Below are 57,054 nucleotides of genomic sequence, written 5' to 3'. Positions count from 1 at the left end.
GCCCGTACTTCTCCAGCAAGCGCAACCACACTTCGCTCATGGTGGGGAAGGCCGGGACGGCGTGCCAGAGTCGGTCAAGGGGCACCTCACCCACAATCGCGATGGTTGCGGCGTGCAGGAGTTCAGCTACCCCGGGACCCGCGAAGGTTGCGCCCAGAATGACCCGGCGGTCCTCATCGACGACGATCTGCGCCCAGCCTTTGTAGTCGGGCGAGTAGAGCTGCGATCCGGAGACGTTGATGGGCAGTTCGACACCCGTGACGTTCTTTCCGTCCAAGAGTGCCTGTTCAAGGCTCGGGCCTACGGAGGCAACTTCGGGGTCCGTGAACACAACGCTCGGTACAGCGTGCCGGTTGGCGGTTTGGGCCCACGGGCTCCAGGGCTTGGGCGTGCCATGCAGCTTGCCCTTGGCCCGCGCGACGATTGCGTCTCCGGTGGCGCGGGCCGCGTACTTTCCCTGATGAGTCAGCAGGGCCTTCCCGGCAGCGTCGCCCACAGCGTAGAGCCAGTAGCCGCTGGTGCCGTCGCTTGCGGGGCCGTCCACCAATCCGCTGACGTCCGTGGTCAGGGTGAGCTTCCCGTCATCGGATGAGATGCCGACATTTTCCAGGCCGAGGTTTGCCAGCGCGGGGTGCCTCCCGGAAGCGACCAGGAGTTCGTCGGCGCTCACTGTGGTCCCGTCGAACGTGAGGGTGAGTGACCCGTCGTCGTCCTTTTCCACCTTGTCGACGTCGGTGTGCAGGTGCACTGCCACGCCGTCCGCCCTGAGCCCGGCGAGGACCAGTGCGGCGGCTTCCTCCGGGTAGCTGCTGAGCAGGCGGCTGCGGGCGATGAGCGTGACCATGGAGCCGAGCCGGGCGAAAGCCTGGGCCAGCTCGACGCCGGCCACTCCCCCGCCGAGGACGGCGAGGCGCCTGGGTACCTTCTTGGCTGCGGTGGCTCCCCGGGTGGTCCAGAACGGAACGTCGGACAATCCTTCCACATCGGGGACCGTGGGGCTGGAACCCGTAGCGATGACCACGGCGTGGTGGGCCTTGAGCGCGTAGCTGTTACCGTCCAGGCCATCAACTTGGACTTCGCGCGGCCCGGTAATCCGTCCCCGTCCCCGGATGAGCTCAATGCCCGTGCTCTCAAGCCATTCCACCTGGCTGCCATCCTGCCAGTTGTTGGTGAACCAGTCCCGGTGTTTGAGGGCCGCTTCGGCATCCAGGACTCCGGTAATAGCCTCGGTTGCGCCGGGGATCAGCTGGGCTGCGTGCAAGGCGCTGCCGGGTCGGAGGAGTGCCTTGGAAGGGACGCAGGCCCAGTACGAACACTCGCCGCCCACGAGCTCGGCTTCGATCACCACGGCAGACAAACCGCCTTGCACCACACGGTCCGCGACGTTCTCTCCGACGGCGCCCGCTCCGATCACGATTACGTCGAATTCGCGGGAATTTTCGGCTGTCATGGGAGAAGCCTACGCCGGGAGCCGTCCGGTTGTGAGAGCGCACTATTTGAACTGACTGGTCAGTTTAGTTAGACTCGACGCAGACATCGTTACTCCGAAAGGCCCTGCCCGTGCTGTCTGCACAGCAACTTCACATCAACGGCCGGCGAACCGATCTCCTCCCGCCAACATCACTCGAAGCCAAGCGCGGCGAACTCCTCCTGGCTTCCGGCCAAGGACAGGAACAACGGACGGCCCTGGCGCTGGCCCTCAGCGGCCGGATGAAGCCGGGCAGCGGGACGCTGAGCTGGGACAACCAGCCAAAGACCAAGAAGATCCGGACCGCCAGCGCCCTGGTGGACTCCCCCGGCGTCAACGAACCGGAACAGCACCTCAGCGTCCGCGACCTGGTCACCGAGGACCTGGCGCTCATCCCGCGCCGTTACCGCGGCGCATTGCTCAGCAAGCCATGGCTGAAGGTCAACCGGTTCGAGGACATTGCCGGACTCTGGATTGAACAGCTACCGGCCGGGCGCCGCTTGGAACTACTGACCGCCCTCGCACTGGCCGATCCCGCCGTGGACCTCCTGGTGGTCGACTCACCAGACCGCCATAGTGCCGACCCCGCCGCGTGGTTGCCTCGACTTCAGGCGTTGGCCTCCGACGCCGGGCGGCCGCTCGCCGTCGTCGGGATCGTTTCAGCCCTTCCGGACAACTGGACAGGCCCCGCAGCGGTGATCGGCAACTCGGTCCGGCGCCCGGCCGAACCGGAGGCAGAGCCTGCACCCGAAAACACCGAACCTGTTCCAACCCACCACCTCCAAAGGACTACATCGTGACTGTTCTGCGGCTCGCCCGCTCCGAACTCAAGCGCATGACCGGCGGGCTCCTGCCCAAGCTGACCATCCTCGCCCTCACCATGGTTCCCTTGCTGTACGGAGCCGTGTACCTCTACGCGAACTGGGATCCGTACGGAAACCTGGACCGGATCGACGCTGCCTTGGTGGTGGAAGACAAGGGCGCCACGTCACAGGACGGCGCGGAACTGCAGGCCGGCAAGAAAGTGGCAGACAACCTGGTGGACGGGCACGTCTTCAACTGGAAACAAGTCGCCAACGCCGAGGAGGCGGACGCCGGGGTCAAGACCGGCAAATACGCCTTCGCGTTGCGGATTCCCGAGGAATTCTCCGCGAACCTCGCCTCTCCCGGCAGCTTCGACGCCGCCAATCAGGCAATGCTCCACGTCACCACCAATGACGCGAACAACTACCTCCTCAGCACCATCGTGGACAAACTCACCACCGCGGTGCACTCCACCGTGGCCAAGGAAGTAGGCGAGGAAACGGCCAACCAACTCCTCACGGGCTTCGGCACCATCCACGCCTCCATCGTCAAAGCCGCCGACGGCGCCGGGGAACTCGCTGACGGCGTCGGCAAGCTCCGTGATGGCGCTGCAACCCTTCACGCCGGCACCACGGAGTTGGCTACCGGTGCCGACCAGCTGGTTGACGGCCAGACGAAACTTCGTGACGGCGCCAACCAGCTCAACACCGGAGCCGGCCAACTCAGTTCCGGGCTCAACGAATTGCAGAACAAGACCGCCACGCTCCCGGCCGATTCGCGCAAACTGGCCGACGGTGCCGCCCAAGTAGCCGCCGGGAATGCGCAGCTGAACGCGAAGGTTCAGGACGTCGTCGGGCAGTTGGACGCAGCGGACAAGGGCTTGCGAAACCGTGTTGTGGAGTCCAACTCCAAGCTGGTCGCGGCAGGTATTCTGACGCCGGAACAGGCAGCCAAGGTCCTGGCGGAGTTCGACGCGGCAGCGGCTTCCGGTCCGGTGTCGGACGCCAGGACGAAGATCGCCCATGACGCGGCCAAGATCCAGCAGCTCTCCGACGGCTCAGCCGCAGTGAGTGCCGGCGCCGCGAAACTCGCCGCAGCAACGCCTGCGCTGACGGACGCCATCGGCAAGGCCTCCGCAGGCGCGGACCAGCTCAGCACCGGTGCATCCACCCTGGCAAGCGGCCAACAGGCCGCGCTGGACGGAGCCACCAAGCTCGACGGCGGCGCACACCGGCTGGATGACGGCGCCGGACAACTCGCCACCGGAGCAGTGACGGCATCCGATGGCGCCGGCACCCTGGCCTCTGAACTGTCCAAGGGCGCAGGCGACATTCCGAACCCCAATGACGAACAGAAGAGCAACGTTTCCAAGGTGATCGCCGACCCCGTGGCGGTGGACAACGTCTCCCAGGCCAAGGCGAGCTCCTATGGGGCGGGCCTGGCGCCCTTCTTCCTCACCCTTGCCCTCTGGATCGGCGTGTTCATGCTCGTTCAAGCCATGCGACCCATCACCCAACGGGCGCTGGCGTCCAATGCCCGGGCATGGAAAATCGCCGTCGGTGGCTGGCTGCCGTTCTTCGCGGTGTCCGTCCTGCAGGCCACCCTCCTGACGCTCGTAGTGAACCTGGGCCTGGGACTGAACCCGGCACACCCCGTGGGCACGTGGCTGTTCATGCTGGCCGCGGCGATGGCATTCAGCGCGATCATCCAAGGAATCGTGGCCTTCCTGGGTACGCCGGGCAAGTTCGTGGTGCTGATCCTGCTGGTCCTTCAGCTGGTGTCCTCGGGGGGCACGTTCCCTTGGCAAACCACGCCGATGCCGCTGCACGTAGTCCATGAAGTCCTGCCGATGGGTTACGTGGTCACCGGTATGCGGCACCTGATCTACGGTGGCGAACTGACCATGATCTGGCCAACGGTACTGGGCCTCCTTGGCTACACTGTGCTGGGAGCAGTACTGTCCACCCTTGCAGTCCGCAAACATAAGACGTGGACCCTCAAGACGTTGAAGCCGGAGATCGCCGTATGAGCACCCCAGAGGCCGCACGGGCCCGCGCTGTCACCGTCCGGGCTGCCGACATCACGGGTGCCACCGGAAAGAAGCTACGTCCCGAGCGCACCAACGCCACCAAGCAGCGTCTTTTCGAGGCCTCGATGGAACTCATCGGAGAACGCGGAGCAGCCGGCGTGACGGTTGACGAAATCGCGGCCGCAGCCGGAGTCTCCAAGGGAACGGTCTATTACAACTTCGGCAGCAAGTCGGACTTGATCGCCCAGCTCCTGCGCCACGGAGTGGACATCATGCTCGGACGCCTCCAAGCCATTGAAGGGCAGGTTGCGGACCCCCTGGACGCCATGACCAACATGGTGGAGCAAGCCATGGAGTTCATGGACGACTATCCCTCCTTCGCGCGGCTGTGGGTCAGCGAAAACTGGCGCGCTCCCGGTGAGTGGAGCGCGGTGTTTGCCGAACTCCGGGGCGAGCTTCTGGCCGTGATCGGGTCGGCCGTAGACCACGTGGCGGGCGACTATCCTGTTGACCAGAGCATTGCCCGGGGAAGCCTGGAAGCGGCCATCCTCGGTGCCATCTTTGTGGTGGGACTCGACCGGCAAACCTACAACCCGGAACGAACCCGCGGGCAAAGCGTGGCCGCCGTGATGACCATCATGCACGGGTACGTGATCAAATAGCCCTGCCGTTTAACCCGCAGACACCCCGCTTCCATGAACGGTACAGAACTGCAATCTACGACGGCGTGGCGTAGCGGCTTGGTCGGCGATGATTAACCCCATGCGTCACATGGGGAACAGTGGAAAGCTCGCGATCGTAGCCGCTTTCGTCTCCCTCGGGCTTTTGGTGTTGGCCGCAGTGGTCCTTGAAGAGGTCGTCCTTTACCTCTTCCTTGGCGCCGTCCTCACTTGTTACCTGGCCTCGCTGGTCCAGGTCTTCAACCGACGCCGCTACCTGGTTGTCCTTCTGGCCGCGGTGGGCACCACGTTGTTCATCGGGTTCGGCATAGCCTTCCTCCGGATGTGGGGGCTGGCATTCAACCAGGATTCCAACGCCATGGGCAGTGCCGTCAGCAGCCAGGACTCGGACATTTACTTCTACCTCGCCGCCGTTGCCGGCGTGGGAACTGTGGCGGTCCTGTTCCTCGGCGCCGTGATGCCGTCATTTGGCTCGCGAACGGCTGCTACAGCTCCCGCCAAGCGGCCGGCCCCTGTTACCAAGCGGCCACCGGCCCAGCGGAAACCAAGCCCGCCAACGGCCCAACGGGCACCCGCCCAGCGAAATCCGACCCCGCGCCCGGCCACCCAAGCCAAGCGCCCCGCTCCCCGCAAGCCAACGACGCCTGCCAAGCGCCCGGCGTCGAACGCTTCCACCCAGCGCAAGCCTGCCACCAAGCGCTAGCTGCGAGGCCCGTCCTGCGCCCTAGCGCGGAATCTTGAGGCGTTCACCGGACCTGACAACGGATCGTTTGCGGGGCACACCCAGCACAGCCGTCGCCACGCCAAGGAGCAGGACCAGGCCGCCCAGGATCTCGGCTGCGGTCGGGACTTCGCTCAGCACCAACCACGCGGCGGTCATCCCCACCACCGGAACCAGCAGCGTGAACGGCACGACGTCGGAACTTGGGTAGAGCGTCAGCAGCCGGTTCCAGATTCCGTAACCAACCAGGGATGCGAAGGCGGCCGTGTACACCGCGCTCAGGATGGTTGCCGGTTGCAGGTCAACAATGGTTTCCAGCACCGCGTCCGGACCGTCCACCGCAAGGGACAAAGCCACCATCGGCAGAGGAACCACGGCCCCGGACCACACCACCAAGCCCAAGCCGGACGTGGCTTTTGAGTGCCGGGCCACCACGTTTCCAACCGCCCAGGACAAAGCGGCGGCCAGCACGATCATGAGCGGCAGCACCGGAGCCACGGCACTCCGACCCAAAGCCACTACACCCAAGCCGACAATGCCCAGGACCACGCCCACCATCTGCCTCCGCGTCGGCCGCTCACTCAGGAACCGTCCGGCAAGCAGGATAGTGAAAAGCACCTGCGCCTGAAGGACAAGCGAAGCCAGCCCCGCCGGCATGCCCAGCGCCATGCCCAGGTACAGCAGCCCGAACTGCCCTGCGCTCATAAAGAGCCCGACGCCGAGAATCGCCTTCCAGCCCACGTCAGGTTTGCGGATGAAGAAGATGCAGGGAAACACCACCAACAGGAAACGAAAGGCTACGAACAACAACGGGGGCACGTCCCGCCCGTCGGGGTGCAGGCCGAGGTCAATGGCAACGAAGTTGATGCCCCACAGCACGGCAACGAGCACTGCGAGCAAGGAATGACGAAGGTTCACAAGTCCACTCTTACGTTCATTTCAATGAAGCACCAGCGTTGAATTCGGCACGAGACAATGTAGATTTGCTTCATGATCGGTATCTCCACGCTCCGGGCCCTGGTTGCGGTCGATCAGCACGGGTCCGTGGTGGCCGCATCAGAGGCAATGGGTTACAGCCCGTCCGCCGTTTCGCAGCAGATCAAGAAGCTTGAGAAGCAGGCCGGAGTCGCAGTGCTCGAACGCAACGGGCGCGGGGTACTCCTTACCGAACGTGGTGTAGCCCTGGCCGGATACGGTCGGCGCATTCTGGGCGAGCTCGAGGAATTGCAGGCAACCCTGCTGGCGGATCCGGAGAAGCCGTCCGGCACACTCCGGCTGGTGGCCTTCTCGACAGCCTGCCGCGGCCTGGTGGGCCCCATGCTGGGACGGATCGCGACTACCAATTCCGAGCTGGAGGTCAGCGTGCTCGCCGAGGACCCGCGCGAGGCCATCCAACGCGTTGCAACCGGCGAAGCCGAGCTCGCGGTAGTCCACAACTGGAACTCCGTGCCACTCGTGATCCCGGAGAACATGGCCCACGAAGACCTATGCCTCGACCAGGCCGACGTCCTGCTCAACGTCAGCCATCCGCTGGCGGCGAGGACCGCCGTCGAACGCCTTGACCTGTTGGACGAAACGTGGGTGAGCACTCCGGCGGGAGCCATCTGTAACGAGGCCCTACTGCAGATCTTCGCTGGTTTGGGCCGCGTGCCGGATATTCGAGTCTACGATCCGGACTTTTCGACGCACATCGCCATGGTTGAACAGTCGGTGGCCGTGGCGCTGGTCCCCCGGCTGGGCAGGCCGCCACTTCCGGCGGGCGTTGTTGCCGTCCCGGTAGTGAATCCCGTACAGCAGCGCGCCGTAGGGATCGTGTACCGCAAGACCATGGCAGCGAGTCCCAACATCCGCCACACGGTTCGCCTTCTCCGGGAGGTGGCCGCCGCTGAAGAGCTCCCCGCGGTCCCGACTGACTCGCAGTAGTGGTTGCCAAAAGCGCTGGGAACAACCCCTAATGCCAGCCAGTTGGGGTAAGAGGCGGGGGGTTAGTGGCGCGGCACCTTGAAGTGGATCAAACGCGCGTCTTGCCCGTCGAGCTCAGCCCAAGGCTTCTCCGTCTCCAGCACGGTCAAGGCGCTGGTCGGGTAGCGGGTGGCGGCATCCATGTAGGCGTCGTGGTCCGAGTCCCGGGAAGCCAGCCGCATGGCAAGGTCCTGCACGCCCGGCATGTGGGAGATCACCATCAACGTAGTAACTGTGTCCGGTACGTGGTTGATGACCGCGAGCATCTCTGTGGCCGAGGCTGCGTACAGCCCGTTCTCGAGCTTGGGCGTAGGAGCTTTTTCGCCCAGTTCATCGCAGATCCACGTGCAGGTCTGGCGCGTCCGGAGCGCCGAGGAACACAGGATGAAATCAGGGACCACCTTGTGCTTCAACAACCATTTTCCGGCCAACGGGGCTTCGCGGTGCCCGCGTTCCTCGAGGGGGCGTTCATGGTCGGGCACGCCCACGGGCCAGTCCGCCTTGGCGTGGCGCATGATCACAAGCCGTCTCAGGTGGTGGTCGCTCATCCAAATACCTTATAGCCGCGGCAGGCAGATGCTCACTGACCAGACAAAACGAAAGGCGGCACATTCCCTCAGCGCTGTGGTTACTCGAGTGAGCACTGGCGCAGAGGGATGTGCCGCCTCCCGGCAGTCACAGGATCAGATCGAGTATTCCGGAGCGGCCCAGACGATGACCTCGGGGTGCTCGTAGAAACGGTAGCCCTGGCCGCGGACTGTGCGGACGGTGTTGGCGAGGCGGCCCAGCTTGGAGCGGAGACGACGGATGTGGACGTCGATGGTGCGCTCGTTGGGGACTTCCTCGGCGTTCCGCCACAGGCCTTCGAGGAGCTCGTCACGGCCCACCGTGCGGGTGCCGTTCTCCACGAGGTAGTTGAGGAGTTCGAATTCCTTGAATGTCAGGTTCAGCGATTCGCCGTCGAGGTGGACTTCGCGGCGGGCGAGGTCGATGAGTACACCGGACGGGCGCGCTTCCTGCTGGGGCGCCGGACGTGCGGCTTCGGTGCGCTGGCGTGCGGCGACGGTGGGGTCACCGAACGTGGAACGTACGACGTCGAGCGCGGACCCGGGTGCGCTGGCGGGAGCAACGGCGACGGCGGCATAGCTTTCCGCGCCGGTCACGAGCGACTGGGCGTAAGCACGGATTTCCTGGGCCAGCTTGGCAATGGAGGTCCCGGCAGCAGCTGCGGTCTCTTCGTCAATGCCCATGTAGAGCACGAATCCGCGGGCTACGTTGTCGTTGGCCACGGGCCGGAGACGCTCGGACTGGGCCACCACCGGAGTGGGTGCCGTCATGGCTGCGGGCTCGGTAGCGGCAGGCACGGCGCGCAACTGTCCGTAGGAGTTCGGGTTGTAGCCCTGGGGAACGTAGCCCGGAGCCTGCTGGGCAGCAGCCTGGGCACCGGGTGCGTAACCGGGGCGGTTACCGAAACCGGGGCGGAGGCCGGCGTTGGAAGCGGCCTTGTTGGCGTTACGGACGGAGATGTGGACGTATCCGGATGCAACTGACATGGAGTGCTTACCTCAAAAGTGAATAGCCGTCATCGCGGCTTCGAATGCTGGTGTCCCCGCAATGAGTTTGGGGAGGGGCGCCCAACGGTGGGCTAGGGGGCGAATGCCTGAAACTTTTCTGGGGTGGGAAGTTAGGCTTGCATTCGACAACAGCGGGACTCGTCGCCAGCGGGTGTGCTGGAGAAGATTGCTGCGGCTGCAGGTGCTGTTGAGTTCTTGTTCACATTGGAAGTGTGCAACGTAACAATGGCAACACGCAAGTAACAAAGGGCGGAAACGTCCACATTCTGAGATAAGCGCGAGTATTGTGCCGCAAATCACAATTCAGCGGATTGCAAAAATGAATGCGGTTTTGTTCGGTCAAGGGCAGAAATAATGCGTTCTGACTGAACTTTCTTCGATCAATGGGACATGATGCCCCTCTGGATTCCCGCGAGCGCCCGACCAGCGGAATCTCACGATCTGAAACGGATGCTGTCCAATCGAAGCGGACGCCAAGCTCGTTATTCAGGCTTCCAATCTGCTAGAAGGCTTCGACTGCCACCTGCGAACCCCTGGGCAGCTCAGTGCCCCGATGATCGCGGCGCCGTGGCACATCCTGACCCGCACTTCCTTAGGGCACATCCCAAGCGCGGCGAATCCGGCAAGGCGACGCACCGGCGTCGTGATCTCTGTTACCTAAATGTGACTTTCGCTTGAACCTCCTGTACCGTCGAACGAGTGGGTCGCCCCAACATTGGCCCGCACCCGGGATGCGCCGAGCTCTGCCACTTCCCGGAGTTCCGTTCTGATTTCGAGGCAGAGACGGGGGACCCAGAGTCTCCGGGCCAGGCATTGCGCCGGCCCTTGGGGTGAAGCCGCAGCTACACGCGCGGCCGGATGACCTCATCCGAACCCGACAGCTAACTCCGCAGGCGCTGAGAGGTAATCACGCATGTCTGAATTCAAGGATCAGTCGCGCCATGAGGCGCGTCACCGTGACGAGAACAACGCTCACCTGACCAAGTCGCAGAATGTCCTGAAGAACGCTGCCCGCCAGGGCAGGACCGGCCACCGCATGTCGGTAGCAGCCGGCGTCGTCGCAGCCGCGCTGGGCGTTGCATCGCTCGGGCAGGCCGCAAACGCCGCGTTCAACCTTCCGGAGATGAGCCAGGCAGCACAGACCCAGGCTTCGGTCCAGGTGGACCCGCAGACCCGCGAGAACGCTGCCGCTGAGGCCGCTGCCCAGGCTGAGGCCGCCAAGCGCGCCGCTGCTGAAAAGGCCGCAGCTGCCAAGGCCGCCGCCGAAAAGGCTGCTGCGGAGAAGGCTGCCGCCGAAAAGGCTGCAGCTGACAAGGCCGCCGCCGAGCAGGCTGCTGCTGCCCAGGCTGCCGCTGAGAAGGCTGCAGCCGACGCCGCCGCCAAGGCCGCTGCGGACAAGGCTGCTGCAGAAGCTGCTGCCGCCGCTGCCGCCCCCAAGGCCGTTGACGATCCTGCCGCTGCGAAGGCCTACGCTGCCAGCATCCTGGCCAACTACGGCTGGGGTCCGGGTGAAATGACCGCCCTGAACACGCTGTGGGAAAAGGAATCGAACTGGCGCACCACTGCCACCAACGCTTCCAGCGGTGCTTACGGCATTGTCCAGTCGTTGCCGGCCGGCAAGATGGCTTCCGCCGGTGCTGACTGGCAGACCAACTACCAGACCCAGATCAAGTGGGGCCTGAACTACATCAAGGAACGCTACGGTTCGCCGTCGGCAGCCCTGGCATTCCACCTGGCCAACAACTGGTACTAAACCCGGACGTTGCCTGAGAAGCCGCTCCCGTTGCCCCCACACGCACCAGTACCTACTGGAGCGGATGGCGGAAACGGGGGCGGCTTTGGCGTTTAACTAGGCTTCGGGTTCCTGCTCCACCGCAGCGCGTACGGCTGCGATGGACGCCGCCACATCCGCGTCGTCCGTGGACCAGTTGCTGACGGAGATCCGCAGGATATCCCGGCCCTGCCAGGAAGACCCTGACATCCATACGGCGCCTTCTGCCATGAGCCGCTGGGTGATCCTGCGCGTACGTTCGTCGCTCCCGAAAGTCACCGAGACTTGCGTGAACACCACGTCATTGAGCACTTCCACCCCGGGGATCGAGGATAGGCCGTCAGCGAGCGCCCGCGCGTTCTCGGCCAGCCGCTCCACCATGTCGATGACACCGTTCCGGCCCAATTGGCGCAGGGCAGCCCACACCGGAATACCGCGGGCGCGGCGGGACATCTCCGGAACTTTCTCGAAAGGATCCCCCGGCCCGGCATCCGTCGCTATCAGGTAACTCGTATGAACGCTGAAGGCCCGCCTCATGGCTTCGGGGCGGGCCACGATTGCCAGACCGCAATCGTAAGGAACGTTGAGTGTCTTATGGGCATCGGTGGCCCAGGAATCGGCGAGCTCCACACCTGCCAAGCGTTCCCGCAGTTTGGGACTCGCAGCCGCCCATAAACCAAAGGCGCCGTCCACGTGGACCCACGCACCACGGTCGCGGGCCACGGCGATGGAGTCAGCCATGGGATCGAAGGCACCCGAGTGCAGGTTGCCCGCCTGGAGGCATACGATCGCCGGGCCGGGTTGCTCTCCCATGGCGTCCTCCAGCGCGTCGGGCAGGATCCTGCCTTCCCTGTCTGCGTCCACGGGAACGCACGACCCCAAGCCCAGATACCTCAAAGCGAGGTCAACCGCAGCGTGCCGCTCCCGCCCAGCAAACACCGTGATCCTCGGCGCCCCGGACAGGCCGAGGCCTTCCAAGTCCCAGCCGGCCTCGTCCATCAGGTGCTGCCTTCCCGCGGCAAGCCCGACGAAGTTGGCGGTCGTGGCGCCCGTGGTGAAGCCGACGTCGGAGGTAGCGGGCAAGTGCAGCAAGTCAAGCAACCAATCGGCCGCAGATTCCTCGATCGCTGCCGCCGCCGGGGTGGCAAAACGCAGGCCTGCGTTTTGGTCCCACGCGGAGACAAGCCAATCCGCCGCCATGGCAGCCGGCAAAGTGCCGCCCATGACCCAGCCGTAGAAACGTCCGGACTGGATGGCCATCAGTCCCGGTTCGGCCAGTGCAGCCAGCTCATCAACGACGGCGGCGGCATCGGCAGGTTCGTCGGGGAGCCGCGGCAGGATGCTTGCGGCGACCTGGTCGGCGTCGGACTTTGGGCGGACTGAACGGGTGGGCACCGACGCGAGCCAATTGGTGGCGTGCACCATGGCACGCTCCAATGCAGCACCGTATGCCTCCGGCAACGCAGACATGCGCACAGCCTACTCCCGCCCGGCCGGGTGGAACAGGGCTAGAACGTGAGCGTGATGACGTGGCCGCCGTCGTCGTGCCTCACTGCCTCCACGGTCACCGCCGAGTAGTCGGGAATCCGCCACATGCCAGGCTCCAGTTCCGCTTGGTGCGCGGCGGCCTTGCCTACCACCACTGTCCGCATCCCGGCGGCCCTTGCTGCGGCAATGCCTGCGGGTGCGTCCTCGAAAACCACGACGTCGGCCGGTTCGGCACCGAGCAAGGCCGCGGCTTTGAGGTATCCCTGCGGATGCGGCTTGCCGCGTGTTACGGCTTCGGCGGTGACCGCCGTCGAAGGCATGGCGAGTCCGGCGGCCTGCATGCGGATATCGGCGAGGATGCGGTCGGCCGAAGTGACCAGTGCGATGGCCTCGTCCGGAAGAGCTTCGAGCAGGGCCTCAGCTCCCGGCAAGGCAATGATGCCGTCTGTACGGTTGCGTTCCATCTCGCCGAGTTCGGCGGTGAGGGCAACGACGTCGGCATCCGCCGGGGCGTATCGGCGCACCGTGTCGCCGGCCTGGACGCCGTGGGAGGTCCGCAGGATCTCGGTGTAGTCAAGCCCGTAGCGTTCTGCGAACTCCAGCCAGACCTGCTCTACTACGGCCGTCGAATCCACCAGCGTTCCGTCCATGTCGAAGAGGACGGCGCGAACGGTGAGGGTTTGCCGGGTTTGTCCCGGACCGGGCTGTGCGGCAGGAAGGATCATGGTTCCATCCTGCCGCACAGTGAGCCTGCGTTGGTTACCCGTTGGGCCGCTGCGGGAGGTACTGCACCGCCCACTTATTGCCGTCGGGGTCGGCGAAGTACACAAAGTGGCCCCAGTCCTGGACGTCGACATCGCTGACGTCCACCCCGTTGGCCTTGAGCTGTTCATGGGCCTTGTTGATGTCCGCCACCACCATTTGAAGGCTCGGAGCGGTGCCCGGAGGTGCGTCCGACAACCCTTCCCCGATGGCGATGGAGCACGCCGAACCCGGAGGAGTGAGCTGGACGAAGCGGACGCCGTCGGAAGGTCGTTCGTCGTAGTCGGCGTTGAAACCGACCTTGTTGACGTAGAAATCCTTCGCGCGATCGACGTCGGACACGGGGACAAACACCAGTTCAAGTTTCCAGTCCATGCGCCACAGGCTAGCGGGGCACGGCGGAAAGTAGTAGGGGTCTTTGCTTAGCCGGCGATCCCGTACAAGCGGTCGCCCGCGTCGCCGAGACCGGGGACGATGTACGACTTCTCGTTGAGTTTCTCGTCAATGGACGCCAGAACAATGTTGACGTTGGCGTCGGCGAGTTCCTCTTCCAGCTTGGCCAGACCCTCCGGAGCGGCCAGCAGGCAGATGCACGTGACGTCCGAGGCTCCACGCTTGAACAGGAACTTGATGGCCTCGCGCAGGGTGCCACCGGTTGCGAGCATGGGATCCAGGACGAACACCTGGCGCCCTGTCAGGTCCTCGGGGAGACGCTCGGCGTAGGTGATGATGTCAAGGGTTTCCTCGTCGCGGGCCATGCCCAGGAAGCCGACCTCGGCCGTCGGGACCAACTTGGTCATGCCTTCGAGCATGCCGAGTCCGGCGCGGAGGATGGGGACAACCAACGGGGTGGGCTTGGTGAAAGCGGTGCCGATGGTCTTGGTGACCGGGGTTTCAATCTCCACCGGTTGGGTCTTGACCTCGCGGGTAGCCTCGTAGGCCAGGAGGGTCACGAGTTCTTCGGTGAGCTGCCGGAAGACCGGTGAGGGGGTGTTCTTGTCCCGCAGTACGGTGAGCTTGTGAGCGACCAGCGGGTGGTCCACGACGAGTGTGCGCATCCCCCAAAACTATCATTGAGGCATGAGCCCTACCGAGCCGTATCACGCAGATCACTTGGCATGGATGGGCCTTGCCCTGCATGAAGCACGGCGCGCCTTGGAAACCGACGATGTTCCGATCGGGGCTGTCATCCTGGGGCCCGACGGCGGCGTGCTGGGTTCCGGCCGGAATGAACGGGAGGCGCACGGGGACCCCACCGCGCACGCCGAGGTTGTGGCTATTCGGCAGGCGGTCGCCGCACTGCGCCGGCGGGCTGCTGAATCCGGAGCTGACGGCGACGGATGGCGGCTTGAGGATTGCACGCTCGTGGTGACCTTGGAACCGTGTGCAATGTGCGCCGGTGCAATTGTCCTTGCCAGGATTCCGCGGGTCGTGTTCGGCGCGTGGGATGAGAAGGCCGGGGCCGTCGGATCGGTGTTCGACATTCTCCGTGAACGCCGCCTGAACCACTGGGTGGAGGTCTACGCGGGTGTACGCGAGGAAGAATGCTCAGCTTTGCTGAGGGACTTTTTTGCCGCTCACCGGGTGCCCTGAACGAGGCCGTCCGCCCGCGAGATGGCAGTTAATGCCAATCGGAGGCCTCGGGATTGGCATTAACTGTCATCTCGATGGCCATAAGAACGGTCTGGGCAGTAGTCTCCCAGCTCTGAAGCCGCCCACGGGCTGCCAAGGCCGCGTCCCGCCACGTCCGGCGTAGCTCCGCGTCGGTGAGCCACGTCCTGAGCGCTTCGGCCAGGACCCCGGGGGCGTCGAGATCCAAGGCAGCTCCTGCACCGCTCCCACCCAACGCCTCCACGGCACCGGTCCCCTGCCTTACCAGCACCGGAACTCCATGCGCCAGTGACTCGACAACCACCATGCCAAAAGCCTCGGATGTGGAGATCAGCACACTGAGGTCAGCCATGTGCCATTGGTCTTCGAGGGCTTCCCCACCCAGCTCACCGGCGAAGGTCACCCGGCTTTCCAGTCCGTGATGTTCGACGGCGGCCCGCACCTTTGCTGCGTAGACCGGGTCCGCATCCGGCGAACCAACCAGCACCGCGCTCCACGGCAGGTCCGTCAGTTGGCTGAGCGCCTCAACCAGCGAAGTCTGTTGCTTGTTGGGCAGCAACGCTGACACGGCCACGATACGCAGCGGATCCGAGCCCGCCGCGATGATCCCCGGCTCAACTCCGGGCCTTGATACGAGGATGTCCAAGTCCCCGTGCCTGGCCCGCAGTTCGCTTGCGGCATGCTCGCTTGGACAGATCACGCCGCTGGCAGCAGCAAGCGCCTTCCCCTCGAGTTGCGGGTGATCTGCCAGCGCCATGTGCGACAGGATCCAGGTGCTGGTTCCCGAAGCCACCGCGGCGGCCACTTCATCAGGCGCCCCGCTAGCAACCAAGCCGTCGGCAATCACTGTTGTGCCGCCGTCGAGCGCTTGCGCGAAACGTTTCCGGTCCGCTTCGCTGCCCACCGGCCAGTCGCCGTCGACGGTTACTGTCTCAACCTGCGCGCCGAGCGCGGTCAGGTGCTGTGCGAGCGCGGCGTTGTACTTGTTGCCGCCGGACCCGTGCCGGATGTTGCCCGGGACGACGAAGCGGATGTCCACGTGCCTGGCCTAGTTGCCCGGAAGCTCCAGCGAATAGCCCGCCCAGGCGTCGGGGTTTTCGCGCAGGACGACGTCGATGCCGGACAGCGCGGGACCGTCGTCGGTGCTCTTGATGCGGGCTGCCATGACGTCCGCGATGTGCTTGGCGAGCGCTTCCGTGGTGGAGAGCTTGCCCTTGAACGCCGGGTGTTCGTCCAGGTTCTTGTAGTTCAGGTCGGCGAGGATTTCCTCGAGGATGCCGCCGGCGGCGCCGATGTCCAGCACGATTGCGTCGTCGTTGAGTTCACGACGGCGGAACGACACCTCGGCGACGAAGGTGGCGCCATGCAGGCCCTGGGCCGGGCCAAACGCCTCCCGGGGAAGGCTGTGGGCGACCATGAAATGGCGTCGGACGGTCAGGCTGAACATGTCTTATTCCTCCGGCTGTGGGTAGGCGACCACGTGGCAGAAGCCACCGGGCCGTTCGAACAACTTAACAAGCGTGGTGGGCAGGTTTTGGAACGTGCACTCACTGGTGATGAACGTGTCGAAGAGCGGGTCCTTCAGCTGTTTCGCTGCTTCGTGCAGGCGTTGGCCGTTGGTCCTCCGGTGCCTCCTTGGGAGGGCTACGGCGCCCACCTGGCTGGAGCGGATGTTGAGCCGACGGGCGTGGAAATCCTCGCCGAGGGGCAGGGTGACTTCCTTGTCGGCGAACCACGAAAGTTCGATCACGTCCGAATCGTCACCGGCCAGTTGGAGGCTGAGCTTGAGGCCTTCGTTGGAGGCGGAACAGTGGAAGACGATGTCGCAGTCATCCATGGCTTCAGCTGGGGCTGCGAACCGGATGCCCAGCTTCCGGGCGAGTTCTTCCTTGCCGGGATCGGCGTCCACGAGTTCCAACCGGTCCAGTGGATACTTGCGCAGGAGCGTCGCCAGGACCCCACCCACCAAACCGCCGCCGACGACGGCCACACGGTCACCGAGCCGGGGGCCGGCCTCCCAAATGGCGTTGATGGCGACTTCCACAATGCCGGTCAGCACCGCGCGGCGTGCCGGGACATCGTCCGGGATGGCAGTGAGCTGGCTGGTGGGAAAGACAAAATGGTCCTGGTGCGGGTGGAGTGCGAAGACCGTCTTGCCCAGCCATTCATGCGGGCCTTGCTCGACGACGCCAACGTTCAAGTAGCCGTACTTCACGGGGCCCGGGAAGTCGCCTTCCTGGTGGGGCGCGTGCATCAGGTCCGCAACCCGCTCCGGAACGCGACCCTCGTGCACCACCCGCTCCGTCCCCCGGCTGACGCCCGAGTACAGCGTTCGGACCAGCGCTTCGCCGTCCTGCGGGGCTTCGATGGCTTCCCTACGGAGTTCTCCGTGGCCCGATTCCGTAACCCAGTAGGCCTGCGCTGTGTCCGGGCGGTGCTCGCCCTGGCTGTGAGAGATCGTCATGATGCTTATGAATCTATCGTTGCTGTGCGCGGGACGGAAGTTGACCCTTGATCCGTCTCTGCGGAGACGGCCGTTTTGGGGAACAGGGCCCAACTCCGGTACCCTATTTCAGTTGGTGACGTGTCCGAGCGGCCGAAGGTGCAACACTCGAAATGTTGTTTGGTGTAACAGCCAACGTGGGTTCAAATCCCACCGTCACCGCCATATAGCGAGGCCCCGGTTCCCTTTGTTTGAGGGGAACCGGGGCCTTTTGCTTTGCCGGATCGAATACACGGCAATTCCCGCGTCACGGATTCCCGGATGTCCGCACTTGCACATAAGTGAGGGGCTTCCAGCCGAGCTGCGAAGCCCGATCTTTGCACTTCGCAGGATGTAGGTACAGCACCCGCCCAATGCGAACACCATTTTGGAGGGCATCATCAACTTGCTTAAGCCAAGCGTACCGGCATCGGAAACGAGCAAGCCGCAGCCCGCCGGCTCGATCCAGAGGCTAATTCGGCAACCCATGTGGGTGGGAGTGTTATTGGCGCTCTTGGCCTTGGAGTTTCGGGCATCCGGCGTTCAGCGCGCAAACGATGTGTTCATCGACGAAGTGACCTACGCAGACTTGGCTGGGCAAATAGCAGGCGGCCACATGCCATCCATTCTGGGCAAACCCTTTTTCCTTCATCCCCCAGGCTCCTACGCTCTCAACGCTTTGGTCATGCGCCTGTGCAGCCTTGAAGGGCACCCCATGGATGTGGCCTTGCAACTGCGCTGGGTCAACACTGTCCTCGGCACAGTGACAGTGGTTGTCTGCTTTCTTGTGGTCCGCCGACTGGTTGGGACGGGGCCCGCTGCGCTGGCCTGCATCGTCCTGGCAAGTGACCCGTTTGTGCTTCGCATGGACGGACGGCTCATGATGGAGCCACCCGCAGGCTTAGCCGTTCTTTCGGGGTGGCTCCTGGTGTTGCTGTTGCTTAACCGCAAGTGGCGGGCCGCACGCCTATGGCTTGAGATCTGCGCCGGACTGGTCTTTGGGCTCGCCATCGTCACAAAAGATATGACCGTAGTGTTCACTGTGGTCCCACTGCTGCTCGGCGTGTTCTGGCGCAACACCGTTCCCCCTCTGACTGCCATGCGGGTAATCGCCGCGGCCATGGTCCCTTACGCAATTTATCTGGGGTGGATTACCGCCAGCGGGTTGCTGCCGCAGTTCGTGGACCAGAAGTCGGTGGGTGTCCTGAGGATGGCCGGCGCTGTCCAGATGACCGGCTTCAATTCAGTGGCGGGCGTTAGTTTGACGGACCGGCTCATGGATATGGTCGGTCGGTTCGGAACCAGCTATGTACTGTTGGGGCTTTCCATCGTTGCCGGTGCAATCGCCGCTTTTTCCCCTTTGGCGGACCGTCGCGTGATCGGTTTGTTCTCTCTGCTGACAGGCTTGGTTGGTATCTACTCGGTCTTTTTTGGAGCGGCGGAGGAACAATTCGGCTACTGCGTGGTGCTGGCGGCACTGGTTTCGACGCCCGTGGCGGTCATGATGGTGGTCGACTGGCTCCCGCGGCTTCGCTGGACCGCCGTCACGGCCTCCGCATTGATGGTCGTGCTCAGTCTCGCGCTGGGGATACAGGCCAGGTCAGTGGTGGATGACGGTCTTGTCAGTGCACGGGATTGGATGAACACCGAACTGCCCGCGTCCTCGAAGGTGGGTCTGACGTCCGTGACAGGCGAGTTCGCGTTGCTGCCGCATGAAGGTTGGGAAGTTCTGCCATCCCTGCTGTCCCTCAGGGATGGAGGCGCACAGTACGTTCTGACCCAAGGACGGCAGCTGGGCGAGGGCTACGGCTATGCAGCACCAGAGCTCCTGGACTGGCTGCAGAACAACGCCAAGCCGGTTTTCACCTTCACCGGTCCGACGTCCGGGGACACGGTCGTTTGGCAGTTGGACCGAACCAAACTCGACGCCGCGGTGGCCGGAGGACTGACTCTCCCCCCGATCAGCGGCGGGTACCGGTGAATCGCCGGATCCTCTCGACTGTGTTGGCGGTGACGATGGCAAGTGCGGGGGCCGGATGCAGCGTTGGGCCCGATCAAGGCGTACCCGGCTCCATGTCATTCGGGGTTTTGGGCGCCACCTGCGCTCCCGATCGACTCGCCGCGCTCCGAGACGCCGGAATCTCCGTTGTTGAGCTGCCGTTGGCCTGGGATCGCTACCAGCCGGTGGATAGGCGCGTGGACCGCCACTACGTTGCTCAGGTACAACAACAGCTGGCTGACTGTCGTGACGCCGGCATGCAAGTCGTGCTGTCCCCCGGCATGCACTACCCGCCCAAGTGGGTGCGAAAACTGCCCGGTGGTTCACTGAAGGGAAGCGCAGGAGGCACTCCCAAAAAAGCCGGGGCCGAGCTGGTCTTCAGCGCCAAGGTCCGGGACGCCGCCCATGAATACCTGGCAGGCTTCCTTCCGGAGCTGGGATTCAATGGCATCGCAGCGATACGCGTAGGCACGAATGCCGGCGGGGAGATGGGGTACCCGGGGCCTCACGATGGCGGAAATGAACGCGAGTTCTGGGCATTTGGCGATGCTCCGCAGTCCGGCAAAGGCCTGGCTGAAGACGTATCGCCGTCCCCGATGCCGGGGTGGGTTCCGGGCTCCCGTTCATGGAACGGGAGTTCAGTGACTATCGGGCAGGTCCAGGGGTGGTGGGACTGGTACACCCGATCTGTGGTCGATGCGGTGGTATGGCAAATACAGGAGCTACGGGACCTCGGATATCAGGGACGAGTGCATGTACCTGTTGCCGGCCGCGGGGTCCTGCCCGCGGATAAAGCGAAAGCCATAAAAGGACGTCTGGACGGGCGAGCCAATCCGGACGGCGCCCAGGAACGGGGCCTGGACTACCCGGCCCAATTAGAGGTCCTGTCAACGCTGCCGGGAGTGGACGTGGATTTCACCGGCCTGGACGACATTTCCGACGTCGAAGCGCGCAATGCTTCACCGCCGCAGGACCAATGCCGCCCAAGCGATGATGAGGATGTGCGGCAGGAAGACGTCTCTCTGTGGTCGTCCCACAGGTACACGAGCGCCTTGGCCCGACGCGCCGGCCTGGGATTGGTGGGGGAAAACCCCGGCCCCGCGGACTGGCCATTTACGGGAGGTTCGCCGCGCTCAGACACCCTTTCCGATCAGCTGCGAAGAGCCCCGCAATATGCGAAGGAATGCGGCATGACTATGTTCTTGTTCGGTTTCGAAGCGTGTTTGTTCGAGGGCAAAGAGCACAACGAAAGCGGGGTCAACGTTGATGACTACAAAAAAGCCATCCAGGAAACCCGAGCCCTGCAGTACCCGGAACGATCCCGAAAACCGCCAGTCTAAATCTCCTGGATGATCCGCCTGCCGTCCGTGTCCAGGCGCTTGCCCATGTGCTTCGGTGTCCGCAGCACAATTGACCGGTCGGCGATCTCCACGTAGGGCAGCTGCTCGCCGAGTTGGCGCTCCAGCACAGCCATGTCCTCGACCCCGCGCAACCACACCGCCATCGCGATGGAGTGCGTGCCGCCCGTCGTGACCACCAGCCGCGCTTCGTTCAATCCGGCCAGGCTGGCGGCGACAATGTCGACCTTCGACGCCGGGGCGCTCAGGAAGTACCAGACGCAGACCGGCCAGGGTGAGGATGTCCGCGCCAGTTCCAGCCGGACCACCACCCTTTGCGAACCCAGGACGTTGGCCAGCGCGGTCTTTGCCCTTGCAGGGCTGATACGCAGCAATCGGGCAAGGTCGGCCACGGACGCCCTGCCGTCCATCAGCAGGATCCCGGCCAAATCCTTCTCGACCTCGGCACTAACTGCCGAGGCCCGCGGAGTTGGCAACGGCACAGCCCTTTCGAGCGCCCGCACTTCGTCGGTCGCCAAGGACCTCAGACGCCACTTCCGTGCATCCGTGATCATCCTGGTGACCCGGTGCGTACGCGTGCTGGTGATCCCCTCCACTGCGGGAATCCGGTCCAGGAGAAACGTGGAAAGTTCGGCGTCGGTACTGCAGAAGACCGTAAGAACAAGGTCACGGGCTCCGGCGGTTTGGTCGACGGAAACCACCTCCCGGTCGCGGACCAGATCTTGAATGACTGCCGACATCATGGACGGTGCACACCTGACATCGATGATGGCACCAACAAACCTGGCTCCGGATCCTTTATAGGACGTCATCCAGGCGAGCCCTCGGTCCTGAAGGACGTTCCACCTCCGTGCAAGCGTGACGGCGTCGGCGCCAACCACTGGAGCCAAAGCCGTCCATGGTGCCCTGGGCCTCACTTGGAGGGCATGCAAAAGCCTCAGGTCACGCTCGTCGAAATCGAAATCCTGCATGGGCAGTCCGTTTTTCCCACTTTCCTGCATCTTCGGTGAATCCAATCATGCTCTTCCTAGGTTTGGGCCGCTCGCCCCGACCCTGAAAGGCAAAGTGTGGAACCCCCAACCACTGCAGCCGCCGACTCCCCCAATGCCCGCGACAATCACCTGATAGAACTCGTCCGGCAAGGACACCTGTCCGCATTCGATGAACTTTACAGACGCCATAAAAATGCAGCCGTTTACGTGGCACGGAGGGAGGCAGACAACCCCAGCGACGTGGACGATGTTGTTGCCGAAGCCTTCCTGGCCGTACTCGTGGCTTTGGAAGCCGGCAAAGGACCGAACGCGTACTTCCGCTCCTATGTGCTGACCACGACGCGCCGGATGGCCCACCAACGCAACGCCGCCGCCAGGCGCCGGGCGGCCTTTGACCGGGACAGGGCGCTCGCGCAAACAAGCCAGGAGGCAGACGCCTTCGTCGCACTGTTCGAATCAGCCACCCTGCTGCGGGCCTTCCGCTCGCTCCCCACCCGATGGCAACGGGTGCTGTGGTGCGTGGACATTGAGGGGATGAGGCACACCGAGGCGGGAGAATACGTGGGGGTGAACCCCAACGGCGTTGCCTCGCTACTGATCCGTGCCCGCGAGGGTCTCCGCCAGGCGTATCTCCAGGCACACGTCCGCCAGCCCGCCGGCAAAGGCTGTTCCGAAATCTCGCAGCTCCTGGTGCGGTTGGCGCGGGACTCAGCGACCGCCGTCGGCAGGAGGCGGGCAGAAAGCCATCTGGCGGGCTGCCTGCACTGCGCCGAAGCACTGTCCGAGCTTCTGGAGATCGAACGCACCCTGAGGCCGTCCTCGCATGAACGCTCCGCAAGCCCTTCCCAGAAATCCCGATAGAATCGGAGGTGCCCAAGCAGCCGGCCAACACAGGGAGGACACAGTGCGCACTCTGCAGCACCGGACTCCCTTCCATGCCTTGCGCTCTTCGGCGATCGCCACGGTGATCGTGCTGCTGGCCGCAAGTGCCCACGTTGCCGGCGGCGGCGAACTCCCCACGTTCCCGGTCCTCTTGGCGCTGGTTGCGGTAACGGGCCTGGCCACCACCTTCGCTTCCCGGTTCAAGCTGAACCTTGTGGCAATGTCCGCGCTTCTGGGCGCGAGCCAGTTCGTCCTGCACGACGCTTTCAGCGCCTTTGCACCAGTGGGTGTTGACGGACCACGAGGCAGTCACCACGTGGGAACCGAGCTCCTGACACCCGTCCTGGACCCCGCTGCCCACCTTCATGATCCGGGAACCGCCGCCGGAGCCCTCATGCTGGTGGCGCACGCTCTGGCCACCGTCGCGTCCGCAGTTGCCTTGTCGAAGGGCGAGGATGCGCTGTGGCAGCTTGCAGCCTGGCTCCGGCCGCTTGCTGTACTGCCCACGCTGCTTTTCAAGCCCGACGCCGGCGCCACGCCACTCGCCGTCGGCGCACCCGTGGTTTTCATCCCGCGCCCGTGGCGCAACCTCAGGCAAGACAGCCGGCGCGGTCCGCCGTCCGCCGTCGTGCATTCCTGACTCCGCCCGGCACCAAAGTCCACAACAAGCGAAAGCCTTGTGAGGTGACGGGCTAAAACCCGTACCCTGCGCCCCTTGAGGCGCACCCTGAAAGGCAATCCCATGATGAAATCCGCCCTCCGCCATACCGTAACCGCGACCGCCGTCGCCGGTGGAACCGCCGCCTTGATGATGGCCGGACTGGCCGGAGCCTCCGCCCACGTTGGGGCCGATCCCAACAAGACCGCCGCCAACTCATACGCGCTGGTGACGTTCGGCATTCCGCACGGCTGCGACACTTCCCCCACAACAAAGCTGACCATCACGCTGCCTGAGGAACTGACGGACGCGCAGCCCACGGTGAATCCGAACTGGACAGTTGAGAAGGTCACCGAAACCTTCGACACGCCGAAGAAGCTGGACGACGGCACGACGATCACCAAGCGAACCGGCCAGATCGTCTACACGGCAAAGACCCCGCTGGATCCGCACCTGCGGGATGCGGTGGTGTTGTCCGTCAAGCTGCCCGACGCAGCCGGCAAGACCATCTACTTCCCCACGCTGCAGACCTGCGAGCAGGGCCAGGTGGATTGGTCCGAAGTTCCCCAGGATGGCCAGAAAGAGGATGACCTCAAGTCACCCGCCCCTTCGGTGACCATCACCCCCGCCGACTCGTCCGGCGACCACCATGGCGCGTCAACGGAAACCACTGAGCAGGCCGCTTCCGTGACCAGCGACAACTCGACCGCCCTTGGTTGGGCAGGCTTGATCGCCGGCTTGGCGGGCCTGGTTCTGGGAGGCGCGGCGTTCCTCCGCAGCCGGACTGCAAAGACGGGCACAACAACCAAGTAACGCTGCACGATTGGCGCCCGGAAGATCACAATCCGGGCGCCAATCCGTCGCGGTCGCCGTGGCTCAATTGACTCCCGCCACGGCCGCAGCAAGGCTGGTGCCCATGTGGACTCAGCGCATCAAGACCGGACTTTTGACGACGACGGCGGCTGCCTCGCTGCTGATGCTGGCCGCCTGCGGGCCCAGCCCGAGCCCTTCGGGGACCAGCAGCGCACCGCCAAGTTCATCCACGCCGTCCTCTTCGCCCTCGCAGTCGTCGACGTCGGCTGCTCCGTCCGGAAGCAACTCACCGTCGGCAGCCCCCACGTCCGCCGCTCCGGCCGCGCCCGCATTGTGCAAGGCGGACTCGTTGACTGCAACAACGGACGCCACCGGTGGCGGCGCTGCCGGAAGCATCTACGAGAAACTGATTCTGACCAACTCAGGCTCGGCAACCTGTGTCTTGGAAGGCTTCGCCGGGGTGTCCCTCACAGCCAACGCCACGGGAGAACCCATTGGCGAACCGGCCACGCGGGAAACGACCACGCCCGTCACTAGGATCGAGCTGGCCCCCGGCAAGTCCGCATGGGCGGAGCTTCGGTACACGCAGGCCGGGAACTACGGCGACTGCACCAAGGTCCCGGCAGCGGGATACCGCATCTACCCACCCGAAGACACAGCATCCCTGTTCGTCGCCGAACCCCACGATGCCTGCAGCAACATGGGGATCAAGCTCTTGAGCATCACCGCATTCCAAGCGGTCTAAACCGCCTCCCCACGGGCCGGGCTTATTATGTCCGGGCCGTGGGGCATGATGGAGGAATGCAGGAGCAGCAGGCGTCCACAGGCGCCATGAGCCGTTTCAGCCAGGCAACCAGGGAATGGTTCCTCGGCGCTTTCAGTGAGCCCACGGCCGCCCAGGATGGCGCGTGGAATGCCATTTCCTCCGGTTCCCATGCCTTGGTGGTGGCTCCCACCGGTTCGGGAAAAACCCTGGCCGCGTTCCTCTGGGCGTTGGACAGGCTGCACGCTGCACCATCCGATGCTTTGCCGGGACTTGAGGAGGTTCCGGCGCCGGCCAAGGGCCGCGCCAAGCGTCCCAAGACCAAGACCCGTGTCCTCTATATATCGCCGCTCAAGGCTCTCGGCGTGGACGTGGAACGCAACCTTCGCGCCCCCCTGATCGGCATCACGCAAACGGCAAAGCGTTTGGGCCTGCCCGCACCGCTGGTGACGGTTGGCGTCCGTTCGGGAGATACGACGGCGGCAGACCGCCGGTCGTTGCTGTCCAACCCTCCGGACATCCTCATTACAACGCCGGAATCCCTGTTCCTGATGCTGACGTCGCGTGCACGCGAGACGCTCAGTGAAGTGGACACGGTGATCATCGACGAAGTCCACGCTGTTGCCGGCACCAAGCGCGGTGCCCACCTCGCTGTATCGCTGGAACGCCTGGACGCGCTATTGCCCAAGCCCGCTCAACGCATCGGGCTGTCCGCCACCGTGCAGCCGCGCGAGCTGGTGGCCCAATTCCTTGCAGGGCAGGCTCCGGTGGAGATCGTCGCTCCCCCCTCCAAGAAAAACTGGAACCTGACGGTCACCGTGCCTGTTGAGGACATGTCAGACCTCCAGGGTGCTGCCGGCGCGTTCGATTCCGGGCCGGCTTCAGGATTGCAGCCGCAAGCTTCCATCTGGCCGCACGTTGAGGAGCAGATTGTGGATCTGGTCCTCTCCAAACAGTCCACCATTGTCTTTGCCAATTCACGTCGCCTTTCGGAGCGGCTAACCGCCCGGTTGAACGAGATCTACGCGGAACGGCAACTCATGGCGGAGGCGGGTTCACCGTGGGCTGAGCCGGCTGCCGGGAATACGGAGGACTGGGGCGCCGGATCAGTGCAGGATGATGCTTCCGCTGCAGCCCGGGCCAAGGCGCCTGTATCCACCGCAACCCCCGCGCACATGATGGCCCAGGCGGGCAGCACCAGCGGAAGCGATCCCGTTCTGGCCAGGGCCCACCATGGTTCAGTGTCCAAGGACCAACGGGCCATGATCGAGGACGACCTCAAATCCGGCAGGCTGCGCTGTGTTGTTGCAACGTCTTCCCTGGAACTGGGCATCGACATGGGCGCGGTGGACCTTGTCATCCAGGTAGAGTCCCCGCCCTCTGTTGCCAGCGGCCTCCAGCGCGTCGGGCGTGCCGGGCACCAAGTAGGCGAGATCTCCGAGGGCGTCCTCTTCCCCAAGCACCGGGCCGACCTCCTCCACACGAGCGTCACGGTGGAGCGGATGCTCAGTGGACAGATTGAGCGGCTGAGCATCCCCACCAACCCGCTGGACATCCTTGCCCAGCAGACCGTCGCGGCCACCGCGTTGGGGAGCATCGACGTCGAGGAATGGTTCAGCACCGTTCGCCGCTCGGCGCCGTTCGCCAGCCTCCCCCGGTCAGCATTCGAGGCCACGCTGGACCTCCTGGCAGGCCGGTATCCCTCCGATGAGTTTGCCGAGCTGCGGCCCCGCATCGTGTGGGACCGCCACGCGGGAACCATTGAAGGCCGGCCCGGATCCCAGCGGCTGGCAGTGACGTCCGGCGGCACCATTCCCGACCGCGGCCTCTTTGGCGTGTACATCATCGGTACCGAAGTTGAAGGGACCGGTTCCTCCGGTGGCTCTGACGGCGACGGCCCGAGTCCGTCGTCCCGCGCAGCCAAGGGCGGCCGCCGCGTGGGCGAGCTCGACGAGGAAATGGTCTACGAATCCCGCGTCGGGGACGTCTTCGCCCTCGGAGCAACCAGCTGGAAAATCGAGGACATCACGCATGACCGTGTCCTCGTCTCCCCCGCCTTCGGCCAGCCGGGCAAATTGCCGTTCTGGAAGGGTGACTCCCTGGGCCGCCCCGTGGACCTCGGCCGCGCGCTGGGCGCGTTCATCCGGGAACTTTCGGCAGCTGATTCCGGCCCGGCCATGGAACGCTGCCAGGCCAGCGGCTTGGACACCTTTGCGGCAAATAACCTGATTCAGTACCTCGAGGAGCAAAAACAGGCCACCGAGGTTGTGCCCAGCGACCGAACGCTGGTGGTGGAACGCTTCCACGATGAACTGGGTGACTGGCGGGTGGTCCTTCACAGCCCCTTCGGCATGCCGGTCCATGCGCCGTGGGCCCTTGCCGTGGGACAGAGACTCCAGCAGCGTTACGGCCTGGACGGATCGGCAATGGCTGCCGATGACGGCATTGTGCTCAGGGTTCCCATGATGGAGGACGAGCCTCCCGGTGCGGAGCTGTTCCTCTTCGATCCGGAAGAGCTGGAGCAAATTGTCACCGCAGAGGTGGGAGGCAGCGCTCTCTTTGCGTCGCGGTTCCGGGAATGCGCTGCCCGCGCCTTGCTGCTGCCGCGTCAAAACCCCACCAAACGGCAACCGCTATGGCAGCAACGCCAGCGTTCCGCCCAGCTGCTGGATGTCGCCAAGAAGTACCCGTCGTTCCCCATCGTGCTGGAAACCGTGCGCGAATGCTTGCAGGACGTCTACGATCTCCCGGCGCTCAAGGACATCGCAGCCTCCGTGGAACGCAGGGAATTGCGGATAGTCGAAACCACTACGCAGCAGCCATCTCCTTTCGCCAAATCACTGTTGTTCGGCTACGTCGCCCAGTTCCTCTATGAGGGCGACTCCCCCCTCGCCGAGCGCAGGGCTGCGGCACTGGCCCTCGACTCCACCCTCCTGAACGAGCTCCTGGGCAGGGTGGAACTCCGTGAGCTCCTGGACGCGGCAGTCATCGATTCCACCGAGCGGGAGCTGCAACGGCTGGTTCCGGATCGGCGGGTCCGTGGGATGGAAGGCATTGCGGACCTCCTCCGGCTGCTGGGTCCGCTCGACGTGAAGGAAGTAGCCGAGCGTCTGCAAGGGCAGGAACTGGTTCAGGAGCAGGAACAGCTGCTGAACCAGGAACAGTTTCAGGACCACGCGGAGGACCAGGAACTCACCGAAGACAGGGCTCTTCCTCCCGGAACTCCCGCCGAAGCAGAGCAGCACCTGCTGGCACTGCACAAGGCCAACCGCGCCCTCAAGGTGACAATCGGCGGCGTCGAACGCTTTGCCGCCATTGAAGACGCGGCGCGGCTTCGCGATGCAATCGGCGTTCCCCTCCCCATGGGCGTGCCACTGGCCTTTATCGAACCTGTGCAGGACCCGCTGGGAGACCTCGTTTCCCGTTACGCCCGCACGCATGCACCATTCACTGCGGCCGAAGCGGCGACGCGGCTGGGACTGGGCGTCGCCGTCGTCAATACTGCCCTGAAACGGCTGGCTGCAGACGGCAGGGTTGTGGAGGGTGAGTTCCGGCCACACGCCGTCGCCGCAACCCGGGACCCTGAAACCACCGATCCCGAGTTGATGGGCCCGGAAGCTCCTCCTGCCAGCGAATGGTGTGACGCCGAGGTATTGCGGAAATTGCGGCGCCGCTCCCTCGCTGCATTGCGGGCGGAAGTGGAACCGGTCGACGCCGCCGCTTACGGTCGTTTCCTTCCCGCATGGCAAAACGTCAGTGCCCAAGGAAAGTCGAGGGGCTCGGCCTTGCGGGGTCTGGATGGCATCATCACTGCCGTGGACCAGCTTTCCGGGGTTCCCGTCCCGGCATCGGCATGGGAACCGTTGGTGCTGGCCAGCAGGGTGGCCGACTACAAACCGGCGATGCTCGACGAGCTCATGGCAGCGGGTGAACTGCTGTGGTCCGGAGCCGGCCAACTGCCCGGGAACGACGGATGGATCAGCCTACACGTTGCAGACTCCGCCGAACTGACCTTGAATCCTTCGCCGGACTTCGAACCGGGCGATGCCCAGCAGCGCCTGCTGGACTACCTCAGTGCCGGCGGTGGCTACTTCTTCCGGCAGCTGACGGACGTTGCCGGGGGTATGGACGCCGTGCTCAGTGACGACGCCGTCGTCTCAGCGCTGTGGGACCTGGTGTGGGCAGGCAGGGTTACCGGGGATACCTTTGCCCCCGTCCGTGCCATGATCGCCGGGGGACGGACGGCCCACCGGCAAGTTGCGAAAGCCCCGAGGGCCCGTGCACCGCGCATGAGCCGTTTGGGCCGTCACGGTGCAGGCCTCCTTGGCTCCCCGGGATTGAGCGGCGGACGCTACGGTTCAACCGCTGCGTCGGCACCCACGCCGCCGCTCGCCGTCGGGCGTTGGTCCGCGCTTCCTGCCCCGGAGCTCGACCCCACCATCCATGCGCGCGGTACAGCGGAGCTCCTGCTGGACAGGTACGGGGTGGTAACCCGAGGATCCGTCATGGCCGAGAACATCCTGGGTGGGTTTGGGCTGATGTACAAGGTCCTGGCCCGGTTGGAAGAGGCAGGACGGTGCCGCCGGGGCTACTTCATTGAACATCTTGGCGCGGCCCAATTCGCGGTTCCTGCCACAGTGGACAGGCTGCGGTCCTTCACGGAAGACGCCCGGATCTCCAAGGCGGAGCCGTCAGCGTTGGCCCTGGCGGCAACGGACCCGGCGAACCCTTACGGCGCAGCCCTCCCTTGGCCGGGCGTGGCCGGTGAAGCCGGATCGGGACACCGCCCGGGCAGGAAGGCCGGAGCTTTGGTGGTGATGGTCGACGGCGCGTTGGTGCTTTACGTCGAACGTGGCGGCAAGACCCTCCTCACCTTCAGCCATGACGAGGCTGCCTTGACCGTGGCCGCCGAGGCCTTGGTGGGAGTAGTGCGGCGCGGCGCGGTGGACAAACTCTTCATGGAGAAAGTGAACGGCCACGATCTCCTGGAGACCCCCATAGCCGCGGCATTGGCTGCCGCCGGCGCCTACTCCACCCCGAAGGGACTGCGTATCCGTGCCTGAAGGAGATTCCATTTGGCGGGCAGCCCACAAGCTTCACGAAGCTTTGGCAGGCCAGGTCCTCACCGCTTCAGACTTCAGGGTTCCCCGGTTTGCCACACTGAACCTGTCGGGCTGGACCATGGTGGAGGTGGTGCCCCGCGGGAAGCATCTGCTGATGCGACTGGAGGGGCCGGAAGACACCCTGCCCGGTGCCAGCAAGAAATTGCGGGCGTTGACCATCCATTCGCACCTCAAAATGGAGGGCTCATGGATGGTCTACGCGCCCGGGGGCCGATGGACGAAGCCTGGCTATACCGCCCGCTGTGTGCTGAAAACGCCCGTGGCGGACGCGGTGGGGTTCTCCCTGGGCATCCTTGACGTAGTGCCCACCAGCGACGAAGAGAAAATTGTTGGCCACCTCGGGCCTGACCTCCTGGGCCCGGACTGGGACGAAGAGGAGGCCTTGCGGAGGTTGCAGGCCGAACCGGACGTGCCCATTGGCTTCGCCTTGCTGGATCAACGGAAGCTGGCCGGAATCGGCAACATCTACCGCTGTGATTCCTGTTTCCTGTCCGGCGTCCATCCAGCACTACCCGTGGGCCAGGTGCCTGACCTTGCAAAGATCGTCACCGACGCCAAGCGCCTCCTCGGTGAAAACCTTGGGCCCGGGCGCCGGAGTACGCTGGGCCCGCGTGCCATGCGTCCCGGTTACTGGGTATACGGCAGGACCCGCCAACCCTGCCGGCGCTGCGGTACACAGATCCGGCACGGACTCCTCGCGGGACCCGATGGAACCGAAGAACGGGACATCTACTTCTGCCCGCGGTGCCAGCCGGCGCCCTGAACCGACGCCGCAGACTGCGTCAGCACCGCGCCTGCGGCGACACCCGGCTCCGCATCGGGTTTACCCTCCGGGACCATGAACCTTGGAAGCAGCAACTGAACGAGTGGACCAATGGCCAAGGCGTAAACCACCGTGCCTACACCCACCGATCCGCCAAGCAGCCAACCAATCGCCAACACGGTGACCTCGATTCCGGTGCGTACCAGCCGGACGGACCATCCCGTCCGCCGCACGAGGCCTGTCATGAGGCCGTCGCGGGCGCCGGGCCCCAGACGGGCTCCGATGTAGCAGGCCGAAGCGATGCCATTGAGCGCCACCGCTCCCGCCAGCAGGGCGATCTGGCCGCCAAGATGGGAGAACTCCGGGATCAGCCACAAGCCCAGATCCGCAAAGAGGCCCACCAGGACCGCGTTCGCCAGCGTTCCAATACCGGGCATCTGCCGCAGCGGGATCCAGAGGAGAAGCACCAGGAAACTCACCACGATCACCACCACCCCGATGCTGAGGCCCGTCTTTTCCGAGACTCCTTGATGGAACACATCCCAAGGATCAAGGCCAAGGCCGGCTCGAATGAACATCGCCAGGGATATGCCATACATGGCCAGTCCGAGCAGGAGTTGGGTGAGTCTTCGGGTCATCATGAATCCCATAATTCATGAAAACTGGCCTTGTAATCCATAGCCAGTTTGAAATACTGGACTGATGCCGAGTTCACTGAACCCCACCGCCCTGGCCCGACTCCTTGGGTCGTGGAACTCCGGCGCGCTGCCCGCCTACCGTGAGCTGGCCGACGTCGTGCGTTTGCTGGTGATGGACGGCCGAATCCCGCTGGACGTCGCCTTGCCGAGCGAGAGGTCGCTGGCGTCCACACTGGGACTCAGCCGCACCACCATCACCGCCGCCTATGCGAGCCTGCGCGAGCAAGGATTCCTGACGGGCGGCCAAGGCAGTCGGGGGCGGACGAGCATTCCGCACCGGAGTACTCCCGTCAGCATGCCTGGCCTCGCCGCGCCCGAAGGCCTGCTGGACCTGGCCTACGCATCGTTGCCCGCGGCCGGCGAGGTGGTCCACCGCGCCTTCGCGGACGCATTGACCGAGTTGCCGGCGCTCCTGCCAGGCTTCGGCTACGACGCCTTGGGCATTCCAGTCCTCCGGGAGGCCATCGCTGCGAAGTACACGGCCGACGGCGTCCCCACCACCCCGGAGCAAATCCTTGTGACCTCCGGCGCGCAACACGCACTCAACATCATTCTGCGTACACTTGCCGGCAAACAGCACAAAGTGTTGGTGGAGCACCCGAGTTACCCGAACGCCCTGGACGCCATCCGCGCCGCGGGCTCCCGCCCCCTCCCCGTCGCGCTGCCCTCCCCCGACGCTCCGGACTCCTGGGACATCGACGCGATGGTCGCTGCCATGCACCAACAAGGGCCGGCCATGGCTTACCTGGTTCCGGATTTCCACAATCCCACAGGCCGACTCATGCCCGACCACTACCGAAAACGCCTGGCACGTGCCGCGGCCTCGTCAGGCACCGTGCTGGTTGTGGACGAGACGCTCCGGGGGCTGAACCTCGACGGCGGCACTGCCGCACCGATGTCCGCTTTCAGTCCCGCCGTGGTTTCGATAGGGTCGCTCAGCAAGTCGCACTGGGCAGGGCTCCGGACCGGATGGATCCGCGCCGACGCACCACTGGTCACCCGCTTTGTGGCCACCAGGACGACCATGGACCTCGGCGGGCCGGTGGTGGAGCAACTCGCAGCGGCACGGCTGGTGCGCTCCTACGCCGAGCCTCTTGGGTCCCGGTTGGAAGAACTGCGCGACAACCGCGCCTCACTGTTGAAACTCCTGGCCGAACATCTGCCGGAGTGGGAAGTGGAGCGACCCCAAGGCGGCCTGACTGTCTGGTGCCGCCTCCCCACACCCAGCAGCACCGCGCTGACGGTGGTGGCACCGGAATTCGGCGTCCGCTTGGCTGCCGGCCCAAGGTTCGGCGTGGGTGGAGCGTTCGAGCACTACATGCGGGTGCCTTACACACTTCCGCCCGCGCAACTGGAAACCGCGGTCAAGGCGCTCCGGGCCGCACAGGACAAGCTGGGCGATTCCCCGCAACTCCGCCGGAGCCTAAAAGCTGAAGAGAGGTCCGCCGTCGCCTGACCCCCACGTAGTCTGACCCCATCTGACTGGCAGTAGGGGTTGTTCCCAGCCCTGGGAACAACCCCTAGTGACAGTTAGTTGGACGAGTAGACCCGCTCCAGGAAGGCGCCCCAGGCTTTGGCGGTGAGCTCGGAGTCGCCGCTGCCGCCAAACTCGTGGACGGTCATGCCCACCGGCGCACCGAAAGCGTTCCGGCCAAAGAAGCGGTACATCGTGTCCGACGTGCGGATGCCCAGGAAGTTCTCGTTCGAGAAGTCCACTTCCCCGCTGAGCCGTCCCACACCGTCGACGTCCACATCAATGGAAGTTCCGGCGGCAGCGCCTTCCACGCCCAACGCCTCCTTCAACTTGATGAAGCCAGCCGGCGTCCGGGATGCCGCAGGTGCCTGGACGTCGGTAAAGACCACCGTTTGTCCGTCGAAGTAGCGGAGGTACTGGCCTAGGGTGTGGAGGTAGAACGCGGTGTGCTTGCTGGCGCCGTCGTACTGTTCGTCCCAGTTATCGGCGAAGATGCCGCTGTGCACGTAGTGCAGCTTGGCCCGGCCGCCGTCCAGCGGCTCGAGGACGTGCTCCAATTGGTTGAACCAGCCATCAGGGCCCTCCATGCGGGAAACCAGGTGGCTTGGGTACTCCTCCACGGTCTTCACATCCGGCCACTGGTCGGTGGGAAACATCCAGGCCGAGGTGCCCTTGGTGACCGCTTCCCAGACGCGCTCAGGGGTTCCGGGCAGTTCGGTGTCTGCCACAATTTCGAACTTACGGTTGTCAGTCATTGCTCTGGTCCTTTTCTGCTGGTGCGTGCGTTGTTTGTTCCGCTGTTTGTTCCGGTAAGCGTGTCTTCAGTGCCGGATGAAGTACGACGACGAGCCGGTGCTTCCGTGCTCCGCCCGCCGCTGCGGCAGCACCGCCGTCGTGATACTTGTCCACGAGCCGCGTCACGGCGACGCCGAGTTCCTCGGCGAAGGCGGCCCGCTCGGCTGCGGAGCGGAAGGTAATTTCCCCGTCAATGGCGAAGCTGGCGAGCTTCTTCTTGGCCGCCGCTGCGCCGGAGATGAGCTTGCCCATTTCCTGCACGGTGCGCGAAGCCAGGGAGAGGAGCCAGAAGGCTGAGAACCTATCGGCAAAGCGGCGGGGATCGGGCGCCACGGAAGCCAGCGCACTCGGGGAAATGAGGTAGGACGCAGCCGTGGCACGCACGACGCGCTCGGTCACGTTGCCCTTGCGCCGCTCCTCCACCAATTCAACCAAGCCATGCTGTTCCAAGGCCTTGAGGTGGTAGTTGACCTTCTGGCGCGGCATGTCCACCCTGGCCGCCAACTGCGTTGCGGTTGCGGGCTGAGTGAGTTCCTGCAGGATCCGGGTGCGGATCGGATCCAGCGATGCTTCCGCCGCAGCAGGATCCTCAATCACTTCGATGTCCAACATGCTTCAAGTATTGCTACCGACAACTTTTTTTGTCAAGAACTTTTTTATGTTCGGCAGTCCCCTCCCCGGGTACAGCGGACGCGTCCGCGGGGCACCGTAGAATTGTTCGGTGATGCAATCCCCCCTCCCCGTGCGCGACGGCGTGAATGCAACCCGCCTCCGGCTTCCGGATGAGGGTCCTTGGGAGACCGCAATGGACTACATGATGCATCGCTGGGGGCACATCGACCCCCAAGGCATCGAGGACCGCTTCGACGCCGGCGAAATCGTGGGCGAAGGCGGAATCCCGTTGAGCCGGGCTACCAAACTGGAGGACCACACCTTCATTTGGTACTACCGCACGCTCCCGCCGGAGACCCGCTTGCCCGTGGAAATCAACATCCTCCACCAGGACGAGCACATCCTGGTGGTGGACAAGCCGCACTTCCTGCCCACCACCCCCGGCGGCACCTATATCCAGGAATCGGCACTGGTCCGGCTGCGGAACCTCCTGGACCTGCCAGACCTCATCCCCATGCACCGCCTGGACAGAATGACGGCCGGTATCCTCCTCCTGTCCACCAATCCGGAAACACGCGGCAAGTACCAAGTGCTGTTCGAAAAGCGCCAGGTCCGGAAGGACTACGAGTGCGTCTCCGCCGCGATCCCGGCCGCAGGGTACCCCGCCGTCGACTTCCCCGCGGTGGTGCGCAACCGCATGACCAAGTCCCGCAGCTACCTCCTGGCAGAAGTGGTTGATGGCGAACCGAATGCCGAGACCCGGATTGAGCAGATCAGGACCTTCGACGCCGGAGCGCAGCGCCGCGCGCTGTACCGCTTGGAACCGCACACCGGGAAAACCCACCAACTGCGGGTCCACATGGCCTCACTGGGACTGGGCATCCTCCACGATGCCTTCTACCCGGACCTGCTGGACAAGGCGCCGGACGACTACGGCAAGCCGCTGCAACTCCTGGCCAGGGGCATCCGTTTTGTTGACCCCATCAGTAAGAAGCCAGTGGAGTACCGCAGCCGTTTGGAGCTCAGCGAAGCCCGCGTCTGACGCTCCGGCGCGGCCCTGACTTCAAACGCGGCCCTAACCAATAAACACAGCCCTAACCTTCAAAAACGGACTGAAAGACGGACGCCGTCTGCTCCGAGAACAGCACGAACTCCACTATTTCCAGCGGACTTCCCGGGCCGCTGTTTCCTGAACCGCCACTTTCCGAAGCGGAGTCCCCCAAGGCGGTGACGACGTCGTACGCCACCTCCGCAACCTGGCGCGCATCCCAACCGTAGATCCCGGCACTGATCGCGGGAAATGCCACGCTGCCGACGCCCAACTGCGAAGCAACCGCGAGGCTTTCGCGGAAACAGGAGGCGAGCAGCTCCGGGTCCGTTTCCCCGGCATGCCGGTTGGGCCCCACGGTGTGAATCACCCACCGAGCAGGAAGCCGGAACCCGGGAGTCGCCACGGCTTTCCCCACATCCAGGCCGCCTGGCAGTTCGTTCCGCCGCAGTTCCCGGCAAGCCTCCAGTAATTCGCGCCCGGCCGCCCTGTGAATGGCACCATCCACGCCCCCGCCGCCGAGCAGCGATGAGTTGGCGGCGTTGACGATCGCGTCCGTGCTTCGCGTGGTGATGTCGCCTTGCAGGATCTTTATACGCATGCCGCCAGTCTTCCGTCGCGGGTGGACAACGGCAAGGGAAGCGGCGGGCACGGCAAGTGCGGTACGTTGTGCGGGTGGACTTCATCTCGCCCGATTCGTGGGGATCGGCCATCTACCTGTGGATTGTTCCCGTGGTGCTTGGTGATGCCATTTTTCCGCCCGTTCCGTCAGAGATGGTAGTCATCACCGGCGGCGCCCTCGCAGCTGACGGCCACGCCAACTTATGGTTGATCCTGTTCCTGGCCGCGTTCGCCTCATGGCTTGGCGACATGGCCGTCTACCTGCTCTTCAAACGGCGCATCAGCCACGTGCTGGACCGGTGGTCCTGGGGAAGGAAAACCCACTTGGCCATCCACGAAGCCATCGCCAAGGCCGGACGGTCCTCAACGTACGGGGCCATCATCGGTGCGCGCTTCATTCCGGCCGGGCGATTGGCGACGTCGGCCGCGTCAGGCATTGCCAACGTGTCCATCCGGGGATTCAGCCTGTGCGCCGGGCTTGGTGCCGTCCTGTGGGCGGTATGGCAGGTCGGCCTGGGATACTTTGCGGGATCAGCCACCAAGCTGCCGTTTTGGGCGAGTTCATTGATCGGCGTGGCCGTGGGCCTGCTGATCGGCGTCGTGGTGGGCCTGATCGCGACGCGTCGACGCGGGAGCGCCTCGCCAGTGGATGAACCGTTCGACGGCGACCTGCCGCAGCCGGAGTGATGTCCAACCTCCGCTAGATCGGCGACCAGCGCCCCCGGCTGCGCCGCAGCACATAGAGGGCACCGGTCAGAGCCACGCGTTCGACGGCGTCACGCACCATGGCAGCGGATGTCCGGGCGGCGTCGTTCTCACCCGCGTAGTCCTGGGCGTCCACCGTGAACCGAAGGCTGATCTGGGGCACACCGCCCACAATGTCCAGCTGGTTCGATTCCACATGGTGGCGGGTGCCCAGGGCCTCCACAGCTGCAGCCATCACGGACTCCGGTGCATTGCCGGGCTTGAGGCCGGTGATCTTCAGCTTGGTCTGGAAGGAAGGCATCCCACCACCCTATCGCCGGCCCCGCGCCGGACGCTCTATCACATCCCGACGGGTTGCGCCGGACGCTCTATCACATCCCCCGAGGGTCGCTCTCCTAGCCGGTGTTCCGCAGGCCCGCAGCAACGCCATTGACCGTGATCAGCATGGCCCGCTGGAGCCGCTCATCGATTTCGGCTCCGGACACTGATTCTTCGCGGACGCGACGAAGAAGCTCCACCTGCAGGTAGCTGATGGGGTCAAGATACTGGTCCCTGATCTCCAGTGAACGCTTGAGCGTGGGCTGCGCGTCCAGCAGTTCCAGTTCCCCGGTGAGCCTCTCGACTTCGGCGACCGTCAGTTCGTACTCGTCCCGGATCATGTGGAAGAGCCGGTGGAGTTCCTGCGGCACCAAGGAGGACACGTAGTGCCCGGCAATTTCCATGTCCGTCTTGGCCAACGTCATCTCGACGTTGGAGATCACGGAACGGAAGAAGTGCCAGCGCTCCATCATCTCCATCAGCTGTTCCGTGTTGCCGGACTCGCGGGCCTTCTTCAGGCCTGAACCGACGCCGAACCAACCGGGAACAATCTGGCGGGACTGAGTCCATCCGAACACCCATGGGATTGCGCGCAAGCCGCCCAGGCCTGCGCCGGAATCCGGACGCTTGGACGGACGGGAGCCGATGTTCAACGAGCCCAACTGCTCCACGGGCGTTGATGCCAGGAAGTAGGCCGGAAGGTCGGGATCGTCAATCAGGGCGCGGTACCGCGCGAACGCGGCGTCGGAAATGGTCTCCATGACATTGCCGTAACGTTCACGCTGGTCCTCGGACGTACGCGGAGTGCGGTGCAGGGCCGAGCCCTGCATCACCGCCGCCAGCGACAGTTCCAGGTTTTCGCGTGCAAGCTCCGGCAAGGAGTACTTGTCCGAAATAACCTCGCCTTGCTCGGTGAACTTGATCTCACCCTCAAGCACACCGTTGGGCTGGGCCATGATGGCGTCGTAGGTAGGTCCACCGCCACGCCCCACTGAACCACCTCGGCCGTGGAAGAGCCGCACGCGGACACCATGCTTCGCAGCGACGTCGCGCAACTTCCGCTGGGTCTTGTGGATTTCCCACTGGCTGGTGAGTACGCCCGATTCCTTATTGGAATCCGAGTAGCCCAGCATGATTTCCTGGATGTCCCCGCGCAGGCGGACGAGCTCACGGTAGGACGGATCGGACAGAAGCTGGTCCACGATTTCCGCAGAAGCACGCAGTTCTTCCACCGTCTCAAGCAGCGGAGCGAAACCGATCCGTGCGTGCGGATTCGCCCCGAAGAGGTCAATGAGCCCGGCTTCGCGGGCCAGCACGGCGGCTGCCAACACATCATCGGCACCGCGCGTCATGGAAATGATGTACGTTTCCACGACGTCCGGCCCGTACGTATTCAGGGCCTGGCGAATGCTCCGGAAGACGTCGTACGTACCGTCGGCGGCGCCGTCGAGCTTAATGGGGTGGCCGGACAACGGCCGGCGGGACGCCAGTTCTTCGCCGAGGAACGCGAGGCGCTCCTCGCGGGTGAGGGAGCCATACGGCTTCTCCGTCCCGAGCCTGTCGACGAGTTGGCCCACGGCGTCGTGATGGTAATCGGCATGTTCACGGATGTCCAAGGTGGCCAAATGCAGACCAAAAGCTGCAAGCGCCCTCCTGACACGGGCCAGGGCACCGTCTGCCACAAGCCCGGCGGCGTGGTTACGGAGGGACGTTTCCAGGAGCCCGAATTCAGCGAGGAGCTCGGAGGTCGTGGCATAGTCGCGGCCCGGCTCGTGATACGTCGAAGCCGAGATGCGACGCCCCGTATTGATGAGCTTGGCTTTGATGCATGTGAGCTTGAGCCTGTACGGCTCCTGCGCATTGAGTTCCAGCACCCGTTTGTCCAGGCCGGGCAGGTTCTTGAGGTCCACTTCGATGGAGTCCAGCAACTCCTGGTCAGCGCCGAACAGTGCGGTGGAGTTGGAAAGGACGGAAATCAGCTCATCGATCAGGGCAATGCTGATCCGGACCGCATTCTGGTTTTGGAGCTGGAGGATCTCACGGGTAACGGCCGCCGTGACGTTCGGATTGCCGTCCCGGTCACCACCGATCCAGGAGCCGAAGCGCAAGGGCGCGGCGCCGGTGGGGAGCTTGACTCCGTGTTCTGCCAGGAGCTCGGAAAGATCCGTGAGCATCTCCGGCATGGCATCGGTGAGGATGCTGTTCAAGTAGTAGATGGCATTGCGCGCTTCATCCACGGGAGTTGGCCGCACTTGCCGGAGTTCGTCCGTTTGCCACATCTGATCGATGATTTCGGCGAGCTGGCGGTCCTGACGGCGCCTGGCCGAGGTGCCCTCCGCAGTGGGCTGTGCCAGCACATCGGAAAGCTTGCGGATCTTGTCCAGGACCGACCGCCTGGAGGCCTCGGTGGGGTGGGCGGTGAAGATCGGGCGGACATCGAGTTCGTTGACTACGTCCTGCAGGATCTCCGGACCTGCCTGACCCGCGATTTCCGAAACGGCCTTGGCCAGCCAGCCGTCCTTCTCCTGCCTGGTCCGCAGCCCCCGAACCCGGTGGACCTGTTCGGCAGCGTTGCTGAGGTGGAAGTAGAAAGCGAATGCCCGGACCAAGTCGGTTGCCTGCTCCAGCGGCAGGGAGGCGAGCAATTCGCGGACCTGGGCTACGACGTCGTGCGCGCTCCACGGTCCGGTGGCATCGGCGCCGCCTCGCGCCGCTTCCTTGGACTCCTTGGTCAGCAGGCGGACCTGCTCCACCAGCTCCAACAATTCGGGACCGTGTTGCCGGACCAACGACTCGCCCAGCAGGGTTGAAACCCTGCGGACGTCGGCTCGCAGTTCCGCGGCGAGATCAGTGGATTGCTGGGCAGTGTGAACCATGGAGTATTACCTTCGGAATCGGGTGTGGCCCGTACACTGCGCTGGATACTGTGAGCCGGATTACTAATGTTTCCCAAGGGATATTACCTGCAGCCCGGGATACCGCGGGAATGCGTCTCAAATATTGGTTTCCGTGAAGCGCCCGCCATTCTTGCGGGTAGGCCCGCGGCCCAGGACGATCCTGCCGTCGTAGGGGTCGCCACCCGGTACGCGGGGTCCCGCGGTCAAGTGCTCGTGCCTGCGTTGCCGCATCTCTTCAACGGCCGCCGCCGACTCCCACCGCGTAGGCGCTCCGGTGGCCGGCTCGATCATGGACAGAACACTGCCGAGCGTACCGGTAGCCCCTTTCGCCGGGACGTCCCTGCCCACCAAACGCACCCCCGCCCAGATCGACGCGAGGACAAGCCCCAAGCTGACAACTGCGGAAATCACGCCTTCCATCCCCATGCCATTCAGGGTACGCCCGCCGCATTTACACGGACAGGGCCTTCCAGCGCCCCGACCAAGCCTTCTTCAGGACCTCCCAATGCTCGTCAGTCATCAAGCTTGCCGGCGTCACCGACACCGAGGCGGCACCACCGCGGGCGGCGTCCCGGAGTTCCCGCCCAAGCCGCTCAGGCGTGATAACCCCTTCCGAGGACCACAGGCCCAACGACAGGGACATCCGCCAACCGGCACGCCGGTTCATGGCCCGGACCAGTTCCTTGGTTGGGGGTGCGGCGGCATCGTTCAGCCCAACGTACTGCCAGACATGGAGACGATCGAGCTGCTTGAGGAGGAGGTCGTAGTCGTGCCCACTGTCCGCGCGGTCCCCGGCGGCCAGCACCAGCGGCGAGCGCACGTCGGTCTCGGTCCGGACACCATAAGGCTCGACGGCGGCACGCACCTTGCGGACGATGTCCGCCACTGCCTCGCTGCGCCACGTGCGGAGGTGGGCGTCCGCGGCGTCGATGGAACCGCTGCTGTTGCGGGGCCAGTCCTTCAGCCCGGTGGTCGCCTTGAAATCTACAAGGTCATCAGTGCCGAAGGTGAAGTCGTCAAACATCAGCTCGGTGAGGTCCACCGCCGTCGGACGGTACCGTCCGGCGACTTCCGATGCCAGGGCGGCCACACGCTCACCCGCCTCCCCGTTACGGAGGGCGCTGACACTCGCGAACGACGACGACCGTTGACCGGCTGCATTCCGCCCTGCCAAGGAAGGATCCTCCCCAAGACTTCTGCCCAGGAGGACATCGATGGTCAGCACAATGTCCCGTTTCCGCCCTCCCGCCGAAGTACCTACGGCCTTGATGGCCTCGGCAACATAGTCCCGGCCTGTCGCCGCAACTGCGCCGGACACAGCGTTGGGATTGCTGGAGGACGGAAATGCCGTCCAGTCGGTGCGGCCCACGGCAAGGGAAACCGCTGTGGCATCCACGGCATCAAGCTGCTCCGCAAGCCGTGAAAGATGCCCGGGATCATCGGTGACAATGTCTTCGAACCCGAGGTTGACCATTCGGTCGGCGGGCCGCGAAGACTGGGCCGAAGACGACGATGTCATCACCACCGATGTCGCCGCTACCGCAAGCGCCGCCATGGCGGCGGCTACCTTTCGCTTCATGTTGGGGATCCGGTGGCGAGGTCGCCGTCCGTTGCACTCACTGAGACCACCCCTGTGCGCTGCAGCTTGTTCCATCGGGCGGGGCTGCCCCGCAATTCCTTGACGATCGCACTCGCCAACGCCAGCCCCACAAAGACTGAGTAAAACGGCCACAGAAACACCGTCCACACGTAGCGGAGATCGCGCCAGGACTTGTTCAGGCCGATGGAGAAGACGATCAGCAGCAAGGATACGAAAAGGCCCAGCCACCCCAGGATTGCGAGCACCTCCCCAGGGATGGGCCCCTTGCCGGCGAGATACAGGAACGGCAGTATGCCCAGGATTAACAGCTGCAGTACAGGGATCAGCACCATGGTCACGGCATTGAAAACCAGGAACAGCCCAAAGGGCCCGTGATCCCATTTGCCCAGCATCCTGGCGTGCATGCGCAAGGTCTGCAGGAGGCCACGGGACCACCTCACGCGTTGCCGCCACAGGCCGCCCATAGTGGACGGCGACTCGGCATAAACGAGTGCCTTCGGTTGGAAGTTGACCCGATAGCCTGCGCCATAGACGCGCCAAGTCAGCTCAAGATCCTCACCGAGGGTGTCTTCGCAGAACCCGCCTACTTGCCGGACCAGGTCCGTGCGAAAAGCGCCGATGTTGCCGGAAACGATGGGAAGGCAGTGCATCAGCGACAAAGCCCGCCTGACGAGCCCCGTACCCACATGGCTGAGAATGGCGAGCATTCTGGTCTGTATCCGGTCCAGGTTCACCGGGCGGTCATCGCCGCACACGGCGCCCACTTTGGGATGGTCGAAGCCCTCCAGCATGTACAGGACAGTGTCCGGGGCGAAGATGCCGTCCGCATCCACGAACATCAGGACGTCCCCGTGCGCGGCAGCGATTCCGGTGTTGAGCGCGGCACCTTTTCCGCCGTTGGACTTGGAAATGAAACGGACCCGGTCATGCTGATCCGCAAGTCCGGCCATGATGGCGGCAGTGTTGTCCGTTGAGCCGTCGTCCACCAGGATAATTTCCAGCCGAAGATACCGGCTGGCCAGGATGGACTCCACGCAGTTGGTGATCACCACTGCCTCGTTGTAGCCGGGGACGATGACCGAAACCAACGGCCTGCCCTCGGCCAGGGAGTACTTGTGCCTGACCCCCCGGGGCCGGTGAATGCGGTTGAAGTACAACGCCAAGGGAACGTAGAGGATCTTGACGGCGCCAAACGCCAGAATCACCAGGCCTCCGATCTGCACAAAGGCAAGCGCGACGTCGGTCAGCGTCACCCTGCCAGCCCTGACGGCAGACCCGGAACGTGGGCAGCCAAGACGCTGTCCAAAAGCTCCGGTGCATGTGCGCTGTTGGCCCCGAAACGGGCATTGATTTCCAGCACGACGGGAGTTCCGTCCGGCATGCGCCTGATGTCCAGGTCCACGGGTCCCACCAGGGCCAAGGCGTCGACTGCATCCAGGGCCAGCTCGGCTACGTCGGCATTGGCCGGGCTGTCGGTCCGGCGCACCGTCACGGCGTTGCCAATCCGCCCCTCCTTGAGCTCGGTCTTCTCGAGCACTACGACGACGGCGGACCCTCCTTCCGCCCGGTGGACGACGGGGGCGAATTCGGTTCCGGGTGCGAAGCGCTGCACAATCCATGAATCGTCGATAGTGGACCATATTCGTGCGGCGTGGCGGCCCCGGTCCGCGAGCTTCTCAAGGACGCGGACTCCACGTCCTCCCCGGGAGACGCGCGGCTTGACCACGATGGGTCCACCAAGGAAATCCATGGCTTCTTCGGCGGAACCGAAACTGCCGGGAAGTGCGAAGTCCGGGACACCCACACCTGCGGTGTCCAGGCAGGTCATGGTGAGGAATTTGTCGTTGGCGATGTGGACGGGAGCGGGATGTCCGATCACGACGCCGACGCCTCGCGCAAAATCATCACGGGCCTGGGCAACCAAAACCAATTCGTCGCTGACTGTCGGGATGACTGTCTCTACGCCGAGTGAAGCCACAAGCCCACGCAGTTCCCAGAGGTATTCCGGAGCATCGGCACGCGACACGCGCGCGACGACGTCCGCAAGGGAAGGATCAACATCCTCCATATCAACACCGAGCACCCAATGCCCCCGCGACCGGAGTTGCCGCGCCAGTGACGCACCTGCCGGACCCCCTACGCCCGTTACCAGGAACCGCGCCATCAGAACTCCCCCACTGCTGAACCGAGCAAACGGACGGGTTCGAAGCCCTCCGCGTAGTTCTGCTTGGCCTGGGAGCCCCGGAACGCTGCCAGGCTGCGGATTCGCTCAGGGCTCATGTAGGGTTTCCCTTTCTGGTCGCGGTGCATGGACACAGCATGGATCTTCACGTCCACGTAGCCGGCGATGTCCACGAAGACGCTCGGATTGAATTGCCTCGTGGCAGAGGGGCTTTCGAAGCACAAGATTGATGAGTGCTGACGGGCCGCACGCATGGTGGCCTGATGCACCGCCAAGTGGTCCTGATGGTAGTCATGCCCTGAATGGGTCATCACAACATCCGGATTGAAATCCTTGATGAAGGCCTCAATGGTTTGAACCATCTCCTGGCCCTGCCCGGACAGTTCGGTGTCCTTGAAGTCGTGAACCTGTACTTCCGCGGCGCCCATGAACTCCGAACCGGACGAAGCCTCAACGCTGCGCACGGTGCTGTCGCCACCTTGGCTTCCCGCACTCATCACCAGCGTGCGGACCTCGTGCCCGGCATCAGCGAGCTTCGCCAAGGTAGCCCCGCACGCCAATTCAAGATCATCCGGATGCGCTCCAATAGCCAGTACGCGGCGAGGCGCAGTCGCAACGCCGTGATCGATCCTCAAAGCCGGGGCCACGAGGAAGCCCACCAACAGCGAGGCTCCGCTCAGCAGGACGAGGCCCTCAAGCAATGAGCGAAGGAATGGCGTCAGCAGGCTCATGACCAACGCGGTAAGCAACACTCCCCCGGCCCAGGCCATGGCCCACCTCAATCGGTGTGGTGTCCTGAACCTGCGGACTATCCAGTTCTTTCCGGCGGGAGCGATGGCCCCAACCACCGCCAAGGCACCAAGCGCGCCCGCAACGACGAACAGCGTCGCTTTCATTCTTCCCCTAAGTTCGCGTATAGCTAGCCCCCACATCGGGTGCTGCTATCAAGCAGTGCAGGGGGTCTGCCCTTCATGACGTACCGGGCGGTGTGATGCGGCGCTCAGTTTCCGCGGCCGCTGTCAGTAGTCGTAGCGAAGCTTGCCCGTGCTGAATCCACTGCCACGGAAGGAGTACGTGAGAACGCCGGGGGCCGCACTTTTCCCGGTTTCTGCGGTCATGTGGAAGTTCAGGTTGCCGGGCTGAATGGAGCCAGTGGAACACGTGATGGCCCTTGGGCCTTGAAAAGAGCAAGACCAGCCTTGTGGGACAATCAGCGACTTCTCCTGAATCTGAGCATGAGGACTTAACGAGAAGGTAGCCGTGCCGGGCCCGACGGGTGGAGCCCCTCGTGGAACGAAGTCAACTTGCATCGCCGTCAGCCCCGCCCCTGTGTCCTGCGCAGCCCAAACATACGTCGACACCGCAGTAGGTGTCGTCGGTTTTTCGGGGGCGGACGGCGCAGGGGCCGGCTCCTGCTGAGTCGGCGGCGGTTCCGGCGCAGTTCCTGGCGGCACCTCCGTTGCAGGGGCACCTCCTTGAACCTCGGCAGGTTCGGCCACTTCCCCTCCATCAGATGACTGCTTCTCTTCCTCCCGGGGTTCCTCCTGCGCAGGGTCCGGCTCGGAAGGCGGCAAAACTTCCGGGCCCGTCTGTGCTGGCGAAGGGCTCTCTGGTGCTTGATGGGAAGGCGTTGCCGGTGGCCACAAAGTGATGGAAGGTTGGGCCTCGGGATGCGTGGAGTCCGGATGGTCAACGACGTGAGCGTCAGGGATAAGAAGGCCGCCAACCCCCGAAGCGCCCAAAGCAAGTCCCAGGCCTGCCGCAGCAACGACGGCCATCACTACCGGCTGGCTGATGGCCGGGGCCACGATGGCCGCCTTTACCGGGACAAGTCCGCCCAATACCCCCAGGCCGGCTCCCTTTCCCGCCCACAATGCCAGCGGGACTCCGGTGACCAGAGGGAGAAGCACAGCCCGCATTCGCCCTTGCACGTCCTTCAGTTCGGAGAGGGCGAGGGTGCACTTGGAACACCCGCCCAGGTGCTGGCGCACCTTCCGTGATGCAGCCCGGGACAGCCCACCACGGATGTAATGCCCAAGCTTGGAGGCATACATGACGCATTCATCATCATGTTCCTCAGCAATATGGGCCTGTAAGTACTGCCGACGCAAGCCTTCACGGGCGCGCAGGGCCAGCGCTGAGACCGCGTTGGGTGAGAGTCCCAGGATGGGTGCCACAGCAGCGGGCTTCATCCGTTCCACGTCGAGGTACCACAAGACGGCCTTCCAGCGCTCGGGCAGAGCTTGGAACGCTTTGGCGACGGCATCCGATTCAAAAGCCTTGATAGCGGCATCCGGTTCCGACAGCGGGCGGTCCAGTACGGCGTCGTCACTACTGGGCAGGGTGCTTCCCGCTTTGCGGTTGCGGTGGTGGGACAGCCTGGTGACGGTGGACAGGAGATAGGCCCGGAAGAAATTGTTGGGCCCTTTCCCTGCGACCAGGTTTTGCAGCACAGCCTGGAAGGCCTCGGCCACAACGTCCTCTGCGTCGCTGGGGTTGTCCACGTTCCGCCGGGCAACCGCGGCGGCGATGGATATATGCCTTTCGTAGAGGTGGTCGAAGGCTGACATGTCGCCGCCGCGTACCAATTCGATATAGTGCCCGTCGCTCAGAACATCCGCGCCGGAATTATTGTTTGTGTTTTTCCTGGAGGCCACTATGGCATCCACACAACATAGAGAATTGCGCCCATATAAATGCAGTGATGGCGGGCCACAAGATGTGACGCGGGTTTTTCTAAAGACTTTAAAAACGTTGCCTTGGAAAACTACGTCACGATCGGGAACAAGGGGGCACTATCCGCATATGACATCGTTCCGGAACAAATCCCTCGCCGAATGTTCATTTCCGCGCCATGTGCTCCTCCGGCGGTGGCAGACAGCCAGCTACAAGAGGGGCTGGCGGTTCCGGGCGGATTGGTTGTTGCCTGAAGTGCGCACAGTGGTCACATCCCTGGCCACGTGTTATTCCGTCCCCGCAATGACCGCCAGGTCCTTGGGTGCGGCCAGGGCCAGGAACGGTGTGGGGATCAGTGAAACCATGACCGACTTCCGCGCACTCTTCGTGGCTGCCGACCAAACACTGGACATCGATGCACTTCAGTCCCTGGCAGAGGGCTGGGCGGAGGTGGCCGAAACCGTCCCGCCCATCTCGTGCACCGACGTCTACACGGGGCTCGCCACGCCTGCCCACTTCCAGCGCCGGATCCACGAAGTCTCCGTCGAAGACCCCGGTTCAGGGCCCCACGCCTTGGCCGTCATCCACCTCCCCGAGCCTCAGGGTGGGCGCAGCCACTGCTGGACCCTGTTGGCCCTCCTTGGTGACACTGTCCAGGCCGAACTCAAGGGAACGGGCGCCACCGCGATGTACCAGGATTTCTCGGTCCACGTGTTGCTGCCGCTCTCCGCCTTCAGCCTGGGACGCCTGCTTAACTGCAAGATCGCCGTGGAGTCCCTCGGGGAAGGGGTCCTTAGCCCGGCAAAGGTGAAGTTCCGGCCTTTCTCAGTTGATGCCGGGGCGGCCGGGTCCAGGAACTCCCACCCGGAGTCGATGTAGGCAATGCCCGGAACTTAGCGTCATGATCCTCCTCGAGCGGCCACTCCTTAATGACGAAAATCTTTCGAGGATGCTAAGGACTTCCCCAAAAAATGAATAAATCGCTTCATATGAAGACCACCGCGTTGATGGCCGCATTCCTGGCTGTCTTCCTGACCTCTCTAGGGCTGGTCTGGGCTGCGCAGCCGGCAACTGCTGCAAATATTCCCGGAGCCAGCATCAGCATCAGCACAAACTCCGTAGTGACAAGCCAATGGGACCAGGTCGATTTGACCTGCGAGTGGAGCGTTCCGGACCACTCGCAGCCCGGGGATACCTTCGAAATGCAGCTGCCCCAGGAGCTTCGCTGGTTCGGCACCGCATCCTTTGACCTTGACAATCCCGAAGGCGAAACTGTTGCCACCGCGGTGGCCGATGACTCGGGATTGGTGGTCTTTACCCTGACTGACTTCGTTGCCACGCACCCGCTCAAGGTGGGCGGCACATGCAACTTCTCGACGCGCTACGCCGAGGTTCCGGGTGACGAGGAACGCGAGCAACTGGAATTCACCGTTGGCGATCGTGTGGTCCGTGTACCCGTAACCGTCGCCCCCTGCGTAACCGACTGCACGCCGGCACCTGAATCTGCGGGAAAGGCCATGTGGTGGGCTGATGCGGGTCAGACACGGCTCGAGTCCATCATTTACATGCCGCCCATGCCCTCCCGTACGAATGACGTGACGGTGACGGATACTCCTTCCGCAGGGATGGAAATCGACTGTGACGACGTCACACCGCGCGTTGGACGAACCGTCAACGCAGACGGCAACATCACCGACCCGATGGAAACCGAGCGCTACCCCGCTGTTATCGAGTGCACACCGCAGGAAGTAACGGTGACGTGGACGGGTCTTCCCAGAGGGGAACGCGTTGAGCTTTTCGTCGTCACCGACGTTACGGATGCAACGTTGGATGCCTACACGAACACCGGCACCGTGACGATAGACGGCATCGAAAATGCTGTCGGCGCAGAAACCCGACGGACCAGCGCGGAAGGAACCGGCGACGGCACTGCCACGCCGACACCGACACCGACGCCCACGCCGACCACAGCGACGCCGACGCCGACGCCCACGCGCTCCAGCAGCACACCCACGCCCACCCCAACACCCAGCACCGCCACGCCGACACCGACGCCTACGCCGACCACGCCCACGCCCACGCCCACGCCCACCGTGACGGAAACCGCAACACCCGAGCCCAGCACCTCGGCTCCAACGCCCTCCACGCCGGTGACAACACCCGCAGTCGAGGCTCCGAGCCAAACGCCGGAACAGCCAAAGAAGGCCGAGGACGACACTGAGCTGGCCACCACGGGAGCCAACGGTCCGGCCTTTGTCTTCGCCGCAGCCGCCTTGTTGGCATTGGGCTCACTGCTCGCCTTCGGCGCAGCACGGCGGTCGTCGCAGCGTCGTACGCACTAAGGGCGTTGCCACGATCCGGCTCGCGCTGGCATGTATTGGGGGCCAGCGCGAGCCGCTCCATTTTTAAGCCGGCTTTCCCGGCATGGAGGAATTTTTACCCCTGCACCACGGTTTGTCCCTACGGTTGAAGTCCTCCAATCCATGGAGAACAGTCAAGGAACTGAGGAGAACCATGAGCGCGCCCACCACCACGGCTGATCAACAACTGGCACGCTGGGAGAGGTTCCGGGCAGGTCGTAACGCCGCGTTGGCAGCCGACCACGGGTGGCTGACGCTCACGTCCTTCCAGTGGTTGGGGTCAGCCCCCGAACCCCTTGAGCTGGTCCCGGGGTTGTGGTCAACTGACGGGACCTCCGCAACGCTGACGGCCGCGGCGGAAGACGGGTTGACGTTCGTTTCCTCGGGTGAACCTGTGATCGGGACCTACTCGGAAACTCTCCAGGACGAGGAGTCGCTGAACTGGGTTCAGTACGGCGGGGTGGACGGCACTCAGGTGGTCGTGGAGTTGGCCATGCGTGCGGACAAGTACGCCATCCGCACGCGTGACAACGGCTCCGCCGTATACACGGAGTTCACCGGCGTCCCCACCTACCCCTATAACCCGGAGTGGGTGATCAGCGGGAGGTTCGAGGCGTATGAGAATCCAATGGAGGTTCCCATCGGCACAGCAAACCCGTTGGTTGACGGTGTGCATGTGTCCGTTGGCGAGGTGGTGTTCCGCGTACCCGGGGTAGCGCACGAGGTCAGGCTGCATGCGGAGGCCGAGAAGCTGGGTGCCCTCAACGTGACCTTCCATGACGAGACCAATGGAGACACCACGGACGAGTGGCGCAAGGTCTTCATTCCCAAGCCTCGCCCGGACGGTTCGGTGATCATCGATTTCAACCGTGCCATCAACTACCCCAGCGCGTTCACGCCGTATGGCACCTGCCCCATGCCCGTCCGTGGCAACGCGATCGATGTTCGCGTAGAGGCGGGCGAAAAGCTCCCCGCGGACTAACCGCAGGCCAGCAGCGAACCCGCAGACCCACGTGGCCTGCCGGACCACTCCGTCACACGATCGCCGAGTGTCCCGTCACCGCACGGCCCACAATCAACGAGTTGATCTCAAAGGAACCTTCATAGGTAAAGATCGCCTCGGCATCCGCGAAGACCTTGGCCATGCCGAAATCGGTCACAATGCCGTTTCCACCCAGGATGGACCGGCCCATGGCGACGGTTTCCCGCATCCGTGCGCTGCAGTATGCCTTGGCCAGGGCAACTTGTGCCATGTCAGCCCCACCATGCCGCACGCCGTGGGCGTCAGTGAAGATCCCCTCCTGGAGTTGGGCAATGCGGACCATCATTCCCATGCTGGCGGTGGCGTTGCCCAGCATGTTCACCAGCTGTTGCTGGATGAGTTGGAACCTTGCGAGAGGCCTGCCGAACTGGGTGCGTTCCACGGCGTACTGCCGGGCGATGTCGAAGGCAGCCAACTGCTGCCCAACGGCCTGCCAGGCCACCATGATCCGGGAGCCCCGCAGTAGGTGGTTGGTGTCGGCGAAGCTACTGATGCCTTCGAACCGGTCGGCTTCCAGGACCTGCACATCCTCGAACCGGATGTCGGCGTTCTGGACGGTTCGCAGGGCCACTTTGTTTTCGATGCGGGTCCGAGTGATTCCCGGCAATGAGGCGTCCACAATGAAGCCCCGGATCGAACCGTCTCCCTCGTCCTTGGCCCACACCAGCATGTAGTCACAAAACGTCCCGTTGCCGATCCAGCGCTTGGCGCCGTTGATCACCCAATAGTCGCCGCCGTCGGACTCTGGCCTGACGACGCGCCGGGCGGTGGTCTCCATGCCGCCGGCGACGTCGGATCCGTGGTCCGGCTCGGTCAAGGCGAAGGCGCCGGTGGTGCGGAGGTTGGAGGCGTCGTCGAGGTAGCGGTCCTGCTGGGCGTCACTGCCAAAGTCGTAAAGGGACTCCACGAAGAGATCGTGGTGCACCATGAAGAACGTCGCAATTGAGGTGTCAACACGGGTCATCTCCGCGATGACCAGCCCAGCGAAGAGGTGCGTGTAACCGCGCTGGGCGGGTGCACTCAGACGCAGTGCCGCCAGTTTGGGGAGGATGTGCTCAGGGAACTCCGCGCGGTCCCACCACTGGCCGGCGTAGGGTGCGATCTCGGTGTCGAGGAACGCCCGAAGCTCCTTGAGCTTGCGTTGTTCCTGGACGCTGAGGAGCGATTCGAAGTCAAAGAAGTCTGCCGCGGGCAGTTCCTCGCCCATCATTTGAGCCCCATGCGGATGGCGCCATCGAGCCGGATGGTTTCGCCGTTGATCATGGCATTCTCCACGATGTGCGCGGCCAGGTTGGCGTACTCGGCGGGCCGGCCCAACCGGGCGGGGTGGGGCACCTGCTGGCCCAGGGATTCCTGTGCTGCCGGCGGCAGGCCGGCCATCATGGGCGTCTCGAAGATGCCGGGCGCGATCGTTGCGACCCGGATCAGCGAACGCGCGAATTCGCGGGCGAGGGGCAGTGTCATTGCCGCAACGGCGCCCTTGGATGCCGCGTAGGCCGGCTGCCCGATCTGCCCTTCGAATGCCGCCACAGAAGCTGTGTTGATGATGACTCCGCGCTCCGGGCCACCTAGCTCGGTTGTCACCGGTTCGTTCTGCACCATGGCGGCGGCGGCGAGCCGCACCACGTTGAAGGTCCCTGCGAGGTTGACGTGGATGACCTTGTTGAAAGCCTCGAGGGGTAGCACGCCGTCGCGGCCAAGGACCTTGCCGGGCGTTGCGATTCCGGCGCAATTGACCACGATCCGGAGGGCTCCCAGGGCCGCCGCGGCATCGATGGCAGCCTGGATTTGGGCTTCGTCGGTGACGTCGGCCGCCGAGAAGACTGCTTTCTGACCGGAGGACGTGGCGTTCAATTCAGCAGCGAATTCTTCCCCCGCGGACTGGGGCAGGTCCACCAGCACCACCGAAGCTCCGGCGTCGAATAGCTTCCTCGCGGTGGCCGCGCCCAGCCCCGAGGCTCCCCCTGTTACCAGCGCAACCGTGCCTTTGATGTCCATCCATCCTCCTTGATGCAGACCCAAATCCGTTAATGCATGTTAACTGGAATCCCGGCCCGGCGCACGTCACTTCCTCCCCGCTAGGCTTGATCCATGCCCAGCACGAGCGCAGAACCACCCCTGTCCGCAGTACCGGCCGCAGTATGGGGGGAACGGGCCGACGCTGCAGCGCGTTCCGTGACGCGAACTTTCGGAAAGCGGCTCCTCTTCCTGCCCGGCACCCATATCGGCGCCGTCAGCTTTCCGGGCAGGTTCAGCCTCATCGGCCCGTGGCACTACTGGTGGCAGGCCCATTACGTGGATTGCCTGGTGGACGCGGGCCGCAGGGAACTCGCCTCGGGATCAAGGTTCGACGGCGCCTCCCGCCCCAGCGCGGGCAGGCTCGCTTCCCGGCTGGTGACGACCATCCGGTTCCGGAACCGCTTCCGATTCGTCAACCATTTCTATGACGACATGGCTTGGCTCGCGCTGTCGACGCTCAGGCTTGAAGAACTGGCCCGGGAGACCCGCAAGCCCGGGCGACGCCGCAATGCCTACGTTCGCAGGTGCCTCACGTTGCAGTTCGATTCTGCGGCCACGGAAGACCTGGGCGGCGGAACTTACTGGAGTACCGCGAGGGATTTCAAGAACACGCCCGCCACGGCCCCGATCGCGCTGTATTTTGCCAGGACAGGGCAGAGGGAGAAGGCGAAAGCACTGGTGGCATGGCTCAACACCAGGCTTCTAAATCAGGACACGGGCCTGTACATGGATGGACTGCGGATCAGGAACGGCGAGCCCGTTCTTGAGAGCGCGGTCTACACCTATAACCAAGGCCCGGTGCTCGGCGCGCTTCTGGAACTGGGCGGAGCAGTCGAACTGGAGCGGGCGTCCAGGCTGATCGAGGCAATCGGCCGCGGCTTGACCCTTCCGGGTACCGGCGTCGTCCGCTGCGAGGGCGCCGGGGATGGCGGCCTCTTCACCGGGATACTCTTGCGCTACCTGGCCTTGGCCGTCCGGGACGCCAGGCTCCCTGAGTCGACCCGCTCGGCGGCAAGGGACCTCGTCCTGTCTACCGCCGAAGCCCTGTGGACCTGTCGCTTGGAACGGACCCCTCGCGGCCAGGAAGCATCCAGCCCCCGCCTCATCTTCTCTTCCGATCCACAGCGCCCGGCCGGCGAAACGTATCCGGCGGGGTCCGCCGTCGAACTTTCCACCCAACTTCAGGCCTGGATGGCACTGGAAGCGGCCGCAACGCTGGGCTAGGGGAATTACGTCACGCAATACTTGTGTAATTGACGTGATCCTTGTCACATAAGGCCTTCAGGACTTCGTAAAGAAGGGTTGCCTAACCTACGCTTTTCACAGCGGGCACCCCGAATCCCCGCCGCCCGCAGAGGCCCGGACCATCTTCCGGGCACCCACATCTGTTCGCAGAAAGAAGTCCGCATGAAGCTCCGCAAGAACGCGCTGGCAGGAATCGCTCTCGCCGCCACTGCCGCACTCGGCCTCGCCGCCTGTGGCTCCAACTCCGGCAGCCCGGCCGCCTCCGAATCCGCTTCCGGCGAAGGCATCACGGTCTACAACGCCCAGCACGAAAGCCTCACCAAGGAATGGATCGACGCCTTCACCAAGGAGACCGGCATCAAGGTCACCCTCCGCCAGGGCTCGGACACAGAAATGTCCAACCAGATCATCCAGGAAGGCGCAGCTTCCCCGGCCGATGTGTTCCTGACCGAGAACTCACCCGCAATGGCGCAGGTTGAGAACGCCGGTCTCTTCGCAGACGTCGACAAGGCAACCGTCGACCAGGTTCCCGCCGAGTTCCGCCCCTCCACCAACAAGTGGACCGGCATCGCGGCCCGCTCCACCGTCTTCGTGTACGACAAGAACAAGATCAGCGAAGACAAGCTGCCCAAGTCCATGCTGGACCTGGCCAACCCTGAGTGGAAGGGCAAGTGGGCGGCTTCCCCCACCGGCGCCGACTTCCAGGCAATCGTCTCAGCCCTCCTCGAACTGAAGGGCGAGGCCGCTACCGAAGAGTGGCTCAAGGGCATGAAGGAAAACTTCAAAGCCTACAAGGGCAACAGCACCGCTATGAAGGCCGTGAACGCCGGTGAAGTAGATGGCGCGCTGATCTACCACTATTACTACTACGGCGATCAGGCCAAGACGGGCGAGAACTCCAAGAACGTCACCCCGTACTACTTCAAGAACCAGGATCCGGGCGCCTTCCTGTCCGTTTCCGGCGGCGGTGTCCTGAAGTCCTCCAAGCACGCTGAGGACGCGCAGGCATTCCTGAAGTTCATCACCGGCAAGCAGGGCCAGGAAATCCTGAAGAACGGCACCTCCTTCGAGTACGCCATCGCCTCCGAGGTTGCTGCCAACGAGAAGCTGGTTCCCATCAAGGAACTCCAGGCTCCCACCGTTGATCCCGCAAAGCTCAACTCCGCAAAGGTCACCGACATGATGACCAAGGCAGGACTGCTGTAACTACGTGAGCACCGACCTTTCGGCTTCCGGCACCCCAGCAGGAAGCACGACGACGGCGGGCAAGGGCAAGCGCCCTCGCCCGCCTTTCGGCGTCTCAACGGTGTCCGTCCTGGCCATCCTGACGGCGCTCTTTTCACTTCTGCCGCTGGGCTACGTGGTCTACATGACCGCCGCGACAGGCTGGGACACCGCCGTCGAACTCATCTTCCGGCCCCGCGTCGCGGAACTGCTTCTCAACACCATCCTGCTGATGGTGATTACGGTCCCCGCCTGCCTGGTTCTCGGCGTGGGTGGAGCATGGCTCGTGGAGCGGACCAAACTCCGCGGCCACCGCTGGTGGGCGGTGGCACTGGCTGCCCCGCTGGCCATCCCGGCCTTCGTGAACAGCTACTCGTGGGTGTCCGCCGTGCCGTCCCTGGCGGGGATCTGGTCCGGCGTCCTGATCGCCACGCTTTCCTACTTCCCGCTGGTCTACATTCCCGCCGCGGCGACGCTCGGCCGCCTGGATCCGGCGATCGAACAGTCCGCCGCATCGCTGGGTTTGGGCCCGTGGGCTGTTTTCTTCCGGGTTGTCCTGCCGCAGCTCCGGATTGCCATGTCCGGCGGGGCGCTCCTGGTGGCACTGCACCTGTTGGCCGAATACGGCGCCTTTGCGATGATCCGCTTCGATACTTTTACGACGGCGATCATGGTTCAGTTCCAGTCGACGTTCAATGGCACCGCCGGAAACATGCTGGCCAGCGTCCTGGTCTTCCTGTGCCTGATCCTGCTGGTCGTGGAGGTCCGGAGCCGCGGAACAGCACGCTACGCCCGCATCGGTTCCGGGGCGCAGGCCAAGGCAACCCGCATGCCCCTGGGTCTCTACCAGGTTCCTGCACAGCTGGCTCTCCTGGCGCTCACCGTCCTGGCGTTCGGAGTTCCGGTGTGGTTCGTGCTGCGCTGGATCGTGGCCGGCGGCCCCGACGTCTGGGCCGCGGATGAGTTCATCCCGGCGCTGCTGCAAACGCTCATGTACGGCGCGGTCGGGGCTCTGGTCACTACCATCGTGGCGTTCCCCATGGCCTACCTCGCAGTGCGGCGCCCCAGCTGGTTCAGCAAGATGCTGGAACTTTCCAACTACATCACCAGCTCCCTTCCCGGAATCGTGGTGGGCCTGGCCTTCGTCACGGTGAGCATCCGCGTGCTGCCCGGCGTGTACCAGACCACCGGGGTGCTGATCGCTGCCTACGTGCTGCTGTTCCTTCCCCGGGCTCTTGTGAACCTGAGGGCCGGGCTCGCCCAGGCGCCCAAGGAGCTCGACGAAGCCGCGCAGTCCCTGGGCAAGGCGCCGATGGTCTCCTTCTTCCGGGTCACCCTCCGGCTTTCGGCACCGGCAGCTGCCGGCGGTGCGGCCTTGGTGTTCCTGGCCATCGTGAACGAACTGACGGCCACCCTGCTGTTGTCGCCGAACGGCACCAGGACCCTCGCCACGGAGTTCTGGAGCAAGAGCAGCGAGATCGACTACACCGGGGCAGCCCCTTACGCACTGCTGATGATCCTGCTCTCGGCACCCATGACCTACCTGCTTTTCCAACAGTCCAAGAAAGTTGCCGGACAGTGACCGAACAATCCCCTTCCCGACTCCCTGCGCCGCGTGTGGCACCCTCGGTGGCTTCCTCCACCAACCCACACCTGGACATTGCCGAGGTCACCAAGAACTTCGGTTCGCAGTCAGTACTGAAAGGGGTCAACCTTTCGGTCGCCAAGGGCGGGACCACGGCGATCGTGGGGCCCTCCGGTTCCGGGAAGACCACCCTGCTGCGTTTGATTGCCGGGTTCGAACATCCGGACACCGGGTCCATCAAACTTGATGGCACCCCGGTGGCAGACGGCAATGTTTGGGTTCCCGCCCACAAACGCCAAGTGGGTTACGTGGCCCAGGACGGTGCGCTGTTCCCGCACCTCTCCGTGGGGCAGAACATCGCCTTTGGCTTGGATGCCGGAAAGCTCGACGGCGGCCGCCGTGCGGTCAAGGAACGGGTCGCCGGATTGCTCGACATGGTCTCCCTTGACCCGGCCATGGCAAAGCGCCGGCCGCACCAGCTTTCCGGCGGCCAGCAACAACGGGTGGCCCTGGCCCGCGCCCTGGCCCGCGAGCCTGAACTGATGCTGCTGGACGAGCCCTTCTCTGCTTTGGATGCCGGCCTGCGCGTTGCTACCCGCCGGGCCGTAGCCAAGGTACTCAACGAGGCGGGCGTGACCACTATCCTGGTCACCCACGACCAAGCCGAAGCCCTCTCCTTCGCCGACCAAGTGGCCATCATGCGCGGCGGCAAGCTGGCTCAGATCGGCAACCCTTTCGTCGTCTATACCCGCCCCGCGGACCGGGCCACAGCGGAGTTCCTTGGCGACGCAGTCTTCCTCGATGCGTGGATGGAAGGCTCCTTGGCCACCTGTTCCCTGGGCGGAATTCCGGTACGCCGGCCACCGGCCCAGGGCAAGGTCCAGCTCATGCTCCGGCCGGAACAGATCCGGATCGCTCCGGAGGGTCCTATCCGCGGCGTAGTGGTGGACACTGACTACTTCGGGCCTGAAACCACCGTTCGCATCAAGCTCGGAGACTACCGGGCACCGGACGGCAGCGCTTCGGGCAACAGCCACCGGTACCCCGGCGGCGGAGAGATCATCACCATCCGCCACTGGAACGCGTCCATCACCAAGCCCGGGACCGAGCTAAGCCTCCGCGTCATAGGCGAAGGCGTGGCGTTCCCCATCGAGTAGCCCAACTGGGTCGCATTTGTGCGCGTTGTGAGCCCTGTAAACGCGCACAAATGCGACCTAATACGAAAGTAGGGGCGGGTTAGGCTGCGGTGA

At 64.1% G+C, this 57,054-nt stretch carries 51 protein-coding genes, 1 tRNA gene and 1 riboswitch (1 of these 53 only partly in view); of the genes, 26 read left to right on the top strand and 26 right to left on the bottom strand.

Going from position 1 to position 57,054, the window contains the following annotated elements; translation table 11 throughout:
- Positions 1-1,450, bottom strand: the 5' portion of a protein-coding gene (locus tag OCL88_RS13820; protein ID WP_264962877.1) for a dihydrolipoyl dehydrogenase family protein. Its footprint begins 5 nt before the window's first position; only the first 1,450 of its 1,455 coding nucleotides appear in the window; its start codon is at positions 1,448-1,450; its stop codon lies beyond the left edge, outside the window.
- 110 nt (positions 1,451-1,560) lie between these two features.
- Between OCL88_RS13820 and OCL88_RS13815 the strand changes: the two genes are divergently transcribed.
- The 4 genes from OCL88_RS13815 to OCL88_RS13800 all read left to right on the top strand — a co-directional run bounded on the left by OCL88_RS13815 (position 1,561) and on the right by OCL88_RS13800 (position 5,684).
- Positions 1,561-2,268, top strand: a complete 708-nt coding sequence (locus OCL88_RS13815; protein ID WP_166186833.1) for an ABC transporter ATP-binding protein — start codon at positions 1,561-1,563, stop codon at positions 2,266-2,268.
- Positions 2,265-4,301 (top strand): YhgE/Pip domain-containing protein, encoded by a 2,037-nt coding sequence (locus OCL88_RS13810; protein WP_166186832.1) that lies wholly within the window; start codon positions 2,265-2,267, stop codon positions 4,299-4,301. Before OCL88_RS13815 ends, OCL88_RS13810 begins: the two co-directional genes overlap by 4 nt.
- The gene (locus tag OCL88_RS13805; RefSeq protein WP_166186831.1) at positions 4,298-4,963 is read left to right on the top strand and encodes a TetR/AcrR family transcriptional regulator; all 666 of its coding nucleotides are present in this window, start codon (positions 4,298-4,300) and stop codon (positions 4,961-4,963) included. Before OCL88_RS13810 ends, OCL88_RS13805 begins: the two co-directional genes overlap by 4 nt.
- Positions 4,964-5,063: 100 nt before the next feature.
- Positions 5,064-5,684 (top strand): hypothetical protein, encoded by a 621-nt coding sequence (locus tag OCL88_RS13800; RefSeq protein WP_264962876.1) that lies wholly within the window; start codon positions 5,064-5,066, stop codon positions 5,682-5,684.
- 21 nt (positions 5,685-5,705) lie between these two features.
- Here the strand turns inward: OCL88_RS13800 and OCL88_RS13795 are convergent, their stop codons facing one another.
- Positions 5,706-6,620: an EamA family transporter gene (locus tag OCL88_RS13795; RefSeq protein ID WP_264962875.1), complete on the bottom strand. Its 915-nt coding sequence runs from the start codon at positions 6,618-6,620 to the stop codon at positions 5,706-5,708.
- Between the two features lie 72 nt (positions 6,621-6,692).
- Here OCL88_RS13795 and OCL88_RS13790 point away from each other — a divergent pair, with 72 nt between their 5' ends.
- Positions 6,693-7,625 carry a LysR family transcriptional regulator gene (locus OCL88_RS13790; RefSeq protein WP_264962874.1) on the top strand — a complete coding sequence of 311 codons (933 nt, stop codon included), beginning with the start codon at positions 6,693-6,695 and terminating at the stop codon, positions 7,623-7,625.
- A 62-nt stretch (positions 7,626-7,687) separates the two neighbouring features.
- Here OCL88_RS13790 and OCL88_RS13785 read toward each other — a convergent pair whose 3' ends face one another.
- Positions 7,688-8,212 (bottom strand): SixA phosphatase family protein, encoded by a 525-nt coding sequence (locus tag OCL88_RS13785; protein WP_062095224.1) that lies wholly within the window; start codon positions 8,210-8,212, stop codon positions 7,688-7,690.
- Between the two features lie 135 nt (positions 8,213-8,347).
- Positions 8,348-9,217: a winged helix-turn-helix domain-containing protein gene (locus tag OCL88_RS13780; RefSeq protein ID WP_166187650.1), complete on the bottom strand. Its 870-nt coding sequence runs from the start codon at positions 9,215-9,217 to the stop codon at positions 8,348-8,350.
- A gap of 775 nt (positions 9,218-9,992) precedes the next feature.
- Positions 9,993-10,146: riboswitch (cyclic di-AMP (ydaO/yuaA leader) on the top strand.
- A 5-nt stretch (positions 10,147-10,151) separates the two neighbouring features.
- Between OCL88_RS13780 and OCL88_RS13775 the strand changes: the two genes are divergently transcribed.
- A complete protein-coding gene (locus OCL88_RS13775) occupies positions 10,152-10,991 on the top strand; it encodes a hypothetical protein (RefSeq protein WP_264962873.1) in 840 nt (279 codons plus the stop codon).
- A 96-nt stretch (positions 10,992-11,087) separates the two neighbouring features.
- Here OCL88_RS13775 and OCL88_RS13770 read toward each other — a convergent pair whose 3' ends face one another.
- The 4 genes from OCL88_RS13770 to upp are packed head-to-tail and all read right to left on the bottom strand — an operon-like array spanning position 11,088 to position 14,317.
- Positions 11,088-12,479 (bottom strand): pyridoxal phosphate-dependent decarboxylase family protein, encoded by a 1,392-nt coding sequence (locus tag OCL88_RS13770; RefSeq protein WP_264962872.1) that lies wholly within the window; start codon positions 12,477-12,479, stop codon positions 11,088-11,090.
- A 38-nt stretch (positions 12,480-12,517) separates the two neighbouring features.
- Positions 12,518-13,222 carry an HAD-IA family hydrolase gene (locus OCL88_RS13765; RefSeq protein ID WP_166187644.1) on the bottom strand — a complete coding sequence of 235 codons (705 nt, stop codon included), beginning with the start codon at positions 13,220-13,222 and terminating at the stop codon, positions 12,518-12,520.
- Positions 13,223-13,256: 34 nt separating this feature from the next.
- A complete protein-coding gene (locus OCL88_RS13760) occupies positions 13,257-13,634 on the bottom strand; it encodes a VOC family protein (protein ID WP_021474805.1) in 378 nt (125 codons plus the stop codon).
- Positions 13,635-13,681: 47 nt separating this feature from the next.
- Complete coding sequence (upp, locus tag OCL88_RS13755; RefSeq protein WP_021474806.1) at positions 13,682-14,317, bottom strand: uracil phosphoribosyltransferase; 636 nt, start codon at positions 14,315-14,317, stop codon at positions 13,682-13,684.
- 22 nt (positions 14,318-14,339) lie between these two features.
- Here upp and OCL88_RS13750 point away from each other — a divergent pair, with 22 nt between their 5' ends.
- Complete coding sequence (locus tag OCL88_RS13750; RefSeq protein ID WP_264962871.1) at positions 14,340-14,852, top strand: nucleoside deaminase; 513 nt, start codon at positions 14,340-14,342, stop codon at positions 14,850-14,852.
- A 28-nt stretch (positions 14,853-14,880) separates the two neighbouring features.
- On the opposite strand, the gene OCL88_RS13745 is transcribed toward OCL88_RS13750, so the two are convergent.
- Genes OCL88_RS13745 through OCL88_RS13735 form a run of 3 tightly spaced genes read right to left on the bottom strand, consistent with a single transcriptional unit; the run spans position 14,881 to position 17,334 of the window.
- Positions 14,881-15,909, bottom strand: coding sequence for a glycosyltransferase family 4 protein (locus tag OCL88_RS13745; RefSeq protein WP_264962870.1), 1,029 nt, complete (start codon positions 15,907-15,909; stop codon positions 14,881-14,883).
- A gap of 9 nt (positions 15,910-15,918) precedes the next feature.
- Positions 15,919-16,317: a 6-pyruvoyl trahydropterin synthase family protein gene (locus OCL88_RS13740; RefSeq protein WP_264962869.1), complete on the bottom strand. Its 399-nt coding sequence runs from the start codon at positions 16,315-16,317 to the stop codon at positions 15,919-15,921.
- A 3-nt stretch (positions 16,318-16,320) separates the two neighbouring features.
- Complete coding sequence (locus tag OCL88_RS13735; protein ID WP_264962868.1) at positions 16,321-17,334, bottom strand: zinc-dependent alcohol dehydrogenase; 1,014 nt, start codon at positions 17,332-17,334, stop codon at positions 16,321-16,323.
- 114 nt (positions 17,335-17,448) lie between these two features.
- On the opposite strand from OCL88_RS13735, the gene OCL88_RS13730 reads away from it, so the two are divergent.
- The 3 genes from OCL88_RS13730 to OCL88_RS13720 all read left to right on the top strand — a co-directional run bounded on the left by OCL88_RS13730 (position 17,449) and on the right by OCL88_RS13720 (position 20,691).
- Positions 17,449-17,538 (top strand) — tRNA-Ser (locus OCL88_RS13730).
- A gap of 430 nt (positions 17,539-17,968) precedes the next feature.
- Positions 17,969-19,333: an ArnT family glycosyltransferase gene (locus OCL88_RS13725; RefSeq protein ID WP_264962867.1), complete on the top strand. Its 1,365-nt coding sequence runs from the start codon at positions 17,969-17,971 to the stop codon at positions 19,331-19,333.
- A 92-nt stretch (positions 19,334-19,425) separates the two neighbouring features.
- On the top strand, positions 19,426-20,691 hold the full coding sequence (locus OCL88_RS13720; protein WP_264962866.1) for a glycoside hydrolase family 5 protein: 1,266 nt from the start codon (positions 19,426-19,428) through the stop codon (positions 20,689-20,691).
- On the opposite strand, the gene OCL88_RS13715 is transcribed toward OCL88_RS13720, so the two are convergent.
- The gene (locus OCL88_RS13715) at positions 20,688-21,680 is read right to left on the bottom strand and encodes an Lrp/AsnC family transcriptional regulator (protein ID WP_166187634.1); all 993 of its coding nucleotides are present in this window, start codon (positions 21,678-21,680) and stop codon (positions 20,688-20,690) included. The two genes, OCL88_RS13720 and OCL88_RS13715, sit on opposite strands and share 4 nt — an antisense overlap.
- A gap of 96 nt (positions 21,681-21,776) precedes the next feature.
- On the opposite strand from OCL88_RS13715, the gene OCL88_RS13710 reads away from it, so the two are divergent.
- The 6 genes from OCL88_RS13710 to OCL88_RS13685 all read left to right on the top strand — a co-directional run bounded on the left by OCL88_RS13710 (position 21,777) and on the right by OCL88_RS13685 (position 30,703).
- Positions 21,777-22,562: an RNA polymerase sigma factor gene (locus OCL88_RS13710; RefSeq protein ID WP_264962865.1), complete on the top strand. Its 786-nt coding sequence runs from the start codon at positions 21,777-21,779 to the stop codon at positions 22,560-22,562.
- Between the two features lie 43 nt (positions 22,563-22,605).
- On the top strand, positions 22,606-23,223 hold the full coding sequence (locus OCL88_RS13705) for a hypothetical protein (RefSeq protein WP_264962864.1): 618 nt from the start codon (positions 22,606-22,608) through the stop codon (positions 23,221-23,223).
- Positions 23,224-23,328: 105 nt separating this feature from the next.
- Positions 23,329-24,054 carry a YcnI family protein gene (locus OCL88_RS13700; RefSeq protein WP_264962882.1) on the top strand — a complete coding sequence of 242 codons (726 nt, stop codon included), beginning with the start codon at positions 23,329-23,331 and terminating at the stop codon, positions 24,052-24,054.
- A 103-nt stretch (positions 24,055-24,157) separates the two neighbouring features.
- A complete protein-coding gene (locus OCL88_RS13695) occupies positions 24,158-24,799 on the top strand; it encodes a DUF4232 domain-containing protein (protein WP_264962863.1) in 642 nt (213 codons plus the stop codon).
- A 56-nt stretch (positions 24,800-24,855) separates the two neighbouring features.
- The gene (locus tag OCL88_RS13690; RefSeq protein WP_264962862.1) at positions 24,856-29,880 is read left to right on the top strand and encodes a DEAD/DEAH box helicase; all 5,025 of its coding nucleotides are present in this window, start codon (positions 24,856-24,858) and stop codon (positions 29,878-29,880) included.
- Entirely contained in the window at positions 29,873-30,703 is an 831-nt protein-coding gene (locus tag OCL88_RS13685; RefSeq protein ID WP_264962861.1) for a DNA-formamidopyrimidine glycosylase family protein, read from the top strand. Before OCL88_RS13690 ends, OCL88_RS13685 begins: the two co-directional genes overlap by 8 nt.
- Here the strand turns inward: OCL88_RS13685 and OCL88_RS13680 are convergent.
- Positions 30,670-31,344 (bottom strand): YczE/YyaS/YitT family protein, encoded by a 675-nt coding sequence (locus tag OCL88_RS13680; protein ID WP_264962860.1) that lies wholly within the window; start codon positions 31,342-31,344, stop codon positions 30,670-30,672. The two genes, OCL88_RS13685 and OCL88_RS13680, sit on opposite strands and share 34 nt — an antisense overlap.
- 61 nt (positions 31,345-31,405) lie before the next feature.
- On the opposite strand from OCL88_RS13680, the gene OCL88_RS13675 reads away from it, so the two are divergent.
- Positions 31,406-32,857 (top strand): PLP-dependent aminotransferase family protein, encoded by a 1,452-nt coding sequence (locus tag OCL88_RS13675; protein ID WP_264962859.1) that lies wholly within the window; start codon positions 31,406-31,408, stop codon positions 32,855-32,857.
- A 74-nt stretch (positions 32,858-32,931) separates the two neighbouring features.
- Here the strand turns inward: OCL88_RS13675 and OCL88_RS13670 are convergent, their stop codons facing one another.
- Positions 32,932-33,630 carry an SRPBCC family protein gene (locus OCL88_RS13670; protein WP_166185919.1) on the bottom strand — a complete coding sequence of 233 codons (699 nt, stop codon included), beginning with the start codon at positions 33,628-33,630 and terminating at the stop codon, positions 32,932-32,934.
- Positions 33,623-34,282 carry an ArsR/SmtB family transcription factor gene (locus tag OCL88_RS13665; RefSeq protein ID WP_166185918.1) on the bottom strand — a complete coding sequence of 220 codons (660 nt, stop codon included), beginning with the start codon at positions 34,280-34,282 and terminating at the stop codon, positions 33,623-33,625. Before OCL88_RS13665 ends, OCL88_RS13670 begins: the two co-directional genes overlap by 8 nt.
- Positions 34,283-34,394: 112 nt before the next feature.
- Here OCL88_RS13665 and OCL88_RS13660 point away from each other — a divergent pair, with 112 nt between their 5' ends.
- Positions 34,395-35,324 carry an RluA family pseudouridine synthase gene (locus OCL88_RS13660; RefSeq protein ID WP_166185931.1) on the top strand — a complete coding sequence of 310 codons (930 nt, stop codon included), beginning with the start codon at positions 34,395-34,397 and terminating at the stop codon, positions 35,322-35,324.
- A 52-nt stretch (positions 35,325-35,376) separates the two neighbouring features.
- Here the strand turns inward: OCL88_RS13660 and OCL88_RS13655 are convergent, their stop codons facing one another.
- Positions 35,377-35,931 (bottom strand): O-acetyl-ADP-ribose deacetylase, encoded by a 555-nt coding sequence (locus OCL88_RS13655; RefSeq protein WP_166185917.1) that lies wholly within the window; start codon positions 35,929-35,931, stop codon positions 35,377-35,379.
- A 74-nt stretch (positions 35,932-36,005) separates the two neighbouring features.
- Between OCL88_RS13655 and OCL88_RS13650 the strand changes: the two genes are divergently transcribed.
- Positions 36,006-36,638, top strand: coding sequence for a DedA family protein (locus tag OCL88_RS13650; RefSeq protein WP_410868531.1), 633 nt, complete (start codon positions 36,006-36,008; stop codon positions 36,636-36,638).
- A gap of 13 nt (positions 36,639-36,651) precedes the next feature.
- On the opposite strand, the gene OCL88_RS13645 is transcribed toward OCL88_RS13650, so the two are convergent.
- The 8 genes from OCL88_RS13645 to OCL88_RS13610 form a co-directional block, all read right to left on the bottom strand.
- A complete protein-coding gene (locus OCL88_RS13645; protein WP_062095173.1) occupies positions 36,652-36,957 on the bottom strand; it encodes a hypothetical protein in 306 nt (101 codons plus the stop codon).
- A gap of 94 nt (positions 36,958-37,051) precedes the next feature.
- On the bottom strand, positions 37,052-39,850 hold the full coding sequence (ppc, locus tag OCL88_RS13640; protein WP_062095171.1) for a phosphoenolpyruvate carboxylase: 2,799 nt from the start codon (positions 39,848-39,850) through the stop codon (positions 37,052-37,054).
- 117 nt (positions 39,851-39,967) lie between these two features.
- A complete protein-coding gene (locus OCL88_RS13635; protein WP_264962858.1) occupies positions 39,968-40,297 on the bottom strand; it encodes a hypothetical protein in 330 nt (109 codons plus the stop codon).
- A gap of 25 nt (positions 40,298-40,322) precedes the next feature.
- Positions 40,323-41,450, bottom strand: a complete 1,128-nt coding sequence (locus tag OCL88_RS13630) for a hypothetical protein (protein WP_264962857.1) — start codon at positions 41,448-41,450, stop codon at positions 40,323-40,325.
- Positions 41,447-42,724: a glycosyltransferase gene (locus OCL88_RS13625; RefSeq protein ID WP_166185915.1), complete on the bottom strand. Its 1,278-nt coding sequence runs from the start codon at positions 42,722-42,724 to the stop codon at positions 41,447-41,449. The genes OCL88_RS13630 and OCL88_RS13625 overlap by 4 nt, the downstream gene beginning before the upstream one ends.
- Complete coding sequence (locus OCL88_RS13620) at positions 42,721-43,635, bottom strand: ATP-grasp domain-containing protein (protein WP_264962856.1); 915 nt, start codon at positions 43,633-43,635, stop codon at positions 42,721-42,723. The genes OCL88_RS13625 and OCL88_RS13620 overlap by 4 nt, the downstream gene beginning before the upstream one ends.
- On the bottom strand, positions 43,635-44,549 hold the full coding sequence (locus tag OCL88_RS13615; RefSeq protein WP_264962855.1) for a PIG-L deacetylase family protein: 915 nt from the start codon (positions 44,547-44,549) through the stop codon (positions 43,635-43,637). The genes OCL88_RS13620 and OCL88_RS13615 overlap by 1 nt, the downstream gene beginning before the upstream one ends.
- Before the next feature lie 123 nt (positions 44,550-44,672).
- Complete coding sequence (locus OCL88_RS13610; protein ID WP_264962854.1) at positions 44,673-46,223, bottom strand: sigma-70 family RNA polymerase sigma factor; 1,551 nt, start codon at positions 46,221-46,223, stop codon at positions 44,673-44,675.
- A gap of 235 nt (positions 46,224-46,458) precedes the next feature.
- Between OCL88_RS13610 and OCL88_RS13605 the strand changes: the two genes are divergently transcribed.
- The 3 genes from OCL88_RS13605 (at position 46,459) to OCL88_RS13595 (ending at position 49,671) form a co-directional block, all read left to right on the top strand.
- Entirely contained in the window at positions 46,459-47,208 is a 750-nt protein-coding gene (locus tag OCL88_RS13605) for a hypothetical protein (protein ID WP_264962853.1), read from the top strand.
- A gap of 92 nt (positions 47,209-47,300) precedes the next feature.
- A complete protein-coding gene (locus tag OCL88_RS13600) occupies positions 47,301-48,671 on the top strand; it encodes an Ig-like domain-containing protein (protein WP_264962852.1) in 1,371 nt (456 codons plus the stop codon).
- Positions 48,672-48,843: 172 nt separating this feature from the next.
- Positions 48,844-49,671: a DUF1684 domain-containing protein gene (locus tag OCL88_RS13595; RefSeq protein WP_166185909.1), complete on the top strand. Its 828-nt coding sequence runs from the start codon at positions 48,844-48,846 to the stop codon at positions 49,669-49,671.
- A gap of 52 nt (positions 49,672-49,723) precedes the next feature.
- Here OCL88_RS13595 and OCL88_RS13590 read toward each other — a convergent pair whose 3' ends face one another.
- Positions 49,724-50,941 (bottom strand): acyl-CoA dehydrogenase family protein, encoded by a 1,218-nt coding sequence (locus tag OCL88_RS13590; protein ID WP_166185908.1) that lies wholly within the window; start codon positions 50,939-50,941, stop codon positions 49,724-49,726.
- Positions 50,938-51,729, bottom strand: a complete 792-nt coding sequence (locus OCL88_RS13585; protein ID WP_166185907.1) for an SDR family NAD(P)-dependent oxidoreductase — start codon at positions 51,727-51,729, stop codon at positions 50,938-50,940. The genes OCL88_RS13590 and OCL88_RS13585 overlap by 4 nt, the downstream gene beginning before the upstream one ends.
- Before the next feature lie 93 nt (positions 51,730-51,822).
- Between OCL88_RS13585 and OCL88_RS13580 the strand changes: the two genes are divergently transcribed.
- From OCL88_RS13580 to OCL88_RS13565, 4 genes are all read left to right on the top strand, one after another.
- Positions 51,823-52,974, top strand: coding sequence for a glycoside hydrolase family 76 protein (locus OCL88_RS13580; protein WP_264962851.1), 1,152 nt, complete (start codon positions 51,823-51,825; stop codon positions 52,972-52,974).
- 183 nt (positions 52,975-53,157) lie between these two features.
- On the top strand, positions 53,158-54,201 hold the full coding sequence (locus tag OCL88_RS13575) for an iron ABC transporter substrate-binding protein (protein ID WP_166185905.1): 1,044 nt from the start codon (positions 53,158-53,160) through the stop codon (positions 54,199-54,201).
- Positions 54,202-54,205: 4 nt separating this feature from the next.
- A complete protein-coding gene (locus OCL88_RS13570) occupies positions 54,206-55,801 on the top strand; it encodes an ABC transporter permease (protein ID WP_264962850.1) in 1,596 nt (531 codons plus the stop codon).
- Positions 55,798-56,961, top strand: a complete 1,164-nt coding sequence (locus OCL88_RS13565) for an ABC transporter ATP-binding protein (protein WP_021471585.1) — start codon at positions 55,798-55,800, stop codon at positions 56,959-56,961. The genes OCL88_RS13570 and OCL88_RS13565 overlap by 4 nt, the downstream gene beginning before the upstream one ends.
- Positions 56,962-57,054: the final 93 nt, after the last annotated feature.

The sequence above is a fragment of the Paenarthrobacter sp. PAE-2 genome (genome assembly GCF_026013155.1).
Classification (GTDB): Bacteria; Actinomycetota; Actinomycetes; order Actinomycetales; family Micrococcaceae; genus Arthrobacter; species Arthrobacter ureafaciens.
This window is presented reverse-complemented; position numbering and strand designations above follow the sequence as displayed.

Bases quoted from the DNA above. Each gene is read 5' to 3' on its own strand.
- OCL88_RS13740 (WP_264962869.1), bottom strand. From the start codon at position 16,317: ATGTTCAGCCTGACCGTCCGACGCCATTTCATGGTCGCCCACAGCCTT.
- OCL88_RS13670 (WP_166185919.1), bottom strand. From the start codon at position 33,630: ATGACTGACAACCGTAAGTTCGAAATTGTGGCAGACACCGAACTGCCC.
- upp (WP_021474806.1), bottom strand. From the start codon at position 14,317: ATGCGCACACTCGTCGTGGACCACCCGCTGGTCGCTCACAAGCTCACC.
- OCL88_RS13725 (WP_264962867.1), top strand. From the start codon at position 17,969: ATGCCATCCATTCTGGGCAAACCCTTTTTCCTTCATCCCCCAGGCTCC.
- OCL88_RS13715 (WP_166187634.1), bottom strand. From the start codon at position 21,680: ATGCAGGATTTCGATTTCGACGAGCGTGACCTGAGGCTTTTGCATGCC.
- OCL88_RS13580 (WP_264962851.1), top strand. From the start codon at position 51,823: ATGCCCAGCACGAGCGCAGAACCACCCCTGTCCGCAGTACCGGCCGCA.
- OCL88_RS13590 (WP_166185908.1), bottom strand. From the start codon at position 50,941: ATGATGGGCGAGGAACTGCCCGCGGCAGACTTCTTTGACTTCGAATCG.
- OCL88_RS13630 (WP_264962857.1), bottom strand. From the start codon at position 41,450: ATGAAGCGAAAGGTAGCCGCCGCCATGGCGGCGCTTGCGGTAGCGGCG.
- OCL88_RS13645 (WP_062095173.1), bottom strand. From the start codon at position 36,957: ATGCCTTCCTTCCAGACCAAGCTGAAGATCACCGGCCTCAAGCCCGGC.
- OCL88_RS13635 (WP_264962858.1), bottom strand. From the start codon at position 40,297: ATGGGGATGGAAGGCGTGATTTCCGCAGTTGTCAGCTTGGGGCTTGTC.
- OCL88_RS13735 (WP_264962868.1), bottom strand. From the start codon at position 17,334: ATGACGATCTCTCACAGCCAGGGCGAGCACCGCCCGGACACAGCGCAG.
- OCL88_RS13770 (WP_264962872.1), bottom strand. From the start codon at position 12,479: ATGTCTGCGTTGCCGGAGGCATACGGTGCTGCATTGGAGCGTGCCATG.
- OCL88_RS13575 (WP_166185905.1), top strand. From the start codon at position 53,158: ATGAAGCTCCGCAAGAACGCGCTGGCAGGAATCGCTCTCGCCGCCACT.
- OCL88_RS13610 (WP_264962854.1), bottom strand. From the start codon at position 46,223: ATGTCAGCCTTCGACCACCTCTACGAAAGGCATATATCCATCGCCGCC.
- OCL88_RS13720 (WP_264962866.1), top strand. From the start codon at position 19,426: ATGTCATTCGGGGTTTTGGGCGCCACCTGCGCTCCCGATCGACTCGCC.
- OCL88_RS13760 (WP_021474805.1), bottom strand. From the start codon at position 13,634: ATGGACTGGAAACTTGAACTGGTGTTTGTCCCCGTGTCCGACGTCGAT.
- OCL88_RS13805 (WP_166186831.1), top strand. From the start codon at position 4,298: ATGAGCACCCCAGAGGCCGCACGGGCCCGCGCTGTCACCGTCCGGGCT.
- OCL88_RS13680 (WP_264962860.1), bottom strand. From the start codon at position 31,344: ATGATGACCCGAAGACTCACCCAACTCCTGCTCGGACTGGCCATGTAT.
- OCL88_RS13690 (WP_264962862.1), top strand. From the start codon at position 24,856: ATGCAGGAGCAGCAGGCGTCCACAGGCGCCATGAGCCGTTTCAGCCAG.
- OCL88_RS13800 (WP_264962876.1), top strand. From the start codon at position 5,064: ATGCGTCACATGGGGAACAGTGGAAAGCTCGCGATCGTAGCCGCTTTC.
- OCL88_RS13665 (WP_166185918.1), bottom strand. From the start codon at position 34,282: ATGTTGGACATCGAAGTGATTGAGGATCCTGCTGCGGCGGAAGCATCG.
- ppc (WP_062095171.1), bottom strand. From the start codon at position 39,850: ATGGTTCACACTGCCCAGCAATCCACTGATCTCGCCGCGGAACTGCGA.
- OCL88_RS13600 (WP_264962852.1), top strand. From the start codon at position 47,301: ATGAATAAATCGCTTCATATGAAGACCACCGCGTTGATGGCCGCATTC.
- OCL88_RS13765 (WP_166187644.1), bottom strand. From the start codon at position 13,222: ATGATCCTTCCTGCCGCACAGCCCGGTCCGGGACAAACCCGGCAAACC.
- OCL88_RS13775 (WP_264962873.1), top strand. From the start codon at position 10,152: ATGTCTGAATTCAAGGATCAGTCGCGCCATGAGGCGCGTCACCGTGAC.
- OCL88_RS13605 (WP_264962853.1), top strand. From the start codon at position 46,459: ATGACATCGTTCCGGAACAAATCCCTCGCCGAATGTTCATTTCCGCGC.
- OCL88_RS13615 (WP_264962855.1), bottom strand. From the start codon at position 44,549: ATGAAAGCGACGCTGTTCGTCGTTGCGGGCGCGCTTGGTGCCTTGGCG.
- OCL88_RS13700 (WP_264962882.1), top strand. From the start codon at position 23,329: ATGAAATCCGCCCTCCGCCATACCGTAACCGCGACCGCCGTCGCCGGT.
- OCL88_RS13750 (WP_264962871.1), top strand. From the start codon at position 14,340: ATGAGCCCTACCGAGCCGTATCACGCAGATCACTTGGCATGGATGGGC.
- OCL88_RS13675 (WP_264962859.1), top strand. From the start codon at position 31,406: ATGCCGAGTTCACTGAACCCCACCGCCCTGGCCCGACTCCTTGGGTCG.
- OCL88_RS13790 (WP_264962874.1), top strand. From the start codon at position 6,693: ATGATCGGTATCTCCACGCTCCGGGCCCTGGTTGCGGTCGATCAGCAC.
- OCL88_RS13785 (WP_062095224.1), bottom strand. From the start codon at position 8,212: ATGAGCGACCACCACCTGAGACGGCTTGTGATCATGCGCCACGCCAAG.
- OCL88_RS13660 (WP_166185931.1), top strand. From the start codon at position 34,395: ATGCAATCCCCCCTCCCCGTGCGCGACGGCGTGAATGCAACCCGCCTC.
- OCL88_RS13695 (WP_264962863.1), top strand. From the start codon at position 24,158: ATGTGGACTCAGCGCATCAAGACCGGACTTTTGACGACGACGGCGGCT.
- OCL88_RS13780 (WP_166187650.1), bottom strand. From the start codon at position 9,217: ATGTCAGTTGCATCCGGATACGTCCACATCTCCGTCCGTAACGCCAAC.
- OCL88_RS13595 (WP_166185909.1), top strand. From the start codon at position 48,844: ATGAGCGCGCCCACCACCACGGCTGATCAACAACTGGCACGCTGGGAG.
- OCL88_RS13655 (WP_166185917.1), bottom strand. From the start codon at position 35,931: ATGCGTATAAAGATCCTGCAAGGCGACATCACCACGCGAAGCACGGAC.
- OCL88_RS13585 (WP_166185907.1), bottom strand. From the start codon at position 51,729: ATGGACATCAAAGGCACGGTTGCGCTGGTAACAGGGGGAGCCTCGGGG.
- OCL88_RS13620 (WP_264962856.1), bottom strand. From the start codon at position 43,635: ATGGCGCGGTTCCTGGTAACGGGCGTAGGGGGTCCGGCAGGTGCGTCA.